Here is a 57,671-nt window from a genome sequence, read left to right on the forward strand (position 1 = left end):
CGCCGAGCACTGTCAGGGCACCATTTGGGCACAAACCAAAAAAAAAGGACCTGCGCTCTCACGCAAGTCCTTGATATTCATGGCGCGCCCGATAGGATTCGAACCTATGACCTTTGCCTCCGGAGGGCGCCGCCACTGCCTGATAGCAATCGGCCTTAATCGACCAAAATTCCCCTTCTTCAATCAGTTGCGCCAAAACCCTGTACTTTAAAAAACTCCGATATATCAACATTGTGGCCGATTAACGACGAGTTTTGGCACAAGGGAGATAAGAATTCGGTGTCTGAAAAGTGGACATTTGACCGTTGCCTGATCTGTACCTCAGGCCTGTGTCAAAGGATTTTATTCCTTGGAAAGTATGGAGCAACTGTTAGGAAATGAGTGTCCGGATTGCGGACACTCACGTGTTCGATGGGGCGGCTTTTAGGTTGAGGGAATTAACAACAATGGACTAACGCCACCTCTGGTTCCACCTAGATTGGTCTGCAAACGCTTCAAGCTAATTTAGGGGTTTGATTTACGGTGGCCGATCTAGCCCACTGCTTCGATATAGTTACGCCAACTACCCACATCGGTAATGTCTTTGGCTCCCACAATTCCCCAAGGTTCGCAGATGAAACCGCAAACCCATCTGCCATCGGCAAGCTCCACCTTGCCAATACCCAGGGGGGCCGGAATGCCTGCAACAAAGGATCCGAAATGGTCTGCTGGCACCCGCCATATTTCAACCGCGATAGTGGCACCCTGACCCTCACGGATATCGCGGACGAGCCCGGGGCGGAACGGCGGTTCGCCGGCAAGGGCATAAAATCTGTAGCGGGCGGCGGTGTGGGTGGCCTCCATCAGCCTGGCGTTTCTATCGATGAGTTGATGATTCAGAGGGAGCCCGGAAAGGTGCGCGCCGCAGACGACCACATCGATAGTGCCGGGCTCTTCGGGGAGATTCGGCGATGGCACGGGGTCGCTCAACGCGCCAACTCGATCCGTCGCCTCTGCGTGCAGTTTGCCGGCCAGCCCCAGTAGAGCCTCGTCCGACCACGCCCTGGAGAATATTGTCACCCCCCAGGGCAAGCCGTCGCTGCGGTGGCCTGCAGGTACCGCTACTGCACTGTAGTCCAATAGGTTCATGAAGTTGGTGTAGGTGCCCAGGCGGTTGTTTCGTTCAATGGGCTCAGCGGCGATTTCCGACAAGGTGTAGATACGTGGCGCAGTGGGCGTGAGAATTAGGTCCACCTCTGCCAAAACCCTGTCTGCAGCCTGTTTGAGTTCTCGCAAGCGATACTGAGCCTGGAAGGCATCAGCGCCAGTGGTGTTCCGCCCTTTACCTATAATCTCGCGTGTAACCGCCAGCAAGGACTCGGGCTTATCATCGATTAAAGGCTGGGTTGCCAGGTAGCGCTCGGTCACCCAAGGGCCTTCGTACAAAAGACGGGCTGCTTCGGTAAAAGGAGCCAGGTCTATCTCAACGATCTCGGCACCTAGGCTACGGGCAGCCGTCAAGCTGCGCTTGAAAAGCTGGGCGGCTTCCTTGTCTCCGTCGAAGTCAAGTTGCTCCGGAGCGGGAACTCCTATTCTAGGATTGGTTTTGAAGGGGATGCGGCCAGCTGGAGGAACCCGTTGCCAGGGATCTGCTTTGTCTTCTACGCTGCTCAGTTCTAAAAGCGTCTTCGCTTCGGCACTGCTGCGGGCGAAGATTGATATACAGTCGAGGGTCTTGCAGGCAGGTACTACGCCTCTGACACTCAACCGGCCAAGCGTGGGCTTTAGGCCGATTAGGTTGTTAAAGCTTGCTGGAACGCGTCCGGATCCTGCTGTATCCGTGCCCAGAGAAAAACTTACCAGCCCCAGGGCCACGGCTACGGCGGAACCGGAAGATGAGCCTCCGCTGATGTAGTCTGGGTTCACACTGTTGCGACAAGCGCCCCAAGGGGCCGGAGAGCGTACCCCAACAAGTCCGGTGGCAAACTGGTCCAGGTTTGTTTTTCCAAGGGGTATGGCTCCCGCTGCAATCAGTTGTTCCACCACAAAGGCACTTTTCTTCGGTGTATACGTAAAGGCTGGACAGGCAGCCGTTGTTGGTATGCCGGCTAGGTCGATGTTGTCCTTGATGGCAAAAGGAATGCCAAACAGGGGTAGGCGCGCGGGGGATAGTGTTTCCAGTCGCCGCAGGTAGGGCTCAAGCTCCTCCTCGGTTAACCGGTGGGTCCAGATGGCCTGGTCCAGGTAACTGTCGCAGCGGTGACGCAGCGATCTGACGACTTGCCGCGGGGCGATGGTGCCGGTGGTGTAGGCTTGCCTCAAAGAGTCCAGGCTCAGGTTGAATTCAGGTTTCGTCATCTTGCTTTCCTCGGCGTCTATGCCAATTTGAATTTGTTTATAACGCATGCAGAAAGGTCAGAGCCTTACAACGCAGCAAACAACATCCGCCCTGCCACCAGCAGAAGCAATCCACCGAAACATCGCTTCAGTGTCGGTGCGGGGATGCGGTGGCTGAGTGCTACACCTACGGGAGCCAGCAGCACCGTAAACAACGCAATCAAAACAACCGCCGGCAGGTAAATGTAACCCACGGACCAAGGTGCTATGTGCAAATCCCAGCCCGAGATGACATAACCCAGAGTACCCATCAGGGCCAAAGGGAGGCCCAGAGCACTGGAGGTGGCTACGGCCCGCTGCATGGAAACGTTGAAGAAGACCATTAATGGCACCATTACGTTGCCTCCACCAATGCCGGCGAGTCCGGAGAGTACGCCACTGAAAAGGCCAAGCCCGCTGGTGCCGGGCTTTCCGGGCATAGAACGAGATGGATTTGGTACCCAGCGGCTGAGCATGATGAGGGAGATGACCAGTAAGAAGATGGCAATGCCGATCTCCAGTATCATTGCAGGTATGCGGGCAGCGACAAAGCCACTTAAGAAGCTACCTGCCACTACTGTCGGTGCCCACAGCCGGAAAATGGCCCAGTCCACAGCCTGGCGCTTGATTTGAGCGCGCGCGGCGGAGATTGAGGTGAAGATGATAGTGCATAGGGAGGTGGCCACCGCGGTGATAACGATAAACTCCGAGGGAAAGTCTTGCGCCGAGAGGATGATTATCAAAGCCGGTACTATGACGACACCCCCGCCAATTCCGAGCATGCCGGCCAGTAAGCCAGCGACAATTCCTAGTACGGAGCAGGCGATGATCATTTCCATGTTGTTTCCTTGTTTCTGTGGTCTAAAACGATCGATTGATTGAAATGCTTCAGTTACTGGCCTAGTGCGGTGCCTTCGCCTCGCGGGTCATGCATCGCTTCCCTTCGTCCGTCCGGGTGTATCGCTACGGCGCCGGCCAGACCGGTAAAAGGACTGAGCTCTGGTATCCATTCAATCTCGTGACCACGGCGAGTCAGGGCCTCTCCCACTGCGTGCGGGATACTCTTCTCCAGTTTTAGATTTTCGCTGCTGCCGAAGAAGCTTCGTCCCTGTAGAAAACGGGGTGCCTGCAGCGCCTGATCTATGCCTTTCTGGTAATCAATCAGTTGTGTTGCTAGCACCATTTGTGTCTGGGGCTGGCCGTCGCCGCCCTGGCTTCCGAAATAGAACTGGCGGCCGTCATCTGCGAGCCAGGCGGAGGGGTTGAGTGTATTAGCCGGCAGCTTGCCGGGGGCCCAACTATTGGCATGTGCAGAACCTGGGGTGAAACCGGCCGCACGGTTGAGCCAGAGGATGCCGGTATCGCCTACCATGCAGCCGGAACCGAAATCATGGAACAGGCTCTGCATCAGGCAGGCAGTTCGCCCGCTGGCATCGGTGGCCGCCAACCAAGCGGTGTCTGCCGGTTTGCCGGTTTCCTGCCAGGGAACCGCGACCTGTGGATCAATAGCGGCATAGTCGGCGGCTGCTCGCTCGCGGCTGAGCAGCCACTGCAGGTTCAGGGTTCCACTTGCAGGATCGCATAGATGGCGGTTGCGATGCCTGAGTTGGGCTTTAACCGCCTCCGCCAGATAGTGGAAATAATCAGCTCCGCCGTTTTCTATCGCCGCCAACTTAACAAAGTTGAGGGCGTTCAGGGCACTGAGGGTATACAGGCCCTGGCTTGGTGGCGGGAAGTTGTAAAACGTACCGTTGCGGTAGCGGATACTCAGAGGGACGCTGTGCCATGCCTTTGTCGAGCTCAGATCGTCCCGGGTCAGACCGTTGCCGAGCTTTTCAAAGCCCTCCGCCAGTGCGGTGGCCAACTCTCCTTCGTAGAAATCCTCTATCCCTGCCCGGGCAAGATGCTCCAGCGTGGAGGCCAGTTCTGGGCGGGTAACCCGCGTGTTCTCGGCGAGCAACTCACCGTCCTCGTCACAACACAGGGCCTTGAGGTCGGGCAGGTCTCGAATCAGATCTCTGCGTTGTTGCTGCCAGAACGCCTGATTGCTCGAGATGCCATAGCCGTTCCGCGCCAAGGCAATAGCCTGCTCCAGCAGATCAGGCCAGGTCATGGTAGAACCCCAGCGGTGGGTGCTCCAGTCGTAGGCCATGGACCAGCCCCGGAGGGCACCGGCGGTCGTGGCGGCCGAGGCTGGACCGCGTGTTGCCAAGACGCCGTTGACAGGCAAGCGCTGACCCGCATGGCCCAGACCTAGCAGTGTGTCCACTTGGGCACCATCGCTTAGCAGCCACAGGGCATCACCACCTAGGCCTGTCATGTGAGGGTAGACTACCGACAGGACAGCACCTGCACACATGGCCGCGTCAATAGCAGTACCACCCGCCCGGAGTATTTCCATGCCCGCCTCACTGGCCCTGTAATCCGGAGTGCAGATCACGCCTGCGGTTGATTCGGCCTTCATACAGTAGATTCTCCCGGGGGTTCTAGGAAGGATTGGTGCTCCGCCACGAACTCCGCTGACATAACGCTAACAGTCTGGACGTGGAGGCGCATCAGGCGGGCGACACCATCGGCATCTCCGTCCAGAATGGCCCGGACGATAGCGTCATGCTCTTCCCATGATTTGCTGATCCGGTTGCTCATCCGGAACTGGGCCCGGCGAAACGGTGCCAGTCGGGTGCGGGTGGCTTCTGCTAATTGCTGTAACTGGCTAGACTGGGCACCCTCAAAGATCAGGGTGTGGAAATCGTGGTTGTAACGAGCATAATCGTCGGCGGTGCCGTCTCGTAGCATGTGAACCGAGTCCTGGTGAAACTTCCGCAGAGCTTCCCGTTGCCGGCTTTTCATACGAAGGGCAGCGAGTCTCGCTAGGGCCGCTTCTAGTTCTGCCATCGCTTCGTAAAGGTCATTGAGAGCGTTGAACGACAGTGTGGCAACGATCACACCTCGATTGGGGCGGTGGGTTACCAGTCCCATGGCCGCCAGATGGCCGAAGGTTTCACGGATGGGGGTGCGGGAAACTCCGAACCGCTCTGCAATGGCTTGGGCATCGAGCTTGGCGCCCGGCGTCAGGCGGCCGCTAACAATATCGTCTGCCAGGGTCTGGACAATACTGTCTACCACTGTGCCCTTGCTGGCCCGTTCCGTATGCGGAGGAAATCGGGTCATACCGTGCATTCCTCAGGCACCGGTTCGGTTTCCGGTGGGTGGGGAATGGCCGCTAGCAAAGAGCGGGTGTAGTCCGTGGCTGGAGCGTCCAGCAACCGACTGGCCTCCCCTTCCTCTACGATCACGCCATTTTGCATCACCATGATGCGGTCGCATAGCAAGCGCACCACGTTCAGGTCATGGCTAATGAACAGGTAACTCATACCCAAGCGGTGTTTGAGGTCTTCCAGAAGATTGAGTACTACCGCCTGCACCGAGACATCCAGGGCCGCCGTGGGTTCATCCAGAATCAGCAACTTGGGTTCCAGGGCGATGGCCCGGGCGATGCCAACGCGGGCTTTCTGGCCACCGGACAACTGATGGGGAAAGCGATCCAGCAGGTGCACCGGTAGTCCCACTAAGCCGGCCAGTTCGATAATCCGTAACTCCCTTTCCTTGCGACCAAGTTCTGGGGTGAGCCGGCTGATCGGGTCACCAATGGACTGGGCTGCACTCCAACGGGGGTTCAGGCTATCGGTGGGGTCCTGGAACACCATCTGTAGTTTGCCGCGCAAGCGGTGGGACGCGAACTTTGAGGCCGGCACTTGTGCGATATCCTCACCGAGGAACTCGATGGTCCCGCCACTGGTGTCCAATAGCCGCATGATCATGGACGAGGTGGTGGATTTGCCACAGCCACTCTCGCCTACTAGGCCTAGGCTTTCTCCCTTCCGGATCTGGAAGGATAGGTCCTGTACTGCGAGGTGACCGCCTTCCGCGCCGGTCTTGCCGAAGTGCTTGCGCAGGTTGCTGACGGTCAGTATGGGCTCTCCCGGGGGGCGGGTTTCGGGAAGCTCGAGAGCTTGAGCACGGGCTTCCGGTGTCAGTAAGTCGCGGATTCGGGAATCGTGGTGGGGCGTAGCTTGTAGTAAAAGCTGGGTATAGCGTTCACGGGGGCGGTGGAACATTTCGGCGGAGCGATTGGATTCGACAATTTTGCCTTTCTCCATCACCACTAACCGGTCACAGTAGGCCGCCGCCAGCCCTAGGTCGTGGGTGATGAGGACGGTGGACATGTCGTACTCCCGGGTGAGGTCAACAATTAGGTCCATCACCGCCTTCTGGGTGGTGACATCCAGCCCGGTGGTTGGCTCGTCCGCGATCAGTAGCCTAGGTCGGCAGGCCAAGGCAATGGCGATCACGACCCGTTGGCACATGCCGCCGGATAACTCGAAGGGATAAGCGTCGTAACGCTGTTCCGGATCGCGGATTTTAACCGCTTTCAGCATCTCGATGGCTTTTTCTCGGGCGTTGCTACGAGTGGCTTGGCTGTGTTGTATCAGTACGTCGGAGACCTGATGGCCAATGCGACGGATCGGGTTCAGGGCCGCGCGGGGGTTCTGGAAAATCATAGAGATCTCCCGGCCTCGGATGTCCCTCATGTCATTTTCCTGCGCCTTGTGCAGGGATATGCCGCCGTAACTGATCTTGCCACCGGCGATATGGCCGGCTCGGTCGAGAATGCGCATTACGGCATAGGATGTCACCGACTTGCCCGAGCCTGATTCTCCGACAATACCCAGGGTTTCGCCTTTTCCCACGGCAAGGGATATGTCGTCAATCGCCCGTACCGTGCCGTTACGGGTGACGAAGTCGACACTCAAGTGCTGGATGTCCAGTAAGGGTAAGCTCATGGTGTGCTCCTTAGGTGCGGCGCTGGGGATCCACGAGATCCCGCAGGCCATCGCCAATCAGGTTGAAGGTGAATACCGCCAGCATCAGCGCCATCCCCGGGAAGATCACCAGCCACCACTCGCCGGAGATAATGAAGTTGGCGCCCTCGGCGACCATGATGCCCCACTCCGGCGCTGGCGGTTGTACCCCGAGGCCAATGAACGATAGGCCTGCGGCGTTGAGGATGGCCCAGCCCATGTTGAGGGAGATTTGCACCATCATCGGCGGCAGGGTATTGGGGAAGATGTGCCCAAACAGTACCCGCAACTCGGAATTGCCGGATAGCCGGGCTGCCTGTACGAAGCCAGCGTTGCGGCGGATACTCACTTCCGCCCGAGCCATGCGCGCATAGAAGGGAAGGTTAATAATGGCGGTGGCGTAGACTATGTTTTCTACGGTATTGCCGGCGGCCGCCACTATACCCATTGCGAGCACGAACAGCGGAAAGGCCATGATGGTGTCCACAAAGCGGCCGGTGATACGGTCAGTCCAGCCACCGAAGTAGCCAGCAAAACAGCCTATGATGGAACCCAATACAAATGAGATTGCCACTGCGGATACCGAAATCAGCAGATCTAGTCGGGTTGCCACGACGACCCGGGAGAATACATCACGCCCCAAGTGGTCAGTGCCGAACCAATGGGCGGCGCTGGGCGCCTGTAGTGCAGGCCCGACACCCGTGTTCAGCGGGTCGTGAGGCACAAGCCAGGGCCCGAACAAGGCCATGCCGATAAACAGGGCGAACAGAGCGAACGCCAGCCCGGTCATAGGGTTCTCGGACGCCACATGGCGCAGGTGCTGCCAGTAGCTGGTGCGGGGAGGCCCCTCCAGTTTTGGGGCTGCTAGGGTGGTCATACTGGTCATTTCAGGCCTCCTCGCCCACGCGGGGGTCAATCAGGGTATAGATCACGTCGATCAGGAGGTTGAGAGTGACGAACAGCAGCGCCATGGAGAGCACAAAACCCTGCACGGCGGCGTAATCCGAAACCACCAGTGCCTCTACTGCAAAGGACCCGATGCCGGGCCAGGCGAATACCTTCTCTACCAGTACGTTGGCGCCAAGTACGAAGGAAAACACCATACCTAGGGTGGTCACTACCGGAAGCAGGGCATTGCGGAGGGCGTAAGTTACCAGCACCCGGCGACCACTGAGGCCGGCAGCCCGGGCGGTGCGCACAAAATCGCTACCCAGGGTCTGCAGCATCGCAGCCCGGGTCATGCGGGCGATAGGGGCCAGGGTGAACAGGGCCAGCGTGATTAGTGGTAGGGCTAACTGTGCCAGAGCGGCCCCCAGCACCTCCCATTCGCCGGCGATGATAGCGTCAATGGTCAGGAAACCGGTCACCTGTTCCGGAGGCAGGTACATCATGTCGAGCCGGCCCATTGGGGCTGGGGCCCAGCCGAGCAAGTAATAGAACACGTACATCAGTGCCAATCCGGTAAAGAACGTGGGCAGGGAGACGCCGGCAGTGACCAGGAACCGGCAGGTATGGTCAACCCAGGTGTTGGGTCGTGTGGCTGCTAGAACCCCCAGAGGGACGGCAATCAAAAACGATAGAAGTAGAGCCCCCAGTGTCAGTTCCAAAGAAGCGGGGAGACGGCTGGCCAGCTCGGACATGACCGGCTGGCCGGTGGAGATTGCCATGCCCAGATCGCCCTGAATCAGGTCTCCGACATAGGTGACGAACTGCATTGGCAAAGGCTTGTCTAGGCCGAGGGTCCTGCGGACTTCCTCAATGGATTCGGCATCGGCCATCTGTCCGGCGAAGTAGGCAGCCGGGTCCCCAGGCAATGCCCGGGTCAACAGGAAGCACACAACTAGGATGCCGAACACTGTTGGCAAAGCCTGCAGAAGTCGGAGAGCTACCTTGCGCAGTTTATCCAGTATGGTGGGCATGCTGCTCGCTCCTTATGCCGGCTTGAGGGCGCGGACGTCCATTTGGCGATGGAACCAGTATTCGTAGCCTTCCACGCTCTCCTTGAAAGCGACATTCAGAGTCGGCTGCCAAAGAGGAATCCGCGGGATATCATCGAAGGCCAGTTCGATCATGCGCTTTACATTGGGGGCGTAGTCGAGGTCGTCCGTGGCCATATCGAGGGTGTCGTCAACCAGTCTGGCCATTTCGGAATTGTCATAATTGTAGGAGTTGAACAGATTGCCTTTGATGTAGGCCCAGAAGAAGTAATAGTCCGGGGTGTTCAGCCAACCACCGAAGTTTTCCAGGTGTAGGGGCAGTTTCTTGTCCACCAGCGCAACAGTGCGCCAGTTCGCTCCTGGAATCTTCTCGATGGTTGCCTTGATGCCGATATCTGCCAAGCCCTGCTGGATCAGCAGTGCCGCTGGTTCTGCCCAGTCCGCGTGGGACAGATTGAACGACAGGGGTACCTCAAAACCGTCTTCATATCCCGCCTCGGTCATCAGTGCTCGGGCTTTCTCGATGTTCTGCTCGTAAGGTGATTTTTGCGGCCAGGCTATCTTGTCCACGGTATCGGTGCCGCCCCACATGGGCACTCCTTGTTCATAGGCCGCCTGCTCAAAAATCTTCTGGTAAGGAATGGACCAGGCCACTGCCTGACGTACCCGTTTGTCCTTGAACGGCTCGAAGTCCAGATTGGTGCACAGGGAGTAGACGCAGTTTTCAATAGGGGTGCTGACAATTTTCACCCCGGGCTTTTTGGCCAACTCCTTGGCATCCTTGTTGGGGATGTCATGGGAAGCAGTGACGCTGCCTCGCTCGATTAGTGCCCTGCGTGTGGACTGGGCCGGCACTTCGCGAACAATAACCCGCTGATAGCCTGGAATGTCCCCGCCGACCCACTTGTCATTGCGCTCATAGACCAACTGCTGGCCAGCGTCCCAGCGAGCCACTTTGTAAGCCCCAGATCCAGCCGGGTTACGGTGTAGGTACTCGGTGGCCCACGGATCAGCGGCGGTAGCATTCGCCTTGGCAACTTCCGAATTGATGATGATGGGGATTGGCGTTGCTAGGTCTGGTAGTGCCAGTTTGGAGGGAAACGGTAGTGTAATGCGGAAGGTGCGGTCGTCAACGGCCTCGAACTGATTTGGCGACTCCAGTCTTCCGGCTTTCATCTGAACGGTTGGGAAGCCACCTAGAGATACAGCCCTATCCAGAGACCACTTGACGTCATGGGCCGTGACGGGCTTGCCGTCCCAGAAAGTTGCGTTTTCGCGAATGGTGAAGGTTAGCACCGTGCCGTCATCACTGGTTTCCCATGATTCCGCGAGCTCCGGTTGCACATTGTCGTAGTCGTAGCTCAAGGAGCCGTCCGGCATTGTTTTGGTTCCGAACGAGACAAGGCGGTCATAGCAGTTGATGGCTACCTGGTAACTATCCCGGTTCGTACCACTGCGGTGAATATCTAGGCTGTTAATTGTGCCGCCAATCACGACCACGGCGGTTTCCTGGCTGGCCGCAGATGCTGGCAGGACCTTGAATAGAGGCAGGACACTGGCACCAACAGACAGTGATGTGGCGCCCTTAAGGAACTCTCGACGATTCATTCTGCATACTCCTGAGTGAAAAAACCTGAGGAAGTGCATGCAATTGGTAAGCCAGCCGCGTTGTTTTTCCTAATAAACGTATAAAATCATATGGTTAAGTCTTTTTCTCTAGGTTTCCCTAGTTTCCTTGGCTCATTAGCAAAGTTCTTTCGGCCGGCGCATGCACTGTCAGGTAGCGGGCGTGCCCCGAAGGTGGGCCTTCTAGAATGAAAGGCTTGTGGTCAGTCGGTTGGAGAGGCTTAAATCACTTCCATATCAACATGCGAGCTAAGGACCCATGGGGACACCTGTGCTGACGAATAGAAGGGGCGTGCGAATCACTGAAGCCTTGGGCGCCGCTTTCCAGTGATAACTCTGTAGTTCTGGCCCCGTTGGGGCTTTGTTGCATAGTAATTTCCCCTCCCGGCGGTCAAGGGGTGTTATGGAGTCCTTCTGATGCCGGCTGCGTTGAAGATGCTATAAGCCTCGATCTGAAGTTTGGGTCGACGGCGCTGCGGTGATAGATGATCCCTGCTCGATTCTGATCCCCAGTTTGTAATTCCAATCTGCGCTCTTTCTTTGCCCTCTACTCCGATCTTTTTTTGGTGCATTAATTAGTGTACTGATCAATATGGGGCGCAGTCTAGATTCGAATAATTATATCTCTCAACTTTTTTCAATATTTAAATCCCTTTAAAAACAATAACTAATTAATTTTTGTATCCATATTTTGGGGTTTGGCACAACTTGTGTATGCATTGCCTTGGTGGCTCATTAAAACATTCTGGTGTGAGGTGAGATGGAATCTTTGGACGGAAGTCTACACAAGAAGTTTGCTGGTATTTTCCTCAAGCGGGTTTGCTTACTAAGAGAGGTCCTGCCGAACCTGGATGGTTTAACTGTACTCCATGCGGGACCTCCGTTTGTAACTTCAGATGTTCCTGCAGCTGTTCGCAACGCGACGGTCCATGCTCTGCTGTTTGAGGGGGGTGTAACCACCCCTGACCAGGCGGTCAATCTAATTGATAGCGGCAAAGTAAATTTCCAACCGGCCCAGGATTGGGGAGTGGTCACGCCATTGGCGCAGGTGGTTTCCCCATCCATGCCAGTATTTGTCATCGGTGATGGTGCCAGCCAGATGTGCGCGCCCATTGTTGAAGGCGCGCCAATTGGTATCCGTTTTGGCTCACCCGAGCCGGAGTGTCTGGAAAGCCTGCGTTGTCATGCCGACTTTGCGGTGAGGGAACTCGGCCCCCTATTGCAGAAGTCGCCTGTGAAGGTCGCTGCGGTTATCAAAACGGCACTGGAGGAAGGCAATGACTGTCATTCCCTGACGGACCAAGCAAATTCTGCTTTTCTGGGCCAGCTTGAAGGCCTGTCCAACGAGTACCGAACTCTCCTTGAAAATAGCCCGGGCTTCGTTCTTCCCATATTGATGGCGGCGGCAGGGTGGTTACTCCAGTTTGGTCCCCGTGCTCCGGACTGCTCAGGGCGTGTCGTAGCTGCTGGTGGAAACGGTCTGCAGTTCGGAATACGACTTAGTGGGCAAACGGAGTGGTCGACCATACTTGCGCAACCACCTGAAGGAACTCTTTTTCCCAATCAGGAGGGGCGCCCTGTACTTGGTTCGATTGGTGATAGTGCAGTTATTGATTTCTGCGGCCTGGGCGGACAGGCCTTAAGCCAAGCGCCGTCATTAGTCTCTGACTGGGAGGTGCTGCTTCCTAAGGATTGGTCAACGCGCCCGGGGAGCGTTCTGGGCCCCAGTTCTGGTGTAGTTTGTGCGCAGCGTGTGACTGAAAGGCAGTTGGTGCCGATTGTAAATCTTGCTTTGGTGAGCGCTGATGCCAGGGGGGGGATACTCGGAAAGGGCTTTTACCAACCCGATCTAAGTTTGTTCAAGGCTGCTCAGGCGAGAGGCGCATTATGAGCGCCAAACTTGTTGTGATCGTGACCGGTGGAAGTCAGGGCATTGGCTTTGCTGTGGCACGAGATCTGGCCACTCGGGGAATGTGTGTGGTGATTGCCGATCTCGTGAATGCTCAAAACAGCGCCTGTACCCTGCAGGAGTGCGGTCTGGATGTCTGCGGGTATGAGGTGGACGTGTCCGACCCCAAGCAGGTTGATGCTCTAGTGGAATATACCCTGACTGAGTATGGAGCGATCGACGCCCTCGTCAACAACGCAGGTATCTACTCCTCGCTGAAACCTACCGAATTTGAGTCACTCGCTCTGGACGAATGGCGGCGTGTATTCGATGTCAATGTGCTGGGTCTTTTCCTGTGCTGCAAGGCGGTCATGCCCGCCTTCCGGACGGGAGGACGGGGCAGCATCGTGAACATTTCATCCGGGGCTATCGCCGCAGCAATCGTCGCTACGGTTGTGTTGATTGTGAAATTCCCAGCAGCGCTGGTGGCTTTGACGCTTGGCTGTCTATTCTTCAACGTCATGGCCAAGCGATTCCCGACGTTTCATTGAATAAGAGCGCAGGCAATCATAGCCCTGCGCTTTTTTTTTGCCGTGAAACACACTTGATCTCGGGTAAACCGCAGCGAAACCAAAAGCTATCAAATTAGATAGCGCTTCGGCAGCATCATGTGCACCCCCTTGTTACCATCAACCAACTGGCTGATGCGCAGGTCTCCTGCCACCGAACAAAGCATGTACGCCTGCTCGTTAGTAAGCGAAGTAAGCTTTTTTACTCGCTTAATCATTTCGCGAATCGCTTGGCGCGCCGCCTCGTCGAGATCTTCATTCAGGCCGATCGAGATAAGGTGAGTACCTGACTCTGCAAATGGCTGGCTCAGATCGATATCGCTTCTAATCGTCAACCGAAACCGTCCTCCAATCCCCATTTCTAGTGCGGTTAGGCATACCTCGCCGTCGCCCTGAACACCATGGCCGTCGCCCGCAAAGAACAAGGCACCCTCGTTGAACACTGGCAGGAACAGTGTCGTGCCAGGCTTAAGCTCTTTGTTATCCATGTTTCCGCCGAAGGCCATGGGCACCGATGAGCCGCAGCGTCCCCATTCCGGCGGCGGTGCTACAGCCATAATGCCAAAGAACGGATCGAGATTGATCTCCATACCCCAAGGTAAGGTGGCGACGCCTCGCCGCCGATCGATGCTCGGCTGGATCATGCATTCCTCGAAAGAATCTTCGGGCAATGCTCCCAGGGGCGGCTGGATAGCCATGTAACCCCAGTCCATCGTCGGCCAGGCGTCTAGGATATCCACCTGCAGCACGTCGCCCGGCTTGGCGCCTTCGATGTACACCGGCCCGGTAACAAAATGCGGCCCCGCTCCCTTTTCTAGCGCTGCGATGGCGTTTAGATATTCAGTAGGGACTTGATCTCGATCCGCCGGCAAACACTCATACCCCCCCGCCGGGAACGAGCCCAACTCAACGGTATCGCCCGACTGCACTCGCAAAATGGGTGCGATCCCCGCCTCCAGATATCCCCATAACATGTTTTCGTGCCGAGTCGGTACGACATGATGACGACCCATAACTACCCCTTCACCGCGCCCATGGTGAGACCACGAACAATGTGTTTCTGCAACAAGAACACCGCCAACATCACCGGCACCAGAGACAGCGTACCGACAATCGCCATCGGCCCCCAGCGCACACCCTGGGTAGTGATCAATTCAGGCACCGCCACCGGCAACGTCTTGACCTGCTGACCACCCAGCATGAAGGCGAACATGAACTCGTTCCAGGCAAAGATGAAGCACAGCATGCCGGTTGCGACAATGGCCGAGCGCAGCAGCGGCAACACCACCCGCAGAAACACCTCGAAACGGTTGTAACCCTCAAGAATTGCTACCTCTTCGAGCGCCACCGGCAGGTCCTTGCAGAAACTGCTCATCACCCAGATATAGAACGACAGGTTGAAGGTCAGATACGCCAGGGTCAGCCCGGAATAGGTGTCGATCAGACCCATGTTGGAAAAGATCATGTAGAAGGGAATGACCATGCAGATCGGCGGCGCCATCCGGGTTGCCAGCACGAACAGGAACAGGTCATCGCGAAAGCGCAGCTTGAACCGGGCAAAGGCATAGGCAGCCGGGGTACCCAACACGATCACCAGCAGGGTACTGATCGAGGCCAGTGCGAACGAGGTGCCCAGATAGCCGATGAAGCCGTTGTCGATCACATAGCGAAAATGCACCAGTGTCGGCTCGAACAGCCACTCGGTGGGCCGCGCGAACATCGCCGAGTCGGGCCGGAACATGAAACTGCCGACCCACAGCACCGGGAACAGCACAATGAAGGCAATCACGATCAGCAACAGCGTCCAGAACACCGAGACCCGCTCCTGACGGGAGATCCGCTTGATCGGTTTGGCGGTAACGGCCGGGGCATGGCTTGCAGGTTGATTCATCTCGGCAGCTCCTAGAAGGCGTTCAGTTTTTTCTTGGCAACGTGGTAGAACAGCGAACACAGGATGAAGAAGCCGATCCACACCAGCACGGCAAAGGCGGCGGACTCACCGATACGCCACTGCTCGAAGCTCATCCGGTAGGCAAACAGGCTGGGAACCTCGGTGGAGGTGCCTGGACCACCGGCAGTCAGGGTGTAGATGGTATCGAACACCTTGAACGCGTCGATAAAGCGCAGCATGCCAATCACCACCATCAGCGGTGCCATCAACGGCAGCGTCAGGCGGAAGAACATCTGCATGGGTGTTGCCCCGTCCACCGCAGCAGCGCGGTACGGACTGACCGGCAACGCCTGCAAACCGGCGAAGAACGCCAGCATCATGAACGGCGTCCACTGCCAGACATCCACCAGCGCCAGGGCGATCAGCGCATAGTCTGGAGAGGAGAATACCGAGGTACCCGGCAACAGGCCGAAACGCTCGACGATGTTGTATGACAGCAGACCCCATGAGCCGGCGAACATCACCTTCCATACCAGGCCGACAACAATCGGTGCCATCATGGTCGGGATGAACAGCAACGGCAGAATCACACTGCGCCCCCATACCCGCTTGTTCAGCAACAGGGCGCCGCCCAACCCGAGAATGAACTGCAGCGGGAAGGCTATCAGGATGAACTTGACCGCCACCCACAGGCTGTTCCAGGTGCGCTCGTTATCGAGCAGCCGGCTGTAGTTGCTCCAACCGGCGAAGTCACCGATACGCCCGAAGTTGACCTGATGAAAACTCAGGTACATGGCGAACAGAAAAGGTACCAGGCTGACCACTACCAGCACCAGAAACGCCGGTGCCAGTAGTGCGTAGGGGTACCATCGGTTTTCCAATGGTTTCATAACGGTTCCGTCAGTCAGTCAACAGGCATGAACTGCACAGGGAAGAGACCTGACGCTGGCCTTCCTTCAACGCATCCTCGGCACTCAGGCGGCCAATACCAACCTGTTGCACCAGCGGACCCATGATGTTGTCGATGTCGAAGAAGTTTGGCGTTTTCGGCTTGGCCTGCACATATTCCAGAGACGCGGCCATGGCCTTGTACAGCGACTGGCGCTCGGCTTCACGCATCACATCCAGATCGAACGAAGAGCGCCGGATCGGCACACCGCCACCGCCCATTTCCAGCAGTTTGGCCTGGGTTTGCTTGTCGACCATCCACTGCATGAACAGGTAGGTTGCCTCCGGCTTCTTGCTATGGCTGCTGAGCGCCATCAGCGATGGCTCACCACCTGCACTGCGGGCGTCGAGCAGGTCGGCATTGGCCGGAATGCCGCCATACACGAACTGACCGGCATAGGTGCCGCCATCGGGACGGTCCACGCCAAGAACAAAGTCGCTGAAGGCAATCGACTGGGCGGCAATACCGTTACCCATGACTGTCGGCACGTCGATCAATGAGTACTCAGCCTGGCCGGGCGGCGCGAACTTCCACAGATCGGCCCAGAACTGCACGGCGGCGATATTTTCCGGGGCATCCAGTTGCGGCTTGCCATTGGCATCAAAGACGCCACCGCCCCAGTTGTTCATGAACACTTCCCACACGGTGGTGAAGGTCGTACCACCAGGGATACCTTCCAGCACGATGCCGTAAAAATCATTGCGCAGGGTTTCACCGGCCAGCGCTTCACCAGACTTGCGGGTGAAGAACTCGGCGATGTCACGCATCTGCTGCATGGTTTCCGCCGGTGCCAGCGGGTAGCCATAACGGGCTTCAAAGGCCGCCTTCTCGTCAGGGTGATTGAGCAGGTCAGCACGCGCCCAGTAGATCTGGTTGTAGTTCCAGGTCAGGAAGCCATACTGCGAGCCACCATGATTGACCAGCGATTCATTGGCTGGCTCGATCAGGTCATCCAGCCCCAGATCGGGATTGGTCAGTGTGCTGTTGGTCTTCAGCCCATCGATCGGCTGCAGTACACGGGCGGCCAGCAGCGGCCCGAGTTGCAGCCCGTGCAGCATGATCGCGTCATAGTGGCCGCGCCCGGAGAACAGGTCCGCCTGACCACGGTTGATCACATCGCCGTGGCTGAGCAGTTCATATTCCACCTGAATGCCGGTCTCTTCGACAAACTCGGGCACCAGTCGGCGCATGGTTTCCTGCAGCGGCGTGATTTCATCGAGAACCCGGATGGTGGTCCCGGCATAAGGCTTGGCAGCCTCGGCATAACTCCATTGCTGCGCCTGCAATGCAGCGCTGTAACAGAATGCGGTTGCCGTGGCGATCAGCCCGGCGAGCATGGCTTTACTCTTGGCTTTGTGCATAGTCATTGCGGTCATGCCTCATCGTGAATGGTGGTAGGCTCGGATAGGTTCTTGTTATGCATGGGTGCCGCGGCGTCCTGTATCAGCGCGCCACTGTCGTGGTCGAACAGCAGTACATGCTCGACCGGCACGCCGATCTGCACACTGCTGCCCACGGTTCCTTGAAAACCCGCCGGCATCTTGGCCTTCACGTGCACCCCGTTGACCTCCACGGTCACCAGGGTGTACTTGCCGAACGGTTCGACGGTATAGATCTCGCCCTGCAGGCGGTTCGGCGCAGCGCCGTCATCCAGCCGGGTATGCAAGGGCGGAAAGCCGATGGTCAGACGCAGTTGGCCACTGGCCTTGAGGCGTGCGAGGCGTGCAAGGAAAGCGTCACTGACCTGCATACGCGTGCCGTTGCACAGCACTTTCAGGCCATCAAGTTCCTGCTTGAGCCAAACCTCGACCAGATTCATCGCCGGATCGCCGAGCAGGCGCGCAATGCTGGTATTGGCCGGCGCGGCATACACCTGGCGCGAACTGCCAATCTGCTGAACCTTGCCGTCAATCAGCATGATCACCCGGTCGGCGACCGCCATGCCCTCCAGCGTATCCGGCGTCAGCCATAGCGTGGCCTGATCCAGTGCCCGCTGGCGGCGGGTAATTTCGCCACGCAGACGGTGGCGCAACTTGGCATCCAGATGACCGATGGGCTCATCGAGAATGAACAGACTAGGGCTCTGCACCAGCGTGCGGCACAGTGCGACCCGCTGACGTTGGCCACCGGACAGCTCGGACGGACGCCGCCCGGCAAGATGGGCGATGTCCATCATTTTCAGCATGCCTTCGACCCGCGAACTGATCTCGGCGGTGCTAAACAGACCTCGGTGGGATGGAGCCTTGAGCGGCGAGGCCACATTGGCGAATACATCCAGCGTTGGGTACAGCGCCAGCGACTCGAACATGTGCGCCACACGGCGTTTCTGCGCCGGCTGCTCAGACAGCAGCGTGCTGCCCAGATGAATGGCCCCCTCGTCCGGCACATCCAGACCGCTGATCAGGCGCCCCAGCGTGGATTTACCTGCTCCCGAAGGGCCACAAACCGCAATCACCTCCCCCGGTTCGGCAACGAAGGACACCTCTGCCAACGCCTGAACCTCACCAAAGTGTTTGCTCACCGCCTCAAGGCGCAGCGGCTCACCGCGCTGCAGGGATGAAATGTGCACAGTGTTCGACTTCATGGTGTCTCCAGCAGCAGGTTGCGACCCGACTCTTTGCAGAAGTAATGGAAATGCTCGGGCTCGAGACCCACCTGCAGGCTGTCGCCCTCTGCCAGCAGCAGCGGCGCTGGCGCTTCGGCAACTATTCGTCCGATAGCGGTATCGATGGTCACCACATCGGAGTCACCACCCGGCTCATGGGCGTAGACCTTGCCATCCAGAAGCAGGGAAGCCTGAGAAGGGTTGATCAATACCCGCTCAGGACGGATACCGATCACCAGGGCAGCGCCCGTATCCCGGCGTTGCAAGGCATCCAGTACCTGGTCACCGGCAGCGAAGCGGCAGTTTTCGGCGAACTGCACCCGTGACTGCCCGAACAGCTCTCCGCCATAGTTGGCATCCAGCAGGTTCATCGGCGGCTCACCAATAAAACTGGCCACAAAGATATTGGCCGGACAGTTGTAGATCGCCGTGGGTGTATCCACCTGCTGCAGAACGCCGCGATCCATCACCGCAATGCGATCAGCCATCGAGATCGCCTCGTTCTGGTCATGGGTCACCAGCACCGAGGTCAGTTTCGAGGTTTGCTGCAGCCGTTTGATCTCGGTGCGCAGTTGCACCTTCTGGTCGCTGTCCAGATGGCTCAGAGGTTCATCGAACATGATCAGGTCGGGCTCACGTACCAGCGCCCGACCAATCGACACCCGCTGCTGCGCGCCACCACTGAGTTGCTGGACCTTCTCGCCGCTGATGTCTCGCAGCGCCAGAAGTTTCAAAACCCGCTCGACTCGCTCGCTGATCTCGGCCCGGGGCATGCCACGGATCGACAGTGGGAAGGCAATGTTGTCGAACACCGACAGGTGCGGATACAACGCATAGTCTTCAAACACCATCGCCACATTGCGGCTGGCAGTATCCAGATCCGACACGTCCACATCATCGAAGAAGATCGCACCGTCGCTGATCGATTCGATCCCGGCGATCATCTTCAGCGTGGTCGACTTGCCACAACCCGACGGCCCGAGCAGAGCCAGCATCTCCCCACGGTTGCACACCAGGTCTATACCGGGAATGGCCAGCGTGGCGCCATCATAGGACTTGGTCACCCTCTCAAGTCTGACTTCTTTCATCAATCAGCCTCTAAATCACGGAAACGGGGCATACCCCAAATAACATCGATAAACACACAGCAAGAAAAGTACCAGTTATTTTTTATCTTTAATTTTCAACAACTTGATAAAAAATAATATTGCATAAATAAAAATATAAGAGGTCTACCACCTATATTTTCATCCCAAAAAAATGCGGCATACCTCCTAATGCACCGAAGCAGTGCCATTCACACAGAGTGCGAAAGAAATCAGAGGGAAACCGCAAACCACCCCGGCAGCCCTCACGGGCGCCGGTCAACAACTGCCTTACAAACCGTTATCAGCCCTGAGCATGTCTGCCGCACGCTGGCCAATCAGTACACAGGGCGCCATAGTGTTGCCGGTGGTGATATCCGGCATGATCGAGCCATCGGCTATGCGCAGCCCTTCAATGCCATAAACGCGCAAGCGTCCATCGACCACGGACATCTCGTCGGTACCCATCTTTGCCGTGCAGGTCTGGTGAAAATAGGTACCAGCGGCATTGCGCAGGAAGTCGAGCATGTCGGTCCCATTCAGCGGACCAGGCATCAGCTCGCGTTTGACGAAGGGGCGCAACGCCTGTGAATTGCCCAGCTCACGGCAGATTTCGATGCCCTTGAGCAGCGCCTTGACGTCCCGCTCATCACTGAGGAAGTTGGCCTCGACCCGCACCGGGTCGCTGAAGCGGTTACCGCTGAGCAGCACCTGCCCCCGGCTGTGCGGGCGCACCAGTCCCGGCGCCAGGGTCCAGGCCAGGCTGGGATCAACCGGCAGGCGGTATTGCGGGCGGGTAATCTCGCTGCCGAAGGCGCACTCTTCCAGCATCGGCTGCAAATCCGGGGTGGGCAGCGATGGATCACTCTTGGCAAAAAAGGTGAATTCCGCCGAGTTATTGCGCGGCGGCTGTGGCTCCGGATACTCCCAGCAGCATCCGGCAACCAGGATGTGATCCTGAAAGTTGCGGCCAACACCCGGCAGGTGCTGCACCAGATCGATGCCATGGCCAGCCAGCGACTGCGCATCACCAATGCCCGAGAGCATCAGCACCTTGGGAGTATTGATTGCCCCCAGCGACAGCACCACCTCATGCCGGGCAGCAATCTCGATCTGCTCGCCATTACGCCGCAGGCGTACACCACTGGCCCGTCGACCCTGCAACAGCACCTGCTCGACGCAGGCATCCAGCATCACGGTCAGATTCGGCTGCGCCATGCGCGGACGAATATAGGCAGTGGCTACCGATACCCGTTCACTGTCACCCACAACCGGCACATTGGGTATACCTGCTGCACCGGGCCCCTCCACCGCAGCGCCGTTGAGATCATCCACCGCACGAATGCCCAGGCTGTCTGCCGCATCACGCAACGCCAGCGCCACCGGATTGGGATTGACCGGATGGGTCAGGTAAAAAGGCCCCTCGGTCCCCCGGCGCGTCTCATCCGCCGGCCCGACCCAGCGCTCGATACGCTTGTACACCTCAAGAACCGACTGGTAGCTCCAGCCCTGATCATCCGCTGCACTGGCCCAGCTATCGAAATCATTGCGATGCCCGCGTGCCCAGACCAGACCATTGACGCTACTGCCACCGCCCAGCACCTTGCCCATCGGCAACGGCGGCGAACGCCCGTTGAGTGCCGCGCAGGGCTCGGAGCGAAACTGCCAGTCACGCTCACTGCCGATGTTCTGCATCCATATCCGCGCATCACGGGCCTGCTCGACCCGCTCATCACCACCAGCTTCGATCAGCAGCACGCTGACATCAGGATTTTCCGCCAACTGGCTGGCCACTACGCCACCCGATGCGCCACTTCCACACACAATAAAATCGTATACCTGCTCAGCCATGACTCCTCCCGCTGGCGAATGAACCAGGCCGGAGCACCTTTACGGATCTCCGGAGCTGCTGTTGGCTTGAGCAAAGGACATGCCAGAACATCTGCCCAGCAGCATCGGCCAGCAGGCATCACGGCTGCACCGGCACTCTCACCGCCCAGCCGCGGCCATCGCAGCGCAGATCACGCCCAGATAATGCGCAAAAATATGGGGTATGCCCCATACATGGCCAAATAAAAATCGCTATCGGCAGAAAATACGCGGTTTTCAGGGATGGTACGTTTCCTGCTTCTTTTACCAAGAGGATCAACAAACCCATCAGACATAGAGAGCAAAAGCCATGCACAATGTCGCAGAGATTAGCCAGACCAAGAGCCGCATACGGCCGTTCTACATCAACGGTGAGTGGCGCGAAGGCAGCAGCGCAGAAGTCGACAACAACTACAACCCAGCCACCGGCAAGGTCTGTGCTGTAGTCGCTCAGGCCAGTGCAGAAGACGTGGATGAGGCCATCAGCGCCGCCCACGCCGCACGCCATGGCTGGGCGAAACTGCTGGTCAGCGAGCGCGAAGCCATTCTGCTCAAGGCCGCCGACCTGATTGCCGAGCGCGCCGACGAAATACGCGACATCATCATCGAAGAAACCGGCTCCACCCTGCTCAAGGCACCCTGGGAAGTCGGCTATGCCATCGACTGCCTGCGCTCCGCCGCCGCCTGGACCCGTCAGGCCCACGGTGAAACCTTCCCGACCTGTTCACCCGGCCAGATCGGCATGACCGTGCGCCAGCCGCTGGGCGTGATCGCCGGCATCGCCCCGTTCAACTCACCACTGCTGCTGTCGATGAAGAAAGTCGCCTTTGCCTTGGCCACCGGTAATACCTTCATCCTCAAGCCATCCGAGTTCGCACCACTGACCGGCCTGGCTCTGGCTGAAATCTTCGAGGCCGCTGGTGTGCCCAAAGGCGTGTTCAACGTGGTACCCGGCTCCGCTGACAATGTAGGTAAGCGGCTGGTTGCCGACCCCCGCGTGCGGATGATCACCTTCACAGGCTCCGAACGGGTCGGCAAACTGCTGGCCGCAGAATGTGGCAAGCATATGAAGAAGGTAACCCTGGAGCTGGGCGGCAAAAGCCCGTTGGTCGTGCTCGACGATGCTGACCTGCAATACGCCGTCGACGCTGCCGCCTTCGGCATCTTCTACCACCAGGGCCAGGTATGCATGGCCAACTCACGGATCATCGTCGAGCAGGGCATCTATCAGCGCTTCTGTGAAGCCTTCGTGGAAAAGGCCAAGGGCGTAGTGGTTGGCGACCCGCGCCACCCGGACACGGTGGTCGGTCCATTGATCCGCCCGGAACAGTGCCAGTTCATTGCCGGCCAGATCAGCGAGGCGCTGGACAAGGGTGCCAGCCTGCTGTGCGGCGGCACCTATGAAGGCAGCTTCTTCCAGCCAACGGTGCTGACCGGCGTCACGCCGGACATGCGCATCTACGGTGAAGAGTCATTCGGCCCGGTTACTTCGATCTACTGCGCCCGCGACTTTGATCACGCGGTGGAACTGGCCAACGATACCCACTACGGGCTGTCTTCGGCGATTGTCACCAATGACCTGCAAAAGGCCATGGCGTTCTCCGAACAGTCCAACGCCGGCATGATTCACATCAACGACACCACCATCTCCGATGAGCCGCACATCACCTTCGGCGGCACCGGCGACAGCGGATTCGGGCGCGAAGGCGGACGTGCATCGATGGAAGAAATGACCGAGGTGAAATGGGTCACCATCCAGACCGGCAAGCGCGAATTTCCGTTCTGAATGCAGCAGGCAGGTGAGCCGAATACCGCGCGGAGATGGCAGCCGGGGAATCCGCCACCCTACCTCAGACCGTCGGCGCACAAGGATGTGCGCCGTCGAGCCCCATGGATGGCTTGTAGCGTGTCTGAGGTAGGGTGGCGGATTCCCCGGCCAACACCGATTTCTCCATCTACAAGCTATCCAGACAATCGCACCCTACCAGGCCGCCACTGCCCCATCACTGCGAGGATCATGCCCACCTTCAAGCAACCCGGAAGGATGCCGCAGGATCGCACCGGCATGGCCCATGCTTTCATCGTAATCAGCCAGTACCTCGACCTCATGACCCATGGCCCTGAGCGTATCAACCGTCTGCGGTGAGAAGCGCGCCTCCAGTTTCAGCGTTTCACTCGGGTTGCCCCAGGTGCGGCCCAACAACCAGCGTGGGGCATCGATCGCCGCCAGCGGGTTCATGCCAAAGCTCGCCACCCGGCTGAACACCGCGCTTTGCGACTGCGGCTGGCCATCGCCACCCATGTTGCCGTAAACCATAGTGCGTCCGTCGCTGAAGCGCGCCAGAGCCGGGTTCAGTGTGTGGAACGGCTTGCGGCCGGGCGTGTAGGGGTTGCGCGCCTGCGGGTCCAGGGCAAAGCTGCAGCCCCGGTTCTGCCAGTTCACGCCGCTTCCCGGCAGTACAATACCGCTGCCAAACTCATGGTAGACACTCTGGATAAAGCTGACCGCGACGCCCTGCTCATCAATCACGCCCATCCAGATGGTGTCCGCCGGCCCCATGCCCTTGCCCCAGGGTGCCGCACGCTGCGGGTCGATATCTGCCGCCAGCTTCGCCAGCACCTCAGGCTCAAGCAAGCTCTGCGGGTCAATGCTCATGTACGCCGGATCGGTAATCTCCCGGTCACGCACGGCAAACGCCTGCTTGGTTGCTTCCACGCAGGCATGCACGAAGGGCGCACCCAATGGGTCCATATCCGGTGTCAGCAGATGGTCCAGTTGCCCTAGGATCATCAGCGACACCAAGCCCTGAGTGGGCGGCGGGAAGTTGTACAACTGGCCCAGCGAGTGCTGCATGACCAGGGGTTTGCGCAACTGCGCCTGATGAGCCTCAAGATCACCCAGGCGCAGCGGGCTACCAGCCTGCTCCAGTTCAGCGGCCAGCGTACGCGCCAGATCGCCACGGTAGAAATCTTCGATGCCACTGCGCGCCAGATGCTCCAGCGTATCGGCCAGCTTGGGCAGAGTGAAGCGCTCACCAGCCTGCGGCACCACGCCACCCGGCAGGAAAGTCTCGGCAAAACCGGCAATACCTTGCAGTTCCTCTTGTTTTGCTGCGGTACACAAGCTCTGGCTACGCGTGACAGAAATGCCGCGGCGGGCATAGTCGATGGCATCGGCCAGCAGCCGTGATAACGGCAACTTGCCGGACAACTCGGCCTGCGACCACTGCTGAGCCAATTGCCAACCCGACAGCGTGCCAGCCACCGTATTGGCCGCCAGCCCGCCACGAAACGGAATACTCGACAGACCCTGACTGCGATAGTCCTCCAGGGTAATGCCCTGCGCCGAGGCACCACAGCCATCGACTGCCACCGGATCATGCCCGGGCCGCGAAATCAGCCAGAAACCATCCCCACCAATACTGTTCATGTGCGGATAAACCACGGCAATGGTCGCGGCTGCGGCGATCATCGCCTCAACAGCATTGCCGCCTTCGCGCATGACCGCCATGGCACTCTGTGCCGCCAGGGAGTGGGGAGCAACCGCCATGGCGCGGGAACCACGGCTGGGATTGGGAACGAACGCCATAATCTTGTTTTCCATTTCAACGGGATTGAGAACAACGGTACAACCGGGCAGCCAGGCCCATGACCTGCTCGTCAGCAAAGCGTGGTCCGAGCAGCGACAGACCTACGGGTGCACCGTCAATACGAATCCAGAGCCAGACTACCTGTGGCAGTCCAGCCAGACCGGCCATGCACAGCAGGCGCTGGGAGCGCGCACGGGTGTCCTGCACCTGCTCGGGCAGCGCATCCAGACGTGGCGCCGATCCCGGCACCGGTGGCAGTAGCATGTACCCATCTGTACCAAGCAGGCCTGTCAGGCATTGCTGGGCCTGCACCCGCCGAGCCGAAGCCTGCGCCACCTGCTCCACCGACACCTTGGCGGCCAGTTGCAGACGGCTCTCGACATCGGCACCGAACACCGCCCCAGCCTGCTCAAACCAGCGGCCATGCTGCTGCCAGACTTCCGCCGCCTGCAATACGCGCAACGCATCGGCCCAGTCTTCCAGCGCCAGCCTGCCGCCAGGAATATGCTCAACCTGAACGTCAGTGTGTTTCAGCCAGTCGGCAAAGGCCAACCGTACCGGATCATCCAGCATGGCCAGCACATCATCGCAGACCAGCAGCCTGCCAGCAGGCAGTTCAACAGCAACGCGGCTATGCAGCAGTTGCTCAAGACCAGCGCTCAACACCTCGGGGCTGCGGGCAAACCAGCCAACGGTATCGAAGCTGTGGGCCAGCGTGAAACAGCCCTGGGCAGCCACCCGGCCATGACTTGGGCGCACGCCCCAGACGCCACAGTAACTGGCCGGCAACCTGACCGAGCCGCCGCAATCGGTACCCAGCGCCAGATCGGCATGACCGGCTGCCACGGCCACCACTGAACCGGAGGACGAGCCCCCCGGTAGTCGATCCGGGGCAGCCGGATTGCGCGGCGTGCCGTAGTGCACGTTGATACCGGCCAGGCTGTAGGTCAGCTCATCGGTAACTGTTTTACCGACCCATTCAGCCCCGGCGTCCAGCAACCATTGCACTGCCTGTGCGCTCTCTGTCCGGCCACCGGCTGCTCTGCCAGCCAGGCCGGGTTACCAGCGCCACAGCGCATGCCCTCTACCTGAAATACATCCTTGACCGCCAGCCTTAGTCCCTTGAGTGGCCCATCGACCAGCGCATTGCTTCCGGGCCGGCGGGCAAATCCGTCAGCGACAAAGGCGCCATCATGGCCCGCCTGCAACAGAGAGTTCATGGCGTTGCCCAACTGACATGCGCAGCAACGATCCGCCAGGCACCATCAACCCGTACCCAGCTCTGGGTCTGGCGCCCCAGGCGGGCCACACCGGGGCGTTGAAAAACGATATTGGCCACGGCAAAGTCCTCGCCAAAGGTGGTTACCGAACGCTCCAGCACATGCCTGGCCAACTGACCGCTGTCAGCCCGCACACGGCGGAAGGCAGTAATTGCAGCATGCCCGTACAGGTGCTCGCTGGCACCATAGCGCAAGGTGTGTGGGCTATTCCAGAACAGCCGGTCCAGTTCATCCAGATGATTACCGGTCAGCGCCCGCTCATAGTCATCTACCGCCTGATTGAGCTGCACCAGCACCTGCGGCGCATTGACCTGTGGCGACTCGGCCCCGCCTTCGGCAAATAACGCAGGGTCGGTCAGACATACACCACGCCCAAGCAGGCCCTGTTCACCAGCCTCATCCAGCATTGCCAGCGCTACCAGTGGTGGACACGCCTGCTGACTGGCAAGCGCTGCATCCAACCCGGTACGCAGACCAAATCCGGCAAACGCCGGATGCTGGCCACGCAGGCAATCCATATTCGGCTGCCAGCCCGGCGGCAACCAGGGAGACATCAGCTCAGCAATCGCCTGCGCATGCCCCCAGGCCTGGGCACCGAAACCGGCAGCATCGATCACCCCACTATCACCCAGCATCGGCGCGGCCAACGTATCACCCTCGCGCAGACGTGGCCCATCCGGGCGGCGCGCGGCGCGGGTCAGCCAGTGCTGCGGCGCACCGGACAGCCGAATACCCACTTCCTGGCCATTGCCCGACAGACCAATGACCAGTTGATCCGCACCACAGCCAATGCTGGCCCGCAACATCAAGTGGCAGGCAGCCATCCACAGCGGCAGAAAGAACAGTGGAGCACTCTGCAGTACCTCAGCCACCTGCGCCGGCAGGTCCTGCTGCGCCAACCGATCCAGCAGCGCCAGCGTCGCTCCACTGGTCTGCGCATGCAGATCATCCCCGGCCAGCAGTCCCGCCTGCGCCAGCGGAATCAGCTCGATCCCGTCGGTAGGCAGGCATTGCCCAAAGGCCACCGCCAACTGCTCGTCGCGAAAGCGCAGACGTTCAAGGACTGCCGGGTCAGCGCTGCCAAAGCGAATCTGCGGCCCGCTGCCACTGGGCAGCAATGACCAGCAGCGGCCACTGCCCTCGGCATCCACCACTTCAACCAGAGGCGTTGAGGGGGAAATCACCGCCGCCAGCGGTGTCACCACATCGTATTCCTGAGCCGGGTGCAGGCGCACTCGGCCATCCAGAATCATTTTCCGTGCACTGCCCAGATCCTCTGCCCACCCCTCATGCACGCAGCACAGGGCTGCCGAGGCAAGGATCGGCGCACTAGGTCGTATCGGGTTGGCAAACGGCGGACCAGCATGCAGCAGACAATGCCGGCCCAGCCCAACCGCCTCGGCAGCCGTAACGACCCCGCTCCACACCGGACGCACTGCGTACACGCATTGCAGTGCGCGCTCAATGTTGTCCGCCTGTATGACTGCTGCCGTCATTGCCTTACTCCTGTGCCGTTCATCTCACAGAGGATGGGGAACCGGCAGGATCTCCGCCGTTGCATCAAAGCGCCGGCCAGCCCGCAGGCAGAACAACGGCTGCAACATGCGTTTGGCAACCACTTCAGTTCCTTCGTTATCGCGTAGCAACCATTGGCCTGCCTCATCCGACAGCACTGTGATATCCGCCTCACGGCCAACACCAAGCGAGCCAAGGGTATCGGACATACCCAGCAGCCTCGCAGCATTGCTGGTAGCCATCGGAATCACCTGCTCCAGCTTAAGGCCCAAAGCCATCAGACTGACCATTGCCGAGACAAGACTGAAACGTGAGGTGCCGGTGAACAGGTGTTCTTCATCCGGATGCTCGTCTTCCTCCGGCACACCGGCAGGTGCCAGTACCGAGGTGTTGTAGCCATGCATGTCGGCGCCCAGGGTATCCGGCACCACGCCCGCCTCAAGCACCTTGGCGGCCATCTTGTAGCTGAAATGCGAACCATGCCCGACATCCACCTTCAGACCCCGCGCCAAGGCCTCGCTGACCAGCGGATGCACCTCACCGTCAAGGGATACGAAACCGCCAGGGTGACGGCTGAAGGGATGCGCCAGCACATCGCCGGGCTTGAGCAGATCAAGGACCGCCGGGAAGATGCTGTCCGGGTCTACCTTGCGACCGCCGGACTCGGGCTCCGGCCACAGCTGGCCGAAATGGATGTACAACGGCAGGCCGGTCTGCTCACCAACCTGAGCAGCCTTTTTCATCACATCCAGCCCCCAGCGGGCAAAGCCGCCCAGCTCGGCATGCGCCTTGATACCCTTGACGATATCGCTGTTGGCCAGAGCCGATTTCACCGTGGCGCTCACATCCGAGCACTCGGGGCGGTACAACTCAGGATAGAAATGCCCTTCCAGCCCGCCTACCAGATAGGCAGAGATGAAGGAGATCACCCGGCTGTGCGAGGTATTGATCACATAGTTGCGAAAGCCCGGCAGGGTAATGCAACTGGCACCACCCTGATCGACCAGCGTGGTAACACCGGAATGCACACCGCACAGGTCGGGGTTCAGGCCAAAACGACCGGTTACGTACTGGTAGATATGCCCGTGCGTATCGATCAGCCCAGGCACCACCAGCCGTCCCGTACAATCGGTCAGCTCAGCACCAGCCGCCTGTGGCGTACCCAGCAGTTGACCCACTGCAGCAATGCGCCCGTCACGCACCAGTACATCCTGTACCGCGTCTATCGAGTTGGCCGGGTCAATTACCCGCCCGCCATGCAGAAGAGTCGTCTTCATCGAACATTCCCACCTTTAAATTCAGCGTTGATCAGTTCAGAAGCCCAGCCCAGACACAGAAAGAGGTATACCACCTATACTGGCCAGCACTTCCCCGGCAGTAAGCCATCTCAATGAGCTGGCACTACCTGCAATTTCGTTCGATCAGATATCCAGCAGCAAGCGCGGCGAAGCGCTACTGGAGCAGCAGATCATCATGGTGCAGCGCCGAGCATGTTCGTCAGCCGAGTACACCGTATCGCCGTGCACAGGCTTGCCATCCAGCACCTTGACTTCACAGGCACCGCAAACGCCCTGCTCGCAGGAATACAGCACGTCCTCACCAGCCTCCACCAGTACATTGAGGATGGTTTCCCCTGGCGGGATAAGGTATTCACGCCCGGATCTGGCCAGCGCCACGGTGAAGGCGCCTTCGGCCAGTACCGGCCCGTCGGAGCTGAAGCGCTCTACATGCAAACGGCTACCCAGTTGCCCTTCAGCTTCCATCTGGTCCAGCATCGGCGCCGGGCCGCAGGCATACACCTGGGTATCGGCTGGCAGCCCACGCAGCAACTCGACCACCCCTGCGTCCGAGCTGTTGGCCACAGCATGATGCAGGGTTACCAGCGGATCAGCAGCCAGCTCACGCTGGAACAATGCATGCTCGGGCGAGCGGCTCCAGTAATGCAGATGCACACTGCGGCCAGCCTGCTGCAGGGCACGCAGCATGGAGTAGATCGGCGTGATGCCAATCCCTCCGGCCACCAGACAAACCGGCGCCTCACCCGCAGCCAGAGGAAAGTGATTGCGCGGTTCACTGACCTCTATCACTTGCCCAACCCGTGCCTGCTCATGCAACCAGCGCGAGCCACCACGGCCAGACGCTTCATGCTTGACCCCGACGACATAGCGCTCGGCATTGCACAGCGGCGTGATCAGCGAATATTGGCGGATCAGCCCGGCGGGCAAATGCAGGTCCAGATGCGCACCGGCCTCGACTGCGGCCAGCGGCTGACCATCCAGCGGTACCAGTTCGTACAACAGGATATCCTGCGCACCATAACGGATGGCGTTCAGGCGCATCGCCCGCAGGCCCGGTTCAGACAGTGCCATAGCTCACACCCATGTTGCGCAACCACATACGATACTTCTGTCCGAGCAGGTCAGTGCGGTGATGCAGCTCCATGCGCAAATCGACCGGAATACGCTCAGGGCGCTGGGTATCGACAATCTCGCTGTCCTGGGCATAGACCAGATCCTGACGGCGACGCACATCGGCATCACTGGGCTGCGGCGAGAAATTCATGGCGCAGCAGATCCGCACGATACTGCGGGTCTCACTGACCTGCTGTACGGTCAGGAAGGTGCAGAAACGATCATCCGGGCTACCTTCCGAGGCACGCTCCGGATCGCTGATGATCAGGCGTTTCTTGAAGTAAGCCACCAGCGGACGCAGGCACTTGTATGCGTAGAACGCCGTTACCGGCACTTCACGCGGGTCGCCGTAGGGCTGAGTGACCTGAACTTCCGATGAAGACAGGATGCCGTTCTCTTCGTAAACATCGTAGGCGCCGATCGGGTCCGGCTGATCCATGATGCCGTTGACCCCGGCATGCACGAAGGGAAAGTGTGTCGGGTCAATAAAGTTTTCCACCGCACGATAACCGGACTTGAACTCGTAGGGACCGCAAACCACTTTCTTGTAGCTGGGATCATCCCACTCGGGAAACTCGGGAATATCCTGAGCCGGCTCACCCATGCAGGCCCAGATGAAACCATAGGCCTCCTTGACGTGATGGGGAATCGCCTTGGCTTTCTTCATCGGTTTTTCATTCGGCGATGCCGGCATCAGCACGCACTGGGCAGTACCGTCATAGTTCCAGCCATGATAGGGGCATACCACCCGGTCGCTCTGGATAAAGCCCTTGGAAAGCCGAGCACCACGATGGATGCACAGATCCTCCCAGACGTAGGCCTGCCCCTCTGAATCACGCCAGATCACCAGATCACGGTCAAACAGGGTAGCCGGTACCAGCTTGCCAGGAACCACCTCCTCGGAAGTGGCAACCACATGCCAGTCATTAAGCAAGGCGTCCTCTAGGGGCTTGTCCGCCTGATTGATATTGTCTCTGCAGTTCATTAGAGCATCACCTTTGTCTAAGCTAATCGGATCACTCTGGTCGCGCCGCCCGCAAGGCACAAAAGCAACCAGGTGTATACTGACAAAAGCAAGGAGCATGCCACTCACAGGCAAATTAAGTGGCATACCACATTTATTGATATGCCGCGGTGTCTGCTATCGCCCACCACCCCTTTGCTGACCCGGGCGCGGACTTGAACTGCCATACAATGGAGCAAACATATGTGGCATGCCCCTTATTTGGGCAAAGCACGGATCAATCTGGCTGGTCCGGCAAACTGGCTGGATGGTAATGCAAAGACAACAGATCGGGGCGAGCATAGCTACCGTTGACGTCGATCACTGCCTTGCACAGCTTCACCACCCTGGCTTCACAATCTGCATAGAGGATCGCATCACCGTGCACCGGCCCGGCTATTGGTACGCCTGCTGGCGAGATCACCATGCTGCCACCGCGGGCGTACTCGATATTCAGCGAGTCGCGCATGGGGAAGTCAGCCGGAATATCCACCTCATCCAGATACCCCATCGCCAGCAGTACAAAACTGCCGGACTCGACCGCATGCGCCCGCGCCGACGCGTAACCCGGGAAGAACTCGCCAGTCTTGTCTTCCACCTCCAGCTTGGGCCCGTTCCATAGGTCAAAGGCACCGGGGTAGACGGCAATATGAAAGTCCTCACCCTGCTCGATCATCCGCGCGCGCACCAGCGTCATGGTGTGCTCGCTGCAGATCAGCCCACCAATACGGCCAATCTCGGTCGGCCAGCTATACAGATCATCCCCGGCCCCGGAGCCCCAGAATGCAGCCTCGACGAAGGTGGGCCGCAGCTTGCGATGCTTGCCCAGCAACCGGCCATCGCTGCCGATATACAGCAGAGTGTTGTACAGCGTGTGCTTGCCGGGCCGCTCGTCAATTTCGTTGCAGCCAATCACCACAATCGCGCCAGCCTGCGCCGCCGCATCAGCAACCTTCTGGAACAGCTCACCCGGCACATGCAGTGCATTGTCATAAAAGGTTTCGCGCATCTGCGCCCAGGGCTCGGACTGCGAATTCCAGCCCTCATCCCAATAGGGATAGCCAGACAGCCAGGTCTCGCTGAAGACGATCAGCTCGGCCCCCTCAGACGCCGCCTCGGCAATCTTCAGGCAGGCCTTGTCGACGCTACGCTGCAAATCCATGAATACCGGCGCAGTTTGAATGATGGCAACCCTGACCCGATCCCGACCTGCAAATATCTTGCTTTGTGCATTCACCTGTAGATTCCCCTTCAATGGTGGTCAATTCGAGTGGGCATAGAAAATGCAGTCATCTATGACCCGCCCAGGCACTTGCACATGCCATGCCAGAGCGGCATGCATGCCCTACAAGCTGGCCAGTTACTTGCTAGGCAGAACACCCATAGGGCATACTCTGAAAACCCATTCACAACAGGTGGTTGCCATTCACCCCATGCCGTCCGATCAGATCAAACACCAACTCGATGCGGCCATCCGCCGTTCCCCGCTCCTGGCCCGTCCGGGCTTTCTTATTCGTCGCCTGCACCAGATCCACTGCGGTCTGTTTCTGGATGAAACCCAAGGCCACGATGTCACCCCGGTGCAGTACAGCCTGCTGACCACCCTGTCGATGCTCGGGGAAACCGACCAGATTACCCTGGCCCATGAAATTGGACTGGAGCGCACCAGCGTGGCCGAAGTGATCGCCCGGCTGGAGGCGCGCGGACTGGTCCTGCGCAAGCAGAGCAATCAGGATCGCCGGGTCAAGCTGGTGCGCCTGAGCCGCAAGGGCGTGTATCTGCTGAAAAAGCTTGAGGACAAGGTCCAGCGCGCGCATGAGCGGACCATCGAGATGATTCCCGAGGATCAGCGCGAACTCTTCGTTCTGCAACTGATCCGCCTGGTCGAGGCAAACAACGATGTGGGCAGTGCGCCCTTCAAGCTGGCGGTGCCCAAAGAGCGCCACACGGAAAGCGGCGTACGCGCCGGCAAGGCCGAGCGAGCAGAACCCTGAGGCAGGTTATTTAGGCGGCTGGGCGACGATCTCTTCCATCTTCAGCCCGGTCAGGCCGTGGATGGTACGCCACAGATAGAACAGGATCAGCATCATCATGATCATCGAGGGAATAGCGATCATCGGATAGCTGACCAGCGTCATACGTCCCAGCTCTTCATTGAACGCCGCAGTACCCGCCGGGCTGACCACGATCCACTTGGCCAGCACATAGTTCATGAACGACGAGAAGAAGAAAGTGCCGGCCAGAAAATAGGTCGCACGCAGCGGGCGCAACTCGAAGATATCCACCAGTCCACGCTCTTCCAGACGCTCGTGCACCCGCTGCACATTCAGTACCTTGTCGTTGTACAGCAAGGTACAGATCAGTGGATAGCGCGTGCGCGTAGACACCAGCACGGCAATGCCGATCAGTCCGGGCACCGCCGCTTCCTTGATGGCCAGCCACTGAGGGTCAAGCTTGAGCAAACCGATGCCTCCGGTCAGCAGTACGCTGACCACGCCGAGAATGGCGATGAAGTTGAATTTACGGTAGCGCAACAGCTCGAACAGGCCCCAGCAAACTGGAAAGGCCAGCGCCAGAAGCAGCGCCTGAGTCGCCCCGAGATCGTCCTCGCCACTGAACTTCATCAGGATCACCGAAGGGATCAGGATGCTGACCAGCAGGTCGATCATTGGCCGGGGTTTGTGCTGAGGTATGCTGGAGGTCTGGGTCATTACTGAAGGCTGCATAAGGATCGGGGCAGACATCATACACGCAGCAGCCCCGCTGTCCCCACCCTTCGTCAGATGAAAGTCATACCTGATATATCCACCATGCCAAGGGGTGGCGCAAGGTCTGGCAGCCATCCCCTGCGCCAAGGCTGATATCAGGTTCAGGCGCAGGCCTGACTGCGCTGACGCTCCTCTTCGACCAGTTCCTTCTTCGACAGTTTGCCGACAGGTGTCTTCGGCAGCGCATCACGAATATCCATCGCTGCCAGGCGCTCATGCTTGCCCAGCCGGGTCGAAAGGAAATCCTGTAACGTGGCGAAGTCGAATGCCTCGGCACCGGCCTTGAGCTTGATGAAAGCCTTGGGTGCCTGCCCCCGGTAGGCATCTTCGATACCGATCACCGACACCTCTTCAACCGAGGGGTGCTCGTAGATCGCCTCTTCGATCATCCGGGGATACACGTTATAGCCACTGCACAGGATCATGTCCTTGGTGCGGTCGACGATATACACCCAGCCATCTTCATCCATGTAACCGACATCGCCGGTACGCAGAAACCCATCGGCCGTCATCGACTCGGCGGTGGCATCGTCACGTTTCCAGTAGCCGGCGGTGATATTCGGCCCGGCAATGCATACCTCACCGCGCTCACCCGGAGCCAGTTCCTCGTCACTGCCATCCAGTGCCAGGATGCGAATCCGACAACCCGGCACCGGCAAGCCACAGGAGCCCGGATGCGGCTCGGCATCCTTGGGCGTGAAGGTGCCGGTGGTAGTGGTCTCGGTCATACCCCAGCCCTCACGCAGGGCACAGCCAGCCACCTGCTGATAACGCTGCTGAACATCCAGCGGCAGCGGAGCGCCGCCGGAATTGCACATTTTCAACGAGGTCAGGTCCAGCTCCGGCGTCAGCGGATGCGCCAGCAGCCCGATAAACATGGTCGGCACGCCGGGGAAGGTGGTTATACGGTTGTCGTGAATTTCACGCAGAACGCTTTCAGCATCAAAACGCGGATGCAGGTAGATTTCCGCAGCGCTTCGCCCCGGGACAGTTTCGAGTCAGCGTAGACCGCAGCAGCCTTCACACCCTGCTGACAAAAATACTGGGCCATGAAATCCGCATGGCGAGTAGAGATGCAAAACCCTAAGGTTCTCTTCTGCGCTCTGAGTCGCCAGGTTGCCAGTGCATGGCGCGCCCGCCCTAGTGTGGCCAATTTATTGGCAAGCAACTCAGGATCGAATCGTCCATTACGCCAAGGAATGCTCTGATAATCGACATCTTCATCAAAGATGCCGTAGTAATGGAAGGGCACCAGCAGCTTAGCGGAGACACCCGCAAACAGATTCCGCTCAAATACGAGGTTGCCATCGACAATGCGAGGATATTGGCGCTATCTGTGCGATCCGGCGTTGCCGTCAGCCCTAACAAAAATGAAGGGACAAAGTAGTTCAACAGGCGATGGTAGGTAGGCGCGGCGGCATGGTGAAACTCATCTATAACGATGTAATCGAAGTGCTGCGGCTTAAAACGTTCCAAATGCTCAGTCTTGCCCAAGGTCTGGACGGAGGCGCAGAGAATATCGACCTGGGTATCGCGCTGCTGTCCACGATAAAACCCGATGCGGGCGGAAGGCTTAATCCTGGCGAAAGTGCTTGCCGCCTGGTTGAGTATTTCCTCGCGGTGGGCAATGAACAACACGCGACGCGCGCCCATTTGCACCGCATCAAAAGCCGCTAGCCAAGTCTTGCCCAGCCCCGTGGCCAACACCACCAAGCCGCGAACATACCCCTGCTGTCGGGTATCCATCAACGCCTGTAACGCTTGCTGCTGAATAGGACTGGCCTCCGGCGGGGGATCACTTTCGTTGCTACCAGCTTCAACAGGCTGAGCGGGTTTGACCCGACGACGCTGATAGTCATCAATCCAGGCGTCGCTCAGAACCACGGCCCTAGGATGATTGAACAGTTGCTCGAATCGCTGGCGTGTCTCCAAATAGCCATCGCCGGGATAGTCGATTCGGTAATTCCACTCCAAGCCGTGCTGTAGTGCTTGTCGGCTGATATTGCTTGAGCCAATGAACGCCCGACCCCATTGACATCCATCCACCCGGGCACCGGCAAACAGATAGGCTTTCATATGGAAGCTGCTGCCAGTAGCTTCATACACCTTTACCTCGGCGCCTTGCTCCTGCAACAGTGCCAGCAGGCGTAGCGCCTCTGGATCGGTCACATCCAGATAGTCACTGGTGATGATACGCATACGAACCTGCGGCATATCATCAGGGCGTTGCAACGCTTGCAACAAATCCGGCATCAGTAGGCGCAGTCCGGTGCTCTTGATAAAAGCCACCGCCATTTCCACATCATCTGCCTGATGAATGGACGCACAAAGATGGGGTAAGAACGGATCGTCACTCCCGCCCACCACGAGCTTTTTGTTCATACCCCTGCCTTGAACAACAACGCGTTCAGCCACTGCTCAGCACGCTCAGGGCGCCGATCCTCGGTGATCCAGTAGATTGACTAGCCCGCCCGGGAAGGCCATTAGTCCACCGTTCAAGACGCTCTTCATTGGCGTCGGTGAAATGCCGCCCGCCCGTGCAACGCGCGGTATCACCATATTTGAAGCTGCAGTAGAGCACACCGTCCGGCAGTAGAGCCTGCCACAGCTTGACGAAAACATCCGGCAACTCCGCTTCCGACACATGCAGCAGACTCGCACAGGCCCATATGCCCGCATATTGCACACCGCATATGAAGTTTTCGAAGCGCAGGACATCGACCGGCTGGCCAAGCAACTCACTAGCCATGGTCGCCAGAGCGGTGCTGGCGTCAAACGCGTGAACCGAATAACCCAAACGCTTAAAAGCCAGCGCATCGCGCCCCGACCCACAACCGGCATCAAGGATGGGCTCGCCCTGAGGCACATGCTGCAAAAAACGCTGATACAGAGGCTGCATGTCGACCGCCACCGTATCCTGAAAAAAGCGCTCGGCCTGCTTCTCGTAAAAGTCGCTGCCCATCAAATCTCCACTACCGGATACACAGCATCCTCCCACAGGGTCTCCGGGTTGCTCATCATGGTGTCGATTATCAGCGGGACCAGCTTGCCCAGTAGGTTGACGCAGTCCCGCAACTGCTCCCGGTTTACCTTGCCGCCCCAGGTGGCACCACCATGGATCAGTTGGTTACGCAGAGTGTAGAGACGGTTGAATACTTCCCCCAGCACGCCTGCGGTATCGCGATCACCCAAGGCGTGTGCGGCGCGGCGTTTACTGTTGGCGAATCGCGCCTGCCATTCTTCTTCGGTGCTCCTGCCGTTGCGGCTATCCCAGAAGCTCTTGAATACAAAGGGGTTGTTCAAGAGGTTGCGGATAGCACTGGGATATTCCTGCCAAACGGTATTTTCGATGCGCCTGCTGCTATCCAGCTCACAGAGCTTCTTCAAGAAACTGGTGAAGGCTAGCTGTTCAGTCAGACGGTACTGTTCGTCGATTTCAGTAGCGTAGGCTGCGTTGAAGGCGATCCACAGGAAGATGAAACGACCGTCTGGATCGTCAGCCTGCTCGGCTCGGTTGAGCCAGCTCAGTGCACGGTGAATACGTAGTGCGAGATTGGTTGGATAACCATCACGCTCGCTTCGCTGGCGCGCTTTCAGTGTGTGGTAGTTGATAGCATCCATCGCTCCTCCCGGATAATCCCTGTTTCCGTACCCCAGGCGCCCCCCATTATGCATGGATGAGGTGAACAATAAAGCCATAAGGCATGCCGCCCGGTGAGCGGAAGGTCGCAGGGCTTAGCCGAGAAACACCTGTTCCCTATGTCGCTGCATGAGTTTAGGGTCAGGACTAAACCGCTCAGGTAGTTCTATTTTTTGGCCTTCAACTGACTGGAAGTGCTTTTGCAGGGGTGGCGTCGGTTCTCTCAGCGCCGTAGACAGCACCACGCGCCAGTCCTCATCCAGGGTGATCATCCCCTGGTCAAACGCACGATCATAGAGTGCGGACAAACATAGGCCGTTGCGAGGGTTTAGGCGATTCGCTTTGTCTTGGCCCCAGGGGACAATATGGCTCGCCAGCAGCAAACGCGGTTCGGACAGGCCTGTAATACAGCAACGGTCGTGATAGCTGGATAGTACGGTGCGGCGGAAGAATGTCTGGCCTATGCGTTGCTGGACAAGCTGAGCACGGGTTTGTCCGGTGAAGTCCGCCACCGGGTTCTCGACTTCCAGGTCGTTGTCGGCGGCTGGGTCGCCGAGCGCCTGACGGATACGGTTTGCCTCCAGCACAAGCCCTTCCCAGTCCGCATGGAACTGGTCCCATACAGCTCGATCCAGTTTCGATGCACCGCTCAATCCTTTGCGACCCGATGCGGTGATCACGGGGTCTAAGCTGGCGAAATTGACCAGCTTCATCGCTACGGCCGACGGACTGCGCTCAATGAGGTTGGCTAGGGCGATAACCTCGGGGTTGCCTTGGTGCAGGCGCCCGAATGGCAGCTGGCAGTACAGATGAAATGCTAGTTTGACCTGCTCGGGTGTCCAATCATTCCTTGCCATTGTTAATCCTTTTCCCCGCCAACAAATATCTGCATGGTACTACTGCTTCGCAGCAACAGAGAACCGGTGTAGCGCAGGCGAGACTGTGAAAGAATCCGCCCCTTCGCTCATGAGTCAACAGGCTGGATAGGAGGCATTGCCTCCTATTGAGTCACTCGTAGGTGGGGTTCTACCCCGCTTCCACGGACACTTTCAAGTAGACTCATGTGGAGTCATAGGAGTGTTCATGTCCAAGCGCAAACAATATAGCCCGGAGTTCAAACGGGAGGCCGTAGAACTGGCCCGTCGCTCAGGCACCAGTTGTCGTCAGATAGCTCAAGAGATCGGGGTGGCGCCAAGCTTGCTAAACCGCTGGGTGCGTGAGGCGCGAGCAGCTGAGAAGCCTTTTCCCGGCACAGGCAACCCGCGAGATGAAGAACTTGCCCGCCTCAAGCGCGAGCTGGCCCGAGTGACGAAGGAACGTGATTTTTTAAAAGACGCGGCAGCGTACTTTGCCAGGGAATCATCGAACGGTACTCGGTGATCCAGCGCTGCCGCAACGAGTACCCAGTCCGACTGATGTGCCGTTGTTTGAAGGTGTCTGCCAGTGGCTATTACGACTGGCAAGATCGTGAGCCAAGCCCACGCGCTCAGGATAATGCGCGCCTGATAAAGCGTATTCGTGAGATCCATGAGGATAGCCGCAGTGCAATAGGTGCGCCTCGCATGCACGAGGATCTCCTATTCGAAGGTGAAACCGCCAGCCTGAACCGTGTTGCTCGCTTGATGGCCGCAGAGCAAATTCAAGGTTGGCCGCGCAGGAAGAGACGTGGCTTTGGCCGAGTAACGTCTGGCCGCCCAACAGGTGTGGAAAATCTACTGGAACGCGACTTCAATGCCTTGGAGCCGGAGCGCAAATGGGTCACGGATATCACGGAGATATTTATAAGGCCTCGATCGCAATCTGCCCCTGGACCTCCTCCAAAAGGAGGTCCAGAGAGCTTCATGTCGCATATGGCTGATGATGGCTCTTTCGATCTAGCCCCGGGTCGACCTGACAGTTCGCATGAAGTTTTTCAAGCTCCGGTGGTCGCTCGGTGAATTCGAAACAATGAGTGTTTTCGAGCAGTCGGGATGGGTTAGTCGTCCGTGCTTGCCACCGCGACGATACCTCCACCCGAGCTTGACGAGGCGCCTGATGACGACGTTCCAATCTTTGTTCGAGCTGTACCTTTTCACTGTTTCCCTCCCAGCTCGCCTGTATAGCGGGATTGAAAGCTGGCCGAATCGAATGCCATTTTCGAGAATGCGGCCTCCGCGCCAACCGATAGAATGGGATCGCTGTATAGGTACCCTCCGGCTAATGCGGGGTGATTTTGGAAGAAGCGCCCGAAGGGATCGACCATGAGGTAGGACTCACACATGTCTCGATTGTTCTCAACACATTGAACCGACTGGAAAGCGCGATGCCTTTGAACAAAGGCGACAAACTCCTCGTCGCTGATCGCTAACGAGCGGTCAACAATCGGGAGCATGCGCAGGATCTTCCAGCGTTGGGGGCGTATCTCTCCAACCAAATCGCTGAGATCCTCTCCGGCATTCAGGAGGTTCACGACAGTATTGAGCTTTATTGTGAGTCGGGGGTTGATCTTGCGCGCCAGACGTATATGGCCTGCAAGCTCTTGAAGGTCGATGAGCTGTCCGCTTCGAAGGGCTCGGCCAATCTCCATGTTGGTAGTCGGATTTGCTGAATCCAGGCTGATCCCAAGGCAGGTCAAATGCGGCGCTAGTTCCTTAATCATGGAACGCGTCAGTCGTGAGCCATTGCTGATAATGGAAAGCTGAAATCCAACTTCCCGGGCTACCTGGGCAATTTCCAACAGACGGTCGCCAAGGATCGAGGGCTCTCCGCCGGCGAGATTTAGGCGGACTGTCTTCCAGGAGAGTTCTTCACCTAACGGATTGTTGGTGTTTGTGGGGTCAAAGTATCGGAATAACTCGGTTAGCAGCTGGCGGGTTCGCCTGCGGTCATGAAACAACTCCCGCGGATTGGGGTAGTCTTTCCATTTGGCGTAGCAATACTGACAGCTATAGTTGCAGGCTTCCGTGACGTGCCAGTTTATTGTGAGCTCATCTACCGCAGGGACCTTGGCAGGAGGTGTGGCCGATCGGTTTGCTGAAAAAATAAGGGTGTTCGTACGCATGCGTATACTCCTTGACGGAATCCGTTTTACGGACCGTGAAGTTTTTACATGGCGGACGCGGGGCGTCAGGGTAGGAGCATCAGGCTCCAGTACACCACTTGGATTTGGGGTCAGGTTTTCGGTTAGTTACGGGTTGCGCAACAAGTTGCGCCGGGTCTTGAGTGCTTCCCCGTGGTTAATTTCGAGATTGAGTTCAAGCCGTTGACTCATCAACAACCACCATTCAGCGGCAATCAGTCCGCGTTTGAAATCCTGGATGCTCCGGTTCTTTTTGGCCTCTCGGCGGACAGCCCGATAACACTCTTGTGCAACCGCTCGAACACTTTCATCAGGATCGAACTGTTTGGTGAAGTAGACGGTTTTATGGGCCTTTCCATTTGGATCCAGACCGAGCTCCAGTAAAGCCTTAAGATAACCTTGACGCCAGATAGGAGATCTTTCAGTTATCTGGTCCTCATCGTACTTACCATCTTTGGGCTTTTGTCCTTTCCGGAGACGAAGACGGCTGAGGCAGAATTCAACCAATTCGAGTGCAAAGGACTCGTAACACTCCAGTGCAGCTTGCTCGTATTCTTCCCTGCTAAGAGGAGATCCCAGGTTCGTTCTTTTTGCCAGCCGGTCCCATGCCGCCTCTCTCAGAGGCAAATACCAATCAATGGAGTTCTCGCTGTTCATCGGGTTGAAGCGAGAAACCGACTCGTCAGAAATTGGCTTTGTTGATGAACGCATCAACATGAGTCGATGCCGCAACGCTTTTGACGGCTTGAGAAAGGAGAGCTTTCTCAGTAATTCCTCAAGCTGCTTGTGAGGGTGTGGCTGTGCGCCGTTGGACAGTTCTCCTCGAAGCACCCCGACGCTTTTATCGATGTAGGGAAGCACTAGCCCGTTGTCCAGTCTATCAGCTGCAGAAATCGACCACTGCGGCATTAAGGCAGGCGGGAAATCGGGATCCTGAATTAATTGCTCAAAAAGGTCATCCCACCAATCCCGGTACTCGCGGACAGCGGCCTCATCGGGAAGACTGCACAATGCGCCGGAAAGGACTGTCAGTTTAGTCTCGATATCGAGGTTGCTGAGCTCGTCCTCAAGTTGAGCTTTCCAGATGGCTGAGTATTCGGTCGCCCACCATTTCCTGCTTTCATTGCCGCAAAATTCTCTCGCGAGCGGAGTCCTCTCTGCCAGGCGTAGTGCTGCTCTGATGTCTTCGCGAATCGACCAACGTATCCAAGCTTTCAGTTGGTAGTCAGTGAGCTCGGAACAGATATGTTTCAGGTATTCGTTCTCTCGAATTTCCCGTTCCTCAACCGACTTCGTTAGAACTTCTGAATAGCGAATGCTGAGGGACGTAAAGCAGAGATTAAGTAGTGAAGCCCACTGTTCAATCTGCTGATCATCCGCAGAGGTTAGATTCATATGGAGGCATAGAGCCTCCCAAAATTGGATTCTGGTTTTGTCCAGCCAAACGGTCGCCTGGGACACGTCGAGCTGAGCGTAATCGGAAGAATCGAAAGAGCGGAGTGTCGAATCGAAGTTCGACCACTCAAACCCCAGTTTCTGGAATGCTCCCTCGTTTATGCTGGCTAGTCTTCCTGCTGCGGCATCGGATGCGACCCAGGCTTTCAGGAACCGGATCCCTTGAAGGAATTTGGAAGAACCGAGGTTTGGCGGTCCCTCATGCAACTGCAATGAAGCGAGGGAAACCAGGTTCTTGATTTGGAGGCCGCACATGCTTGCCAGGTCGCTCCGGTATCCGTCCTCATACTGGGACATCGTGTTGAAGAAGTCCCAGAGTATATCGTTCCTTGTCGATTCGTCTTCAGCAACAAGCGCAGGATCGTCGAACAGCGTCGGGGAGAAACAGAACTCTTCTCCATATAGTGCGGTGACAAACCAGTCGAAGGACACTGTTAAAGATGCAGTGGTGCCCACATTTTTGAGAGCGCTGTACAGTGAGTATGGCGATGCCGAAAAGAGCGTTTGAGCGATTTCTTGAGCAAACAGAAATACTTCTGAGCCATGATCAGCGACTTCGTTGCGCTGGTTCATGATCGGGTGCTTATTCAGGAGCTGCATGGTCAGTTTTTGAGCCAAGCGGCCGGAAGAGAGAATTGCAGCACATTTCTTCTGATCTGAAGTCTCATGCTGGGCGGCACTAAGAACCTTTTCCAGATCCGTCGCCGATCCGAATATGCGATTCCAGTTGTCAGAGAAATGTTTGGTCAGCAGTGAGTGGGACTGACCGTCGATTTGAGACTCGTCGAGCGCCTGAAGGAAACGTTCAGTGGGGTCACTTTTTTCATCGAGGGAGCGATTGCCGTAAGGCGCATCAATCCTGCACATGGTTTTCTCCAGCTTATAGGATGAGGTTTCACAAAATGCGCTCACCAGATAAAAATCTGACAGCAATCTGCAGTTGAAACCTCCCGTGCAGCAGATGGGAGCGGAAAAGTGAGCATCAAGCTCGGTAGCCGACCGCAGATAAACGCGAGAAAAGAGTAGAACGGTTTTTCCTGTGAGTCAATTAATCTATCCCCAGAAAGCCCTGACAGAGAGGCCTAGCGCCATCATCCTTGGACGGCCCGTCGGTTCTCTCACTGTCACGAGTATCGCGATAACGCTTGTCGTTAGTCCTTTGGATGATCGCTGCTTAGGCCGCGCAGTTTCAGAAATAAGGCCCCGCGGTTTCGTGGGAGTCACGTTGTCTTGCACGGAATGCAGCGATTAAGCTTCCACATCCATTTCTAGTACGATGTAGCGCTCTATTGTGTAAATGGCTCCCCTCTCAAAGTTTCTCGTTCTAAGCTGATGGATTTATGAAAATTGTAGTTGGCTTTGCTATTTTAGTTGCCCTCTGTTTCGCCCAAGTTACTGCCAACGCGGGTACCGTAAAACAATCAACCAGCGGCCTGTGCCATCCCCCGCAGAGTAGTTGGTATGAAAAGACCCACAACTACACTTCTTTCGACACCATTCAGGCTTGCCTTGACGTTGGAGGCCGGTTGCCAAAAGGTCTCTCCTTGGCGTCATTAAGCGATGGCGACGCAACGTCCATGGGCAATATCGATCAACTGACCTACCAGCGTTCTGCGTTTGGTCATGGCTGGAGCGACCAGGACGGCAATTGTCAGGACAGTCGAGCTGAGGCACTAATCGCGTCTTCGACAACGCCGGTTCGATTTGCTACCGAGCGAGGGTGCCGGGTAGTGACCGGCCGTTGGATCAGTCCGTTCACCGGAAACGTTATCCAAAATGCATCCGACATAGATATCGATCATGTCGTTCCGTTAGCTTGGGCGTGGGAACGTGGCGCTAAGGCATGGTCTCAGGAAAAACGTGAGCGTTTTGCGAACGACTCGATAAATCTACTTCCTGTAGAGTCGAGCTTTTCGAAAGACCAACATCGAATAGGAAAAGCATTGCTTTTGTAGTCAGATCGGCAGAGCATACAGAGACTATTCAAGTGCCGGTGGCAATGTGACAGTTTGCGTAGAGAAACAAGTCGATTATCAGTTTAACGGTCACCGTTTTGAGCCATTTTGGCTTATCCTCAATGAGAGACGTAAACCACCGCTTCTCCCGCTTATGTTCACTACGTTTCTAGCTCGATTCAGCGCTGTTTTTGAAATCCGAGAATTATCCGACGGAACGTTGCATGGCCGCACTAGCAAGCTATATGAATTGGTTGAACGAGACGTATCAGATGCGACGATACGAGCATATGTCTACGCTTTGGCTCAGTTTCTGGGCTACCTGGAAGAATGTCGGCTGACTCATCAGACGGCCGGACTGCATGCCTCTTCGTCCTGTAGTGAGCGGTTCGTGAATCATTACCTCAATGAGGTGCTTTCAAACCGTCTTAAATCGGCGCAATCGCTCCAGACCCATCTATCAGCACTCACCGCTTATTATAACTTCCTGCATTACATGGAATTTTCTCCACGCCTGGCGCTGCGCGTTTATCGACGGACCCGGCAGGCCATGGCGGAACGGAACACCAAACAACATTACATCCAGTACGTTCCGAGACACGCGCGTCTCACATTGCTGAATCATTGTGAAACGCTGGCTGAAAAACTCATGATGAGAATGGGGTTCGAGGTGGGCCTTAGGACTGCGGAGTTGCGGGGTCTGCGCACGCCCGCCTTGTGTATTCTGTTCAAACAGTTGGACAACCGAGCTTACGACCACGTCGAGCGGTTTAGCTACTGGCTGGAGGGTCGCTATGCCAAAAACAGTAAGAGTGGTTGGGTGTATTTTGACAGAGAGTTGCTTTCGGATATGAGACGGTATTTTAGTACCGAACGCCAGTGGGCGATTGACGAAAGCGGAAGTGCGGATGAAAGCTTTTTTCTCAGAACAGATCCGCGATTTCTCGGTACAGGTATCAGCGAGTGGCACGCTTCCCGACGCTTTCGACAGAGGGCTGATGAGGCTGGTTTGCACCCCAGTCTGAGCTTTCACGATCTGCGCCATACCTTCGCAACTGAACTGTTTCATGAAGAACTCACGGGGCCTGACGGCCGGGAAACACGCTCGGAATCGGCAGCGCTTATTGTTGTTGCCCAGCGACTCCGGCACACCATCGGGCGAAACGGTCATGCCTCATCGGTCACAACTCGGTACATCCGCATGAGACTCCAAATGTTAGAACTTGAGGGTGGGAGGTGAGTGAAAAGTTGGACGGAGTGGCTGAGCTGGCGCATGCAGTGGACGATATGGCTAAAGCATTCGATCAAACGCTGCCGGAACAACCCACATATACATCGATTAAGCCCACTCGAATCACATACAACACCCAGGCTGGTACCACTCAGATCATAGCATTGGCCCGTGAAAACAAATTCCACGAAGCCATTTTTCAGGGGGCCGCCGCCACATTTCAAACAGACTGGTTTCATGGCCTTAAAGAGGGATCGCGACGAGCTTATTCGGACGCGATACGACGATTCATAGATTGGGTGAACGAAACGGGTTACGAAAGCACCGACATCAATCGCTACGACTGCCTGAAGGCCTACGAAGCGCATTGCATGAATCAGCAGAGCCAGAAGCGCAGCCCCTTAGAATGCTTAACCACAGTCATGAACAAGGCTCTGGCTAGCCCTGGCCTGACTAACGAGGATTTCAGCTATCTAAAGACACTACTGAGGGTGTCAAAGCCTTCAAAAAGTGAAAATGTTCAGCCATATACCCTTACGGACTGGTTCAATCTGCCCTGGCTGCGATCTGTTCTCGGTGAGCAAAAATACCTTCAACTGGAAAGCCCAAGCAGATTGTTTTTGAGCTTTCGGGTGACGATTGCCGAGACACTACTTCATCTACTAGACGTCCGGTCGGAATGGCAGGAACACCCCATTACAACGTTTGAAGAACCTGCTTGCGGGAAGAACTGGTTTCGTAAATGGAACTACAAGATATTAAGGCGTTTTGGTTCGTTTGACTCAGCAGGGCAGCCGCGAGACGCATGGACAGAACTGCTGTGGCTGGATTTGGTTCGCCCCTCTGACCGAAAGTCTATCAAAACGCTGTTATCGCAGAGCTGCATTGAAAGCTTGGTCTCAGGGCCCTGGGTCTGCGGCCAACGCATTCGGTCCTGGGCTCGCTCTCCAACCATTTTCCATCCGGATTATCAACACGTTTACTCCCCTCTTGAGGAGCGCCTGATGGCTTGGTTAGTTGCCTGTGAAGCGGTGCAGCCAACCGATATTCTTAAACTGAAAACAACGGACTACGCACTCGAATTCAATCAATCCGGTCGCCTGATTGCGATGGAGTGTTGTTACTACAAGGGCCGCGCCAGCTCGACTCGGCAACCAGCGATCCTGATGGCGTCCGATTGCTGGACAAAAGCCCAATATCGCTACTTCACAGGTTTGCCGGTCTCTAGCCCTGTTTTCCAATTCAACGTTATGTCAGAAAAAGCGATGCCGGACATTAGAGAAGGTTTCGCGCAGCAAGGAGATATCTCTTTCTTGTGGCGAATCTGGGAATTGCCTTCCGTCAAGCGGCGAATTGACGCAGCTTTAAGGCGTGCCGGTGCCAGTTCGATCTTTCTGGACGCCGCGTTGGCGCTGACTCAGGGCAGCGAACCCGTGGGCATTTTTGCCAAGACACCCGAAAGTAATATCGGGGCGTACCGCGAAACGGTGGCGCGCTCCCTTCCACAGCACATATTTTCTCTCACGCACGTGAAGACCACTGCCGTTCATGCGGGATCAGACCGTTACCGTGACAGTGACCTGATCAACCACCACTCGCACACCTCGGCAACCGAAAAGCATGCTTATCTGACCGATGCCAATAAGGATTTCGTCAACCGTGCAGGTCGAGTCACCCGCCTGGTTCTGAACGATCTTCAGAATGTTGTCTACCGACCGTCTGTATCCGCAATGGCGGCAGCGGTGAACGATCTGGAGTTGAGCACTCGCGTGGTGGAGGCCACCGGTTCAGAGGACATTCGAGTTCATTCGCTCGACCAGTCCATCGAACGGATCCAAAACGACGATATCATCCTCGTTCCTGACACAGTGGAGCAGGCGCTGCTATTTATTCATACGATCGCCGAAGCCGAGGCTCGGCTACCGCAAATGCTCGCAGTCCGGCCCGATTGGGTCGAGCGCACGCTGTTGATCCGCGTTGAATGGATGACGCGCAATCTGGCTCGTATGCGTTCTGCTGCTGAGGCCCAGAAACAATATGCCGACCTCAAGCCCCATCTGCCCAATTTGTTTGATTACCTCCTGGAGACTGTGGAATGACCGCAACGATAGCACGTCGGCATCGGAACCTACCGGATCTCAATGAATTGCAGGCACGCCTCAGCGCTTTGCCTGGTAACCGGGGTAATCAATTCACGGAGAACGTATGGCAATTCATCAACCAAAGGGGAAAACGTTACACGGTCGACTTTGACACTGTTTTGGCACTGTCTGAGGTCTATCCAGACTGGGTGCGGGAACGGGGAATTGATCCCGTCTCGCTCTCCAAACAGATCTGGCTGTCCCTCGCCGAATCGACGACCGTCAACAGCTACACAAGAAGACTGAAAGGACTGAGGCTGTGGATGGTCGCCTTGGCGCGAAGAAACCTGCCCCGCCTCACCCGCGAAAACAGCCGAGCTGTGTTGACGTTTATGCTAACGAACAATTGGAGAGGGGGACGTCCCTCGCCGCTGAAAGCCGTACGCAGTGAAATGGACATGACGTTTCTCATGCCCCTTCAAGCTCTGAAAGACGCTACCTCGGAGCTGGGCCTCGACTGGATTTCTCGGGATGTGACAGAGGCACATGTCAGGAGGCAGTTCAAGGTGCTGATTCCTGAGCTGACGGACAATGACCTGACCTATCAGGATTGGAAAAAAGGCCAGTCCTTTAACCTGCTTACTCTGGATCACGGTAGATATTATGTGGAGCACTGTCTCAATTTTTTTGAGGAGCACGCCCCGCTTGCCTGCGCCCTCAGTCAAACACTGCAAGCCTGTGCGACGATTGCCACGGATCTGGGCGTAAGCCAGACATCTGTTAGGGCTCATATCTCCCGGGTCCTTGAGGGGCGACCGGTCACCGAGATATGGCCAAGTAGGCCAGCATTGGGGCAGCGGATGCAGACAGCTGTTGTGGATTACTTTCTGGAAGCTCATCGTAAGGCACGCTTCGAACATCACGTTCTGAAAGAAAACGTGTTAGAGCAGGTTGCCGAAGCTTTCGGGCTTGTGCCTTCACCGGAGACCGTAGACCGCCTGCGGGTTATCATCTGGGACTGGCTGCGCCGGGAGGATATCGAGGAAACGCAGTGCCTTCTGGGAGAATGTCAGAGGCCGGTGCTCTGGCACTTGTTCCTGCAAATTCTCGATGCCATGAAACAACGCTGTGACCAAAGCGGCTCTTTTGTGCCCACGGTGGCATTTTTTAAATCCTTTGGCCTTGACGGAACGGTATACGAGGGCGGGAAAAAGACGAAAGGCGGCTACAGTCTGCCTCGCCAATTCATTGAACTGGTCGCGTCGGCTGGCTTAGTCGGTGTGGTGGCGTTGACTGGATGGAGAGCAAGTGAGTTCGGGTTTTCCTATTCTGACATCCAGCGCAACCGAAACATGGATAAGCTGGATCAGTATGCCTTCCCGCATCGCTATCAGGTAGATTGGTACGTCTATAAGACATCCGGACGAGTCCGACAGTTACGGGAAGTCACTTTCAGTGCTGTTGCAATCGCTGAGCGCCTGGGTCGTATGCATGGCTCTGACGGTGACCGCCCATGTTTGTATGGAACATTCAATAGAAAAATCCCCTCCCAGTCTGAAGAGACAGTGCTCAAAGCCGTCAGTGGCCTGTGGCCGCACTACGTCCAACACTATGCCGGTTTTGAACTGATCGATAACTGGGAGTCGTGGCAAAATTTGGCGCAAGTTGAAGCATCCGGCGATTTGCTGACGATGGACCAGTACCGGGAAAAGGAACGGCTTTTGGTATCGCGCTCCGCCGACGAATGGAGCGAACTCTCAATAGACGGGAATTTACGAGAGGCGCATCGCCGAAGCCGTGAAGAATGGCCTCGGCTGGCTTTCTTTTTCCAGAGATCTTTTGGCGACAAGAAAGACTGGGTAAGCCAATACCGCGGCGGCACCCTGCGGGCAGACTGGCGGGCTTTGCTTGACACTCACCTGTCCGACGAAACACGGGATTGGCTTTCCTCACTCAGTGACGTCGAGTGCCAATCGGGGGAAACATCCAAAACTATCCACAGCGAGATGCTGGGTGAGGCACTCTATCCAAGCCCCCATGCGTTCCGCCACATGTGGGCAGAGGCGATTTACCGGCGGTTTGATGGTGATGCAGGCTGGATGATCCGCAGCCAGTTTAAACACATCAGTCGCACCATGTGGCTGGCTTACATTCGCGATAAAGACAACCGCGCAGGCCACCAACGAGTGAAGATCCGCGTTATTAATTCACTTGTTCACAACTACATCAAAAGTCACGGCGAAGGCTATGCTGGTCAAATGAATAAGTTACTGCGCCGCCTCCTCCGACAGACGCGCGTCCAGAGCCCGGAGCAACAGATGGAATTAGCCGAGCAACTGGCAAACATAGAGGTTGAGAACATTAAGGCGAATCCTTGGGGGTATTGTTTGCTGATGCGGCGGACCAGGTATAGGGCCAGATGTGCGGAACAGGGAGAACCCATGCGTCACAATGCGTCCCCGGAGCTGTGCTTGGGGTGCGTCCATAATCTGATGCAGACGACCAATGTCGAATGGATGCTTTTTCAAATTGCGTCGCATGTTGAGGTTCTGAACAACCCGGCCGTCCCGGACATTTTCAAACAGCCTTCGTTAGAGATGGTGCGCGATGTCACACGTCACGTCCGGACGCTTAACGCCCGCCACGAGGCACTACCTGAGCTTGAATCCGTGTTAACCAGTTACAAGTTGAGGACTGCGTAATGGTGATGGAGTATCTAATAAAACGTGCGGCGGCAGGGGCCGACAAAGGACCCGAAGATCGTCCAGACTGGGTTTCCGACAGAAACGCCAGTGCCGCCGCCTGGCAGTGTGTGCAGGATATGAAACGAGAGAAGGCGCTCTACATTCGGCGTCACCGCACGCCTACGGATTTTCTCGTGAAGAAAAATTATCTAATCAAGGGCTCCGAAGTCGCCGCAGCAATCGGCATGAATCGCGCAACGCTCATGAACACGTCGAGCTATTCGCCCCATTTTAGACAATACCTTGACGCCACAAACGCAGATTTGGAGGAAGCCAAGAACGCCAAATTGAAGCGCGTCGAGCACCCGACGGCCACCGGAACCAGGAAGAGCCGGAAAGACGACTTGGTCAATCTGGTCAAGGAATTGCGGATGGAAAACGAAAAATTAAGGGCGTTGGCGGCAGAGCCATTGGGCGAAATTTACGAAGGTTTACCTTTGCCGATAAAAAAGAAGTTGGGGATCTGGTAGTGGAACCATAAACTGGTCAGGTTAGGTAACCATAAACTGTCCCCACTTAAACAAAAGCGAACACTCGAGACAGGGCTTTGCTTCAGGTGCTGTTGGCGCCCAAATGCGCATAGCCATGAGGGAATCAGTGAGTCCTACATTTGCACTAGTACGTCGATTTCAGATAGCGACTACATCATGTTCTTACCGGGTTCGCTGCTATTCACTCCTCCGGAAAGGGCGCATCGGATGACAAAAGGTGGTTTCTAGCCAGCCTTGCTTGCATGTGCCTGGATCGGAAAGCTTGAAAAGCTGACGAACCAAAAATGGACTTTTCTGTTAAGAATTAGTGGACGGGTGTGGACACTTTCATTGGCTCACATGCTCAAGAAATTGTTGCTGAGCCTGAATGTCCTCTTTGCGATCTGCCGGGCAGGGTGGGTTCAAGGCGACGTAAGTGTTGGAGCAATTTTATTTTCTGAATTCTGTTGTAGTTTTATGGGCAGCGCCCGCATGTACTGCCAGAGCCGCCCGGTTCGCTGGTAGACTCAGACCTTGCCAGTGAGCTTCATGAAATCCCTGAGAATGCTTCCAACCCGGCCGGAATACTCAGGATCTCTCTTGGAGATTTCGTCGATCACCTCCAGAGATTTCGAGCGAATCATTGCCACGGAGTCCTCGTTCATCTGAACGATTTCTCCCTTATGTTTGGTCTGGAAGTCCTGCATACGTTGCAGATCCCTAATCATGAACATGCCGGCGGCCTCAAGGTGAGTGGCGAGAACTGCATCCTCGATCACCTTTTTGAAATCTGTCCCGAGATTCTTCCACGCTCTCAGAGAGACGAAGACTTCACTGTTCTGATGAGAGGCTAGGTTGGGTTGAATGATGTATTTGTTCACTTCCTGCAGGTTCATGCCCCATCCTGCGGAGACACCGCCCCAGTGTGCGCCATCCACTACGCCGGTTTGTAGGGCCTGATACAGTTCCCCGCCACTAATAGAAACGGGCGCTGCTCCCATCTTCTCGAAGACCTGAGCTGATGTGCCGTTGGAGCGAACCTTGAACCCCTCAAAGTCTTTTGGGGATTCTAGACGTTTGTTGCTGTACAGAGCGGTACCGCCATTCGAGATGGGGCCTACTTGGTAAACTCCACGCGTTGCGTAGGCCTCTCGAATAACCTTCAGGGCTCCCATGTCGTGCAGGAAAAACTGCATTTCCTCGATCGAATCCCAGGTTCCGAAGTTTCCGGTCAGATGGCCGGCAACGGGAATGTCGCCTACCCAGTACGCCGGGTAAATGAGGGCGCCGTCGAGCGTGCCGCGGCGGACACCCCGCAGAACGTCTCCCGTCGAGACGATGGAGTTGGGTTGGTGGGTTTCAATCTCAAGTTCGCCATTTGTCGCTTCCTGGATGCGGCGAGCAAGTCCGTTGAAAATCGGGTCGTAATACCAGTTTCCGGTTGGCCAATGCGTCTGGAATTTCCATTTGATTTTCTTGTTGGGCGATGCAATCACGGCCGGGGCCGAAAGGCCTGCGGCGGCAACAGTCACGGCGGCAGCCGAACCTTTGGTGAGAAACGCGCGGCGATTTATTGTCTTTGTATTTTTCATATCACTCTCTTTCGCTGTGTAGTCAGGATTTAGTGAGTAGTCTTACGCCGTCCGTCAGGATGGACGGAAACGCAAGGAGGAAAACACCGAACAGAATCATCAGGACGACATAGGGAAACACACTTCTGTAGAGGTCCAGAATGGAGGTTTGAGGGCTCAGGGTCTTGAGGTAAAAAATGTTGTAGCCGAATGGCGGCGATATGTAGCCAACGCAGAGGTTGAGCTGGAAGATCACCGCGAACCAGATGGGATCGAACCCCAGCTGTGTGACCACGGGCATGAAGATGGGCATCACCAGCAGAATGATGCCAATGGGGTCCAGAAACATGCCAAGAATGAATCCGGCCACTTGCATGATGAGAATGAGCAGCCAGGGGGAGATGTCGAGAGACAGCAGGAATGACTGAATAAAGTCGATGCCGTTGGCGGCGGAATACACGGACACAAATGCACTGGCGCCAAAGATGATCCACAGGACCATACCGCTCATGGTGGCGGTGGAGTAGCTGACCTCTTTCAGAAAGTCCCAGTTAAGCTCGCCCCTTATGGCAATCGCGATCAGCACGGCGGCCGCGCCAACAGCGGCCGCTTCGGTTGGCGTTGCGATGCCCAGAAAGATGGAGAACAACACGACGGAAATAATGCCGACAGGGAGAATCACCGCCCGAAGAGAGTGGATCTTTTCGGCCAGTGGAACACTTTCGGTGGCCGCCGGGGCCTTTTCGGGCTGCAGGTTCGCTTTGATGATGACGTACGCTAGGATCACCGCCAGCATGCCCAGCCCGGCGATCAGGCCGCCCATAAAGAGCTTGCCGATTGACAGCCCGGTACTCATACCAATGACGATCAGGGTAATGGAGGGAGGAATCAGGATGCCGAGGGTGCCCGCTGCGCCGATGGTACCGAGCACGAATTTTTTATCGTAGCCATGCTTATCCATGGCCGGCATGCCTACCATGCCGGTGGTCAGGGTCGAGGCGGCACAACTGCCGGTCATTGCTGACAGGAGCGAGGCGAATCCTGTGGTGCCGACCAGAAGCCCGCCGTTCACCTTGCCCGACCAGAGATGGAAGGTGAGATAAAGGTCTGACGCTATCTTCGATTTGCCCAGTGAGATCCCCATCATCACAAACAGAGGGATGGCCGCCAGTGAAATTGACCACATGCTGGCGAAGGTTGCAGACAGGATGGGAAACAGACCGTTCAGACCGTTCATGATCACCACGAAGATGACCGCAACCGACCCCAGCGCGAACGCCAGTGATACGCCTGCCAGGATGAAAACGAGCAGCAGTCCGAACATCCCAGCGGTTAGTAGTTCAGGTGACATGGCTTACCCTTCAGTTTTTTGCTTTTGTTTTGGTTTTATGAACTCAAGGCTTGATGCGATGATGCCGCTTAGCCCCTGCAGGAGAATCAGGGCGCTCCCGACAAAGAGTGCAAGATGGACAGGCCACATGGGGTGGCGCAGGGCGCTGTCGTCTACCTCATTGAAATCCCAGGCGTCCATGAAATAGAACCAGGCCTCGTAGGTGAGCGCCAGGGTCCAGGTCACCAGAGCCACGTAGTTGAGGGTGTCGGCAAAGGCATTCCAGCGGGGGGACCGGGTGTTTAGCAGAATGTCGACCCGAACGTGCCCGCCTTTGATCAGGGTATAGGCACCGATCAGGATGAAGTAGCCCGCAAAAATGCGCTGGGTGTAGCCCGGAGCCCACACCGACGGAGCGTTGAAGGCATACCTCGCGATAACCTCATAGATGACGATGGCCATGCCAATGAACACGGCAAAGCTGCAGAGCTTCCCGATAGCCAGATTGAATGATTCAATGATTCTGAGAGGATTCATGGCGTTCTCTGTTGTTGTGTTGAGATCACGACCGCACCACGATCAGCGGGCGCTAGGCCCACTGATACCGGGTAAAGTTCTCCCGAAGGGTCTTTTTGCTCACTTTCCCCGTGGCGGTATGGGGCAGGGTTTCCACAAACTCGCAGGCATTGGGGATCCACCACTTGGGTACCTTGCCGTCCAGGTAGTGCAGGAGCTCTGCCGGTTCCAGGGTGGGATAATGCTCATCGGGGACCACCACGAGCAGTGGGCGCTCACTCCAGTGCTGGTGGGCAACGCCAATCACCACGGCTTCGCGGACCCCGGGGTGAGACATAATGACATTTTCGATTTCGATTGAACTGATCCATTCACCGCCGGACTTGATCACGTCCTTAACCCGGTCGGTAATGCGCATGTAGCCGGAAGGGTCGATCGTGGCGACATCCCCGGTATTGAACCAGTCGTGTTCCTGAGGTTTGCCATAGTAAGTGCTGCAAGCCCACGGACCACGAATCTCAAGAACCCCGGTTGTTTCTCCATCATGAGGCAGGCTGTTTCCATCTTCATCCACAATGCGCATCTGAATGCCGAACAAGGGGCGGCCGGATTTCAGGCGCTGGTCGTCTCGGACAGCCTCCTCAAGCTGGTCGTGGCCCGGCAGATAGCGGTTGTAGCTACCGATGGGGCTGAGTTCCGTCATGCCCCAGCCGTTCTCCAGCCGGACACCGTGCTGGTCCATATCGTGGTAGAGCTGGAGCGCGCCTGCAGCACCCCCGATAACCCCTCTGGACAAGCTCGGAATGCGGGTGCCCGACGTGTTCAGGTACTGATTGATGCCATTCCAGAGCGTTGGCACGCCGAGTGAAAACGTCACCTGCTCACAATTGATGAGATCGGTCATGGCCGAGGCATCGGCCACGTGGGGGCCGGGGAGCACCAGAGCCGCACCAGCCATGGGCGCGCTATAGGGCATACACCAGGCGTTGACATGAAACATGGGCACCAAGGGCATGACAACGTCTTCAGGCGTGAGCCCGATGTGACTGGCCATGTTCTGGGACATGCACTGTAAGACGATGCTTCGGTGGCTGCCGAGGACGCCTTTGGGATCGCCAGTGGTCCCAGAGGTGTAGCATAGGTTGCTGGCCCGGTTTTCGTCCAGATCGGGCCAGTCGTACGTGTCTTGTTCCCGGCTGAGCAAGCTCTCATAAGCCAGCAGGTTCGGAAGCGAACTTTTTGGCAGCTCGCTGGCCGGGCAAAGAGCAATCCAGTGCCTGACGGTTGGCAGATGCGGCTGAAGCGATTCCATCATGGGAATGAATTCAGGGTCGATGAACAGAGCTTCATCCTGGGCATCGTTGATGATGAAACGCACCTGTTCCGGAAACAGTTTTGGGTTGACCGTGTGGCAGATCCGGCCAGTGCAGGGAATGGCATAGTGCAATTCGAAATGCCGGTGGTCGTTCCAGGCCAGGGTGCCAACTCGGGCCTCTGAGCTCAGAGCCAGTCGGTCCAGGGCATGAGCCAGCCGGGCGACCCGTTCGAACGCCTCCAGGTAGGTCAGTCTGGAAAAACCGCCATCGGCCCGGCGGGAAACGAGTTTGGTATCTGCGGCAACCGTTGCTGCATGGGACATTATGCTTTTGATGTTCAGGGGAACATCCATCATCAAGCCTTTCAAGGCAGGCCTCCGGGTATTATTTCTTGTTGTATCGGTTGGTGCGAGCGTCTGCACCGGGTGCTCAAGGTGTTGGTACTGACGACATCAGCAGAATGCATGCCAATTCTGGCGCTGACCGGTTGCTGCAGCGCCTGGCGTGGTGGGAGGGCGTTTCGTGGTGACTGGGAAAACGGAAGCGGCGTTTCATAATTGAAACTGCCGTTTCAGTTTTTGGCCGGGCGTTTCAGATTTGAGCCTGGCCCTGGGCGCGACGCAGTCGGCGCCAAAGGGTTGAGCGGCTGATCCCCAGAGCTTTGGCGGTTTTGTTCATGTCGCCGTTGTTGGCATCCAACGTCTCACGAATGAGCGAAACCTCGGCGGCCTTGCCGACGCTGTGCAGATTCTCCGTAGGCGTATGAGCTGCGGGTTGTTGACGGGCCTCTGCAGGGAAAAGCTCGGGAAACAGGGTGTGCAGGGGCTGGGGATTGTCCGGAAAACGGCTGAACAGGAAGGCCCGCTCGATAATGTTTTCCAGTTCGCGAATGTTGCCGTTCCACGGGTGGTTCAGTAACTGCGGCATCAGCGTGTTCAGCACCTCGTTTATGCCCTGTTCCTGGCGGGCATCGCCCTGAGCGAGGTTGCTGGCAATCAGATGGCTGAGCAACGCAATGTCGGAGCTCCTCTGGCGCAGCGAGGGTACCGGGATGTTCAGCACGTTAAGCCGATAGAACAGGTCTTCCCGGAACTGGTTACGGGCAATCTGTTGTTGCAGGTTACGGTGAGTGGCGGCGATAACGCGGATGTTGATCGGTGTGGGTTCTGAAGCGCCCAGCCTCAAGACCTGGCGCTCCTGCAAGACGCGCAGAAGGCGGGTTTGAAGGTGGATAGGCATGTCCCCGATTTCATCGAGGAAGATAGTGCCATTGTGAGCGGCTTCAAAAAGCCCGGGTTTGCCGCCTTTGCGACTGCCGGTAAAGGCGCCGTCGTCGTAACCAAACAGTTCGCTTTCCAGCAGCGTTTCTGGAAACGCCGCGCAGTTGATCGCCACAAACGGCATCGGCTGTCGTTCACTGGCGTTGTGAATGCTCTGTGCGAACAGTTCTTTCCCGGTGCCGCTTTCTCCGGTGATCAGCACAGTTGAATCGGAATGCGCATACAGTTTTGCCAGCTGCACAGCGTTCTGGAAGGTGGTGTCTTTGCCCGCCAGTTGCTCGAAGTCGTACTTGGCGATGAAATGTCTGGGGCGGCTCTGGGCGCGCAACCGGCGCTCGGTGCGTTGGATTTCACGGATTTCCTGGCAGGTCAGAATGGCTCCGTCTATCTGGCCGTTCTCCATAATGGGCAGAACCGAAATTGCCAGGCGTTGGCTGCCGACCGTGCTCAAGTGGCTTTCGATGGCGGTTCCCGACGTTAACACCCCATTGAGATCAATGTCGGGAAAATGCGTTTTGGCCTGATCGCCGATGGCAATGGACCGGAGCGGGTGCAGCAGTGTGTTCATGCTGTCGTTGACAGAGAACACCTTACCGGATGCATCCAGGGCAACCACGCCTTCGTTCATATGTTTGAGCACCGCGTGAATGCGGCGGTGGTTGTGGGCTTCTTCGGCCCGGCTGTGGCAAATGGCGAGTGCGTCGTCGAGCGTCAGACGAACGGCATTGGCGTTGATGGCAAACACGCCTTCTGCCCCGGCGGCTTCGGCAAGATCAACCACGGTGGGCGAGCCAATGATGACGCGAATGCCCTGATCCACA

General features: G+C 57.1%; 46 protein-coding genes and 1 pseudogene (1 of these 47 running past the window's edge). 11 read left to right on the top strand and 36 right to left on the bottom strand.

All coding sequences use genetic code 11. From position 1 onward, the window contains the following. On the top strand, nucleotides 1-211 hold a 211-nt coding region (locus ARC85_RS16300), incomplete at its 5' end, for a hypothetical protein (protein WP_286715489.1). Between the two features lie 320 nt (nucleotides 212-531). On the opposite strand, the gene atzF is transcribed toward ARC85_RS16300, so the two are convergent. The 8 genes from atzF to ARC85_RS16340 all read right to left on the bottom strand — a co-directional run bounded on the left by atzF (nucleotide 532) and on the right by ARC85_RS16340 (nucleotide 10,762). After that, a complete protein-coding gene (gene atzF / locus ARC85_RS16305) occupies nucleotides 532-2,337 on the bottom strand; it encodes an allophanate hydrolase (RefSeq protein WP_286715491.1) in 1,806 nt (601 codons plus the stop codon). Between the two features lie 65 nt (nucleotides 2,338-2,402). Continuing rightward, a complete protein-coding gene (locus ARC85_RS16310) occupies nucleotides 2,403-3,194 on the bottom strand; it encodes a sulfite exporter TauE/SafE family protein (RefSeq protein WP_273133184.1) in 792 nt (263 codons plus the stop codon). Between the two features lie 53 nt (nucleotides 3,195-3,247). Continuing rightward, nucleotides 3,248-4,819: a gamma-glutamyltransferase family protein gene (locus ARC85_RS16315; RefSeq protein ID WP_273133182.1), complete on the bottom strand. Its 1,572-nt coding sequence runs from the start codon at nucleotides 4,817-4,819 to the stop codon at nucleotides 3,248-3,250. Then, nucleotides 4,816-5,526: a GntR family transcriptional regulator gene (locus ARC85_RS16320; RefSeq protein WP_273133181.1), complete on the bottom strand. Its 711-nt coding sequence runs from the start codon at nucleotides 5,524-5,526 to the stop codon at nucleotides 4,816-4,818. Before ARC85_RS16320 ends, ARC85_RS16315 begins: the two co-directional genes overlap by 4 nt. Next, nucleotides 5,523-7,199: a dipeptide ABC transporter ATP-binding protein gene (locus ARC85_RS16325; RefSeq protein ID WP_273133180.1), complete on the bottom strand. Its 1,677-nt coding sequence runs from the start codon at nucleotides 7,197-7,199 to the stop codon at nucleotides 5,523-5,525. Before ARC85_RS16325 ends, ARC85_RS16320 begins: the two co-directional genes overlap by 4 nt. Nucleotides 7,200-7,209: 10 nt before the next feature. Next, nucleotides 7,210-8,103, bottom strand: coding sequence for an ABC transporter permease (locus tag ARC85_RS16330; protein WP_273133179.1), 894 nt, complete (start codon nucleotides 8,101-8,103; stop codon nucleotides 7,210-7,212). Nucleotide 8,104: 1 nt separating this feature from the next. Continuing rightward, nucleotides 8,105-9,136, bottom strand: a complete 1,032-nt coding sequence (locus tag ARC85_RS16335; protein WP_286715493.1) for an ABC transporter permease — start codon at nucleotides 9,134-9,136, stop codon at nucleotides 8,105-8,107. Nucleotides 9,137-9,148: 12 nt separating this feature from the next. Beyond that, a complete protein-coding gene (locus tag ARC85_RS16340) occupies nucleotides 9,149-10,762 on the bottom strand; it encodes an ABC transporter substrate-binding protein (protein ID WP_286715496.1) in 1,614 nt (537 codons plus the stop codon). Between the two features lie 778 nt (nucleotides 10,763-11,540). Here ARC85_RS16340 and ARC85_RS16345 point away from each other — a divergent pair. Both ARC85_RS16345 and ARC85_RS16350 read left to right on the top strand, forming a co-directional pair. After that, on the top strand, nucleotides 11,541-12,671 hold the full coding sequence (locus ARC85_RS16345; RefSeq protein WP_286715498.1) for an oxamate carbamoyltransferase subunit AllG family protein: 1,131 nt from the start codon (nucleotides 11,541-11,543) through the stop codon (nucleotides 12,669-12,671). After that, the gene (locus ARC85_RS16350; RefSeq protein ID WP_286715501.1) at nucleotides 12,668-13,219 is read left to right on the top strand and encodes an SDR family NAD(P)-dependent oxidoreductase; all 552 of its coding nucleotides are present in this window, start codon (nucleotides 12,668-12,670) and stop codon (nucleotides 13,217-13,219) included. The genes ARC85_RS16345 and ARC85_RS16350 overlap by 4 nt, the downstream gene beginning before the upstream one ends. Nucleotides 13,220-13,308: 89 nt before the next feature. Here ARC85_RS16350 and ARC85_RS16355 read toward each other — a convergent pair whose 3' ends face one another. The 7 genes from ARC85_RS16355 to ARC85_RS16385 all read right to left on the bottom strand — a co-directional run bounded on the left by ARC85_RS16355 (nucleotide 13,309) and on the right by ARC85_RS16385 (nucleotide 21,618). Then, nucleotides 13,309-14,250 carry an acetamidase/formamidase family protein gene (locus ARC85_RS16355; protein ID WP_286715502.1) on the bottom strand — a complete coding sequence of 314 codons (942 nt, stop codon included), beginning with the start codon at nucleotides 14,248-14,250 and terminating at the stop codon, nucleotides 13,309-13,311. Between the two features lie 2 nt (nucleotides 14,251-14,252). After that, entirely contained in the window at nucleotides 14,253-15,128 is an 876-nt protein-coding gene (locus ARC85_RS16360; RefSeq protein ID WP_286715504.1) for a carbohydrate ABC transporter permease, read from the bottom strand. 11 nt (nucleotides 15,129-15,139) lie between these two features. Next, nucleotides 15,140-16,018 carry a carbohydrate ABC transporter permease gene (locus ARC85_RS16365; protein ID WP_286715507.1) on the bottom strand — a complete coding sequence of 293 codons (879 nt, stop codon included), beginning with the start codon at nucleotides 16,016-16,018 and terminating at the stop codon, nucleotides 15,140-15,142. Between the two features lie 10 nt (nucleotides 16,019-16,028). Continuing rightward, a complete protein-coding gene (locus tag ARC85_RS16370) occupies nucleotides 16,029-17,453 on the bottom strand; it encodes an extracellular solute-binding protein (protein ID WP_286715509.1) in 1,425 nt (474 codons plus the stop codon). Then, nucleotides 17,450-18,661 carry an ABC transporter ATP-binding protein gene (locus ARC85_RS16375; RefSeq protein WP_286715511.1) on the bottom strand — a complete coding sequence of 404 codons (1,212 nt, stop codon included), beginning with the start codon at nucleotides 18,659-18,661 and terminating at the stop codon, nucleotides 17,450-17,452. The genes ARC85_RS16370 and ARC85_RS16375 overlap by 4 nt, the downstream gene beginning before the upstream one ends. After that, on the bottom strand, nucleotides 18,658-19,770 hold the full coding sequence (locus ARC85_RS16380; RefSeq protein ID WP_286715513.1) for an ABC transporter ATP-binding protein: 1,113 nt from the start codon (nucleotides 19,768-19,770) through the stop codon (nucleotides 18,658-18,660). Before ARC85_RS16380 ends, ARC85_RS16375 begins: the two co-directional genes overlap by 4 nt. A gap of 288 nt (nucleotides 19,771-20,058) precedes the next feature. Beyond that, nucleotides 20,059-21,618 (bottom strand): GMC family oxidoreductase, encoded by a 1,560-nt coding sequence (locus tag ARC85_RS16385; protein ID WP_286715516.1) that lies wholly within the window; start codon nucleotides 21,616-21,618, stop codon nucleotides 20,059-20,061. A 328-nt stretch (nucleotides 21,619-21,946) separates the two neighbouring features. Between ARC85_RS16385 and ARC85_RS16390 the strand changes: the two genes are divergently transcribed. Next, on the top strand, nucleotides 21,947-23,422 hold the full coding sequence (locus ARC85_RS16390) for an aldehyde dehydrogenase family protein (protein ID WP_286715518.1): 1,476 nt from the start codon (nucleotides 21,947-21,949) through the stop codon (nucleotides 23,420-23,422). Between the two features lie 195 nt (nucleotides 23,423-23,617). Here ARC85_RS16390 and ARC85_RS16395 read toward each other — a convergent pair whose 3' ends face one another. From ARC85_RS16395 to ARC85_RS16430, 8 genes are all read right to left on the bottom strand, one after another. Further along, nucleotides 23,618-25,225 carry a gamma-glutamyltransferase family protein gene (locus tag ARC85_RS16395; protein WP_286715520.1) on the bottom strand — a complete coding sequence of 536 codons (1,608 nt, stop codon included), beginning with the start codon at nucleotides 25,223-25,225 and terminating at the stop codon, nucleotides 23,618-23,620. Nucleotides 25,226-25,241: 16 nt separating this feature from the next. Then, entirely contained in the window at nucleotides 25,242-26,234 is a 993-nt protein-coding gene (locus ARC85_RS16400) for an amidase (protein ID WP_286715522.1), read from the bottom strand. Further along, the gene (locus tag ARC85_RS16405) at nucleotides 26,174-26,446 is read right to left on the bottom strand and encodes a hypothetical protein (RefSeq protein WP_286715524.1); all 273 of its coding nucleotides are present in this window, start codon (nucleotides 26,444-26,446) and stop codon (nucleotides 26,174-26,176) included. Before ARC85_RS16405 ends, ARC85_RS16400 begins: the two co-directional genes overlap by 61 nt. Beyond that, nucleotides 26,443-28,002: an oxalurate catabolism protein HpxZ gene (gene hpxZ, locus ARC85_RS16410; RefSeq protein ID WP_286715526.1), complete on the bottom strand. Its 1,560-nt coding sequence runs from the start codon at nucleotides 28,000-28,002 to the stop codon at nucleotides 26,443-26,445. Before hpxZ ends, ARC85_RS16405 begins: the two co-directional genes overlap by 4 nt. A 24-nt stretch (nucleotides 28,003-28,026) precedes the next feature. Further along, nucleotides 28,027-29,298: an amidohydrolase/deacetylase family metallohydrolase gene (locus ARC85_RS16415; protein ID WP_286715527.1), complete on the bottom strand. Its 1,272-nt coding sequence runs from the start codon at nucleotides 29,296-29,298 to the stop codon at nucleotides 28,027-28,029. Nucleotides 29,299-29,442: 144 nt separating this feature from the next. Continuing rightward, nucleotides 29,443-30,390, bottom strand: coding sequence for a PDR/VanB family oxidoreductase (locus tag ARC85_RS16420; protein WP_286715530.1), 948 nt, complete (start codon nucleotides 30,388-30,390; stop codon nucleotides 29,443-29,445). After that, nucleotides 30,377-31,417, bottom strand: coding sequence for a Rieske 2Fe-2S domain-containing protein (locus tag ARC85_RS16425; protein WP_286715533.1), 1,041 nt, complete (start codon nucleotides 31,415-31,417; stop codon nucleotides 30,377-30,379). Before ARC85_RS16425 ends, ARC85_RS16420 begins: the two co-directional genes overlap by 14 nt. A gap of 256 nt (nucleotides 31,418-31,673) precedes the next feature. Beyond that, nucleotides 31,674-32,672, bottom strand: a complete 999-nt coding sequence (locus ARC85_RS16430; RefSeq protein WP_286715535.1) for a carbon-nitrogen hydrolase family protein — start codon at nucleotides 32,670-32,672, stop codon at nucleotides 31,674-31,676. Between the two features lie 103 nt (nucleotides 32,673-32,775). Here ARC85_RS16430 and ARC85_RS16435 point away from each other — a divergent pair, with 103 nt between their 5' ends. Continuing rightward, nucleotides 32,776-33,429 carry a MarR family winged helix-turn-helix transcriptional regulator gene (locus ARC85_RS16435; protein ID WP_286715536.1) on the top strand — a complete coding sequence of 218 codons (654 nt, stop codon included), beginning with the start codon at nucleotides 32,776-32,778 and terminating at the stop codon, nucleotides 33,427-33,429. 6 nt (nucleotides 33,430-33,435) lie between these two features. On the opposite strand, the gene ARC85_RS16440 is transcribed toward ARC85_RS16435, so the two are convergent. The 6 genes from ARC85_RS16440 to ARC85_RS16465 all read right to left on the bottom strand — a co-directional run bounded on the left by ARC85_RS16440 (nucleotide 33,436) and on the right by ARC85_RS16465 (nucleotide 38,700). Beyond that, nucleotides 33,436-34,146 (bottom strand): VC0807 family protein, encoded by a 711-nt coding sequence (locus ARC85_RS16440; protein ID WP_286715537.1) that lies wholly within the window; start codon nucleotides 34,144-34,146, stop codon nucleotides 33,436-33,438. A gap of 158 nt (nucleotides 34,147-34,304) precedes the next feature. Then, nucleotides 34,305-35,168: an AMP-binding protein gene (locus ARC85_RS16445; protein WP_353744315.1), complete on the bottom strand. Its 864-nt coding sequence runs from the start codon at nucleotides 35,166-35,168 to the stop codon at nucleotides 34,305-34,307. 175 nt (nucleotides 35,169-35,343) lie between these two features. Then, nucleotides 35,344-36,585, bottom strand: a complete 1,242-nt coding sequence (locus ARC85_RS16450; protein ID WP_286715539.1) for a DEAD/DEAH box helicase — start codon at nucleotides 36,583-36,585, stop codon at nucleotides 35,344-35,346. Nucleotides 36,586-36,610: 25 nt separating this feature from the next. Next, nucleotides 36,611-37,165 (bottom strand): class I SAM-dependent methyltransferase, encoded by a 555-nt coding sequence (locus tag ARC85_RS16455; RefSeq protein WP_286715540.1) that lies wholly within the window; start codon nucleotides 37,163-37,165, stop codon nucleotides 36,611-36,613. Continuing rightward, a complete protein-coding gene (locus ARC85_RS16460; RefSeq protein WP_286715562.1) occupies nucleotides 37,165-37,815 on the bottom strand; it encodes a HEPN domain-containing protein in 651 nt (216 codons plus the stop codon). Before ARC85_RS16460 ends, ARC85_RS16455 begins: the two co-directional genes overlap by 1 nt. A gap of 123 nt (nucleotides 37,816-37,938) precedes the next feature. Continuing rightward, nucleotides 37,939-38,700, bottom strand: a complete 762-nt coding sequence (locus ARC85_RS16465) for an HNH endonuclease (RefSeq protein WP_286715541.1) — start codon at nucleotides 38,698-38,700, stop codon at nucleotides 37,939-37,941. Nucleotides 38,701-38,926: 226 nt separating this feature from the next. Here ARC85_RS16465 and ARC85_RS16470 point away from each other — a divergent pair. Next, nucleotides 38,927-39,621 (top strand): annotated as a pseudogene (locus tag ARC85_RS16470) (IS3 family transposase); the annotation flags it as partial. 293 nt (nucleotides 39,622-39,914) lie between these two features. On the opposite strand, the gene ARC85_RS16475 reads toward ARC85_RS16470, so the two are convergent. Both ARC85_RS16475 and ARC85_RS16480 read right to left on the bottom strand, forming a co-directional pair. Then, entirely contained in the window at nucleotides 39,915-40,883 is a 969-nt protein-coding gene (locus tag ARC85_RS16475; protein WP_286715543.1) for a viperin family antiviral radical SAM protein, read from the bottom strand. Nucleotides 40,884-41,009: 126 nt separating this feature from the next. Further along, a complete protein-coding gene (locus ARC85_RS16480) occupies nucleotides 41,010-43,223 on the bottom strand; it encodes a hypothetical protein (RefSeq protein ID WP_286715544.1) in 2,214 nt (737 codons plus the stop codon). Between the two features lie 473 nt (nucleotides 43,224-43,696). On the opposite strand from ARC85_RS16480, the gene ARC85_RS16485 reads away from it, so the two are divergent. Genes ARC85_RS16485 through ARC85_RS16505 form a run of 5 tightly spaced genes read left to right on the top strand, consistent with a single transcriptional unit; the run spans nucleotide 43,697 to nucleotide 50,837 of the window. Continuing rightward, nucleotides 43,697-44,311 (top strand): HNH endonuclease family protein, encoded by a 615-nt coding sequence (locus ARC85_RS16485; protein ID WP_286715546.1) that lies wholly within the window; start codon nucleotides 43,697-43,699, stop codon nucleotides 44,309-44,311. Between the two features lie 46 nt (nucleotides 44,312-44,357). After that, nucleotides 44,358-45,551, top strand: a complete 1,194-nt coding sequence (locus tag ARC85_RS16490) for a tyrosine-type recombinase/integrase (protein WP_200362894.1) — start codon at nucleotides 44,358-44,360, stop codon at nucleotides 45,549-45,551. Continuing rightward, nucleotides 45,548-47,641, top strand: a complete 2,094-nt coding sequence (locus ARC85_RS16495; RefSeq protein WP_286715548.1) for a hypothetical protein — start codon at nucleotides 45,548-45,550, stop codon at nucleotides 47,639-47,641. The genes ARC85_RS16490 and ARC85_RS16495 overlap by 4 nt, the downstream gene beginning before the upstream one ends. Beyond that, a complete protein-coding gene (locus tag ARC85_RS16500; protein WP_200362898.1) occupies nucleotides 47,638-50,325 on the top strand; it encodes a hypothetical protein in 2,688 nt (895 codons plus the stop codon). Before ARC85_RS16495 ends, ARC85_RS16500 begins: the two co-directional genes overlap by 4 nt. Continuing rightward, on the top strand, nucleotides 50,325-50,837 hold the full coding sequence (locus tag ARC85_RS16505; protein WP_200362900.1) for a hypothetical protein: 513 nt from the start codon (nucleotides 50,325-50,327) through the stop codon (nucleotides 50,835-50,837). The genes ARC85_RS16500 and ARC85_RS16505 overlap by 1 nt, the downstream gene beginning before the upstream one ends. A gap of 527 nt (nucleotides 50,838-51,364) precedes the next feature. On the opposite strand, the gene dctP is transcribed toward ARC85_RS16505, so the two are convergent. The 5 genes from dctP to prpR all read right to left on the bottom strand — a co-directional run. Then, nucleotides 51,365-52,429, bottom strand: coding sequence for a TRAP transporter substrate-binding protein DctP (dctP, locus tag ARC85_RS16510; protein ID WP_286715549.1), 1,065 nt, complete (start codon nucleotides 52,427-52,429; stop codon nucleotides 51,365-51,367). A 22-nt stretch (nucleotides 52,430-52,451) separates the two neighbouring features. Further along, complete coding sequence (locus ARC85_RS16515) at nucleotides 52,452-53,759, bottom strand: TRAP transporter large permease (RefSeq protein WP_286715551.1); 1,308 nt, start codon at nucleotides 53,757-53,759, stop codon at nucleotides 52,452-52,454. A gap of 3 nt (nucleotides 53,760-53,762) precedes the next feature. Further along, nucleotides 53,763-54,275 carry a TRAP transporter small permease subunit gene (locus tag ARC85_RS16520; RefSeq protein ID WP_273133522.1) on the bottom strand — a complete coding sequence of 171 codons (513 nt, stop codon included), beginning with the start codon at nucleotides 54,273-54,275 and terminating at the stop codon, nucleotides 53,763-53,765. A 52-nt stretch (nucleotides 54,276-54,327) separates the two neighbouring features. Further along, entirely contained in the window at nucleotides 54,328-55,938 is a 1,611-nt protein-coding gene (locus ARC85_RS16525; protein ID WP_286715553.1) for a long-chain fatty acid--CoA ligase, read from the bottom strand. A gap of 223 nt (nucleotides 55,939-56,161) precedes the next feature. Beyond that, nucleotides 56,162-57,671, bottom strand: partial view of a propionate catabolism operon regulatory protein PrpR gene (gene prpR / locus ARC85_RS16530; protein ID WP_286715555.1) — the 3' portion only. It continues 455 nt past the right edge of the window; only the last 1,510 of its 1,965 coding nucleotides appear in the window; its start codon lies off the right edge, out of view; the stop codon is at nucleotides 56,162-56,164.

The organism is Marinobacter sp. tcs-11, assembly GCF_002049515.1.
GTDB classification, from domain to species: Bacteria; Pseudomonadota; Gammaproteobacteria; order Pseudomonadales; family Oleiphilaceae; genus Marinobacter; species Marinobacter nauticus.

What these genes read in the sequence shown, in the direction of transcription:
- atzF (WP_286715491.1), bottom strand. Translation starts at nt 2,337, where the DNA reads ATGACGAAACCTGAATTCAACCTGAGCCTGGACTCTTTGAGGCAAGCC.
- ARC85_RS16310 (WP_273133184.1), bottom strand. Translation starts at nt 3,194, where the DNA reads ATGGAAATGATCATCGCCTGCTCCGTACTAGGAATTGTCGCTGGCTTA.
- ARC85_RS16315 (WP_273133182.1), bottom strand. Translation starts at nt 4,819, where the DNA reads ATGAAGGCCGAATCAACCGCAGGCGTGATCTGCACTCCGGATTACAGG.
- ARC85_RS16320 (WP_273133181.1), bottom strand. Translation starts at nt 5,526, where the DNA reads ATGACCCGATTTCCTCCGCATACGGAACGGGCCAGCAAGGGCACAGTG.
- ARC85_RS16325 (WP_273133180.1), bottom strand. Translation starts at nt 7,199, where the DNA reads ATGAGCTTACCCTTACTGGACATCCAGCACTTGAGTGTCGACTTCGTC.
- ARC85_RS16330 (WP_273133179.1), bottom strand. Translation starts at nt 8,103, where the DNA reads ATGACCAGTATGACCACCCTAGCAGCCCCAAAACTGGAGGGGCCTCCC.
- ARC85_RS16335 (WP_286715493.1), bottom strand. Translation starts at nt 9,136, where the DNA reads ATGCCCACCATACTGGATAAACTGCGCAAGGTAGCTCTCCGACTTCTG.
- ARC85_RS16340 (WP_286715496.1), bottom strand. Translation starts at nt 10,762, where the DNA reads ATGAATCGTCGAGAGTTCCTTAAGGGCGCCACATCACTGTCTGTTGGT.
- ARC85_RS16345 (WP_286715498.1), top strand. Translation starts at nt 11,541, where the DNA reads ATGGAATCTTTGGACGGAAGTCTACACAAGAAGTTTGCTGGTATTTTC.
- ARC85_RS16350 (WP_286715501.1), top strand. Translation starts at nt 12,668, where the DNA reads ATGAGCGCCAAACTTGTTGTGATCGTGACCGGTGGAAGTCAGGGCATT.
- ARC85_RS16355 (WP_286715502.1), bottom strand. Translation starts at nt 14,250, where the DNA reads ATGGGTCGTCATCATGTCGTACCGACTCGGCACGAAAACATGTTATGG.
- ARC85_RS16360 (WP_286715504.1), bottom strand. Translation starts at nt 15,128, where the DNA reads ATGAATCAACCTGCAAGCCATGCCCCGGCCGTTACCGCCAAACCGATC.
- ARC85_RS16365 (WP_286715507.1), bottom strand. Translation starts at nt 16,018, where the DNA reads ATGAAACCATTGGAAAACCGATGGTACCCCTACGCACTACTGGCACCG.
- ARC85_RS16370 (WP_286715509.1), bottom strand. Translation starts at nt 17,453, where the DNA reads ATGACCGCAATGACTATGCACAAAGCCAAGAGTAAAGCCATGCTCGCC.
- ARC85_RS16375 (WP_286715511.1), bottom strand. Translation starts at nt 18,661, where the DNA reads ATGAAGTCGAACACTGTGCACATTTCATCCCTGCAGCGCGGTGAGCCG.
- ARC85_RS16380 (WP_286715513.1), bottom strand. Translation starts at nt 19,770, where the DNA reads ATGAAAGAAGTCAGACTTGAGAGGGTGACCAAGTCCTATGATGGCGCC.
- ARC85_RS16385 (WP_286715516.1), bottom strand. Translation starts at nt 21,618, where the DNA reads ATGGCTGAGCAGGTATACGATTTTATTGTGTGTGGAAGTGGCGCATCG.
- ARC85_RS16390 (WP_286715518.1), top strand. Translation starts at nt 21,947, where the DNA reads ATGCACAATGTCGCAGAGATTAGCCAGACCAAGAGCCGCATACGGCCG.
- ARC85_RS16395 (WP_286715520.1), bottom strand. Translation starts at nt 25,225, where the DNA reads ATGGCGTTCGTTCCCAATCCCAGCCGTGGTTCCCGCGCCATGGCGGTT.
- ARC85_RS16405 (WP_286715524.1), bottom strand. Translation starts at nt 26,446, where the DNA reads ATGAACTCTCTGTTGCAGGCGGGCCATGATGGCGCCTTTGTCGCTGAC.
- hpxZ (WP_286715526.1), bottom strand. Translation starts at nt 28,002, where the DNA reads ATGACGGCAGCAGTCATACAGGCGGACAACATTGAGCGCGCACTGCAA.
- ARC85_RS16415 (WP_286715527.1), bottom strand. Translation starts at nt 29,298, where the DNA reads ATGAAGACGACTCTTCTGCATGGCGGGCGGGTAATTGACCCGGCCAAC.
- ARC85_RS16420 (WP_286715530.1), bottom strand. Translation starts at nt 30,390, where the DNA reads ATGGCACTGTCTGAACCGGGCCTGCGGGCGATGCGCCTGAACGCCATC.
- ARC85_RS16425 (WP_286715533.1), bottom strand. Translation starts at nt 31,417, where the DNA reads ATGAACTGCAGAGACAATATCAATCAGGCGGACAAGCCCCTAGAGGAC.
- ARC85_RS16435 (WP_286715536.1), top strand. Translation starts at nt 32,776, where the DNA reads ATGCCCTACAAGCTGGCCAGTTACTTGCTAGGCAGAACACCCATAGGG.
- ARC85_RS16440 (WP_286715537.1), bottom strand. Translation starts at nt 34,146, where the DNA reads ATGACCCAGACCTCCAGCATACCTCAGCACAAACCCCGGCCAATGATC.
- ARC85_RS16450 (WP_286715539.1), bottom strand. Translation starts at nt 36,585, where the DNA reads ATGAACAAAAAGCTCGTGGTGGGCGGGAGTGACGATCCGTTCTTACCC.
- ARC85_RS16455 (WP_286715540.1), bottom strand. Translation starts at nt 37,165, where the DNA reads ATGGGCAGCGACTTTTACGAGAAGCAGGCCGAGCGCTTTTTTCAGGAT.
- ARC85_RS16465 (WP_286715541.1), bottom strand. Translation starts at nt 38,700, where the DNA reads ATGGCAAGGAATGATTGGACACCCGAGCAGGTCAAACTAGCATTTCAT.
- ARC85_RS16475 (WP_286715543.1), bottom strand. Translation starts at nt 40,883, where the DNA reads ATGCGTACGAACACCCTTATTTTTTCAGCAAACCGATCGGCCACACCT.
- ARC85_RS16480 (WP_286715544.1), bottom strand. Translation starts at nt 43,223, where the DNA reads ATGTGCAGGATTGATGCGCCTTACGGCAATCGCTCCCTCGATGAAAAA.
- ARC85_RS16485 (WP_286715546.1), top strand. Translation starts at nt 43,697, where the DNA reads ATGAAAATTGTAGTTGGCTTTGCTATTTTAGTTGCCCTCTGTTTCGCC.
- ARC85_RS16500 (WP_200362898.1), top strand. Translation starts at nt 47,638, where the DNA reads ATGACCGCAACGATAGCACGTCGGCATCGGAACCTACCGGATCTCAAT.
- ARC85_RS16505 (WP_200362900.1), top strand. Translation starts at nt 50,325, where the DNA reads ATGGTGATGGAGTATCTAATAAAACGTGCGGCGGCAGGGGCCGACAAA.
- dctP (WP_286715549.1), bottom strand. Translation starts at nt 52,429, where the DNA reads ATGAAAAATACAAAGACAATAAATCGCCGCGCGTTTCTCACCAAAGGT.
- ARC85_RS16515 (WP_286715551.1), bottom strand. Translation starts at nt 53,759, where the DNA reads ATGTCACCTGAACTACTAACCGCTGGGATGTTCGGACTGCTGCTCGTT.
- ARC85_RS16520 (WP_273133522.1), bottom strand. Translation starts at nt 54,275, where the DNA reads ATGAATCCTCTCAGAATCATTGAATCATTCAATCTGGCTATCGGGAAG.